Below are 55956 nucleotides of genomic sequence, written 5' to 3'. Positions count from 1 at the left end.
CCGACGGCGAGGTCGAGCAGGCTGTTCAGCTCGTCGCGGGCGAAGGGCTCGCCCTCCGCGGTGCCCTGGACCTCGACGAAGCGGCCGTCGCCGGTGCAGACGACGTTCATGTCGGTTTCGGCCCGTACGTCTTCCTCGTAGCACAGGTCGAGCAGCGGGACGCCGCCGACGATGCCGACGCTGACGGCCGAGACGGTCCCGGTGAGCGGCTGCCGGCCTGCCTTGATCAGCTTCTTGCCCTGGGCCCAGGTGATCGCGTCGGCGAGGGCGACATAGGCGCCGGTGATGGCGGCGGTGCGGGTGCCGCCGTCGGCCTGGAGGACGTCGCAGTCGAGGACGACGGTGTTCTCGCCGAGGGCCTTGAAGTCGATGACGGCGCGCAGCGAGCGGCCGATGAGGCGGGAGATCTCGTGGGTGCGGCCGCCGATCTTGCCGCGGACGGACTCGCGGTCGCCGCGGGTGTTGGTGGCGCGCGGGAGCATCGCGTACTCGGCGGTGACCCAGCCCTCGCCGCTGCCCTTGCGCCAGCGAGGGACGCCCTCGGTGACGCTCGCGGTGCACAGGACGCGGGTGTCGCCGAAGGAGACGAGGACGGAGCCCTCGGCGTGCTTGCTCCATCCGCGTTCGATGGTCACGGGGCGGAGCTGGTCGGGCGTACGGCCGTCGATACGAGACATGGGATGAGCCTATCGGCAACACGGAGGGCCCCGGTCCGGTGAGGAGCGGGGCCGGGCGGCTTCAGGCCGGGGTCGTTGGCCGGTTCGCCTGAGAAGCGTGCTTACATCAGGTCTTCTATCTCGGCGGCGATGGGGTCCGCGTCGGTGCCGATGACGACCTGGATCGCGCTGCCCATCTTCACCACGCCATGGGCGCCGGTGGCCTTCAGGGCGGCCTCGTCGACCAGGGAGGGGTCCTTGACCTCGGTACGGAGGCGGGTGATGCAGCCTTCGACCTCGACGATGTTGTCGATGCCGCCGAGCCCCGCGACGATCTTCTCAGCCTTGCTGGCCATGTCCACTCCCTGTTGTCCTGAGCTGTCCTGTGTTGTCCTGTTGTCTCGGCCCTTCGGGATACCGGAAGTCGGGATACCGGATGAACGGCCTTCCTACGGTAACCACGTGGGCCCGGCCGCGCAGGATCGTCAGTGGCTCAGACCACATCGGAACGAACGATTCCTTTATCTGATCCTCACGTGCTACAACAGGTCTACACCACATGTGGTGTAGACCATATCGCGGGCCGTCCCGAGTTCCCTGAGCGCCCGCCTCACCAGGAGGAATCCGATGAGTACGGCCACCGCCCCGGCGGCCCCCGCCCAGAAGCGGGGCGCCGGTCTGATCAAGGGTATGCAGAAGATCGGACGCAGTCTCCAGCTGCCCGTCGCCGCCCTGCCCGCCGCGGGCATCCTGAGCCGACTGGGCCAGGATGACGTCTTCGGCAAGGCGGGGCTCGGCTGGAACAAACTCGCGGAGATCTTCGCCCACGCGGGCGGCGCGCTCTTCGACAACCTGGCCCTGCTGTTCTGCCTCGGCGTCGCCATCGGCTTCGCGAAGAAGTCCGACGGCACGACGGCGTTCGCGGCCCTGGTCGGATTCCTCGTCTACAAGAACGTGCTGACCGGCTTCGTCAGCGACGTCACCGGCAAGCCGCAGGACCCGGGCGTGCTGGGCGGCATCGTGGTCGGCATCACCGCCGCCGTGCTGTGGGAGAAGTACCACCGCACCCGGCTGCCGGACTGGCTGGGTTTCTTCAGCGGCCGCCGCTTCATCCCGATCCTGATGTCGTTCGCGGGCGTGCTGTACGGCGTCGTCTTCGGCTATCTGTGGGGGCCGATCGGTGACGGTCTCAACAGCTTCTCCGAGTGGCTTTCGGCCAACGGCGCCATCGGCTCCGGCATCTTCGGCGTGGTCAACCGGCTGCTGATCCCCGTCGGCATGCACATGCTGCTGAACTCGTTCGCCTGGTTCCAGTTCGGCGACTTCTCCTCCGGCGGCCAGACCTGGCACGGCGACATCGCGCGCTACTTCCACGACGACCCGTCGGCCGGAATGTTCATGACCGGCTTCTTCCCGATCATGATGTTCGCCCTCCCCGCGGCCGGTCTGGCGATCGCGCACTGCGCGCGCCCGGAGCGCCGCAAGGCCGTGATGGGCATGATGCTCTCGGTCTCGCTGACCGCCTTCGTGACCGGGGTGACGGAGCCGATCGAGTTCTCGTTCATGTTCATCGCGCCGGTGCTGTACGGGATCCACGCCGTGCTCACGGGCGTGTCCATGGCGCTGACCTGGGCGCTCGGGATACGCAGCGGCTTCACGTTCTCGGGCGGGCTCTTCGACTATCTGCTGGGGTGGTCGCACAGCGAGCAGGCCTGGATGATCATCCCGATCGGGCTGGCGTTCGCCGTCGTGTACTACGTGGTGTTCCGCTTCGTGATCACGAAGTTCAACATCCCGACGCCGGGCCGAGAACCGGAGGACTCCCTCGACGACGCCGCGGCCGCGACGAGCGCCACGAAGAAGTAGGGCATACGGAACGGGCCGGATCTGCGGAGGCAGATCCGGCCCGTTCGCGTTTCAGGACGTGAGGCGCTCACACCTCGTAGACGGCGCCCGCGCGCGCCAGGGTCACCGGGCCGTCGAAGACGGCCTCGGCGTCGCGCTGGTTCAGGTGCGGGTCGGTCCACGGGGGGATGTGGGTGAGGACCAGGGCGCCGGCCCCCGCGGCCTGCGCGTGCTCACCGGCCTGGCGGCCGTTGAGGTGCAGCTCCGGGATGTCTTCCTTGCCGTGGGTGAAGGCCGCCTCGCAGAGGAAGAGGTCGGCACCCCGGGCCAGGTCGGTCAGGGCCTCGCAGGGGCCGGTGTCACCGGAGTAGACCAGGGCGCGGCCGCCGTGCTCGATGCGGAAGCCGAAGGCCTCCACGGGGTGGCAGACCCGGGCGGTGCGGATCGTGAAGGGGCCCAGTTCGAAGGCGCCCGGGGTGAGAGTGCGGAAGTCGAAGACCTCCTGCATCGACTTTTCGTCGGGCACGTCGTCGTACGCCTGGACCAGTCGGCGTTCGGTGTCCTCGGGCCCGTAGACCGGGATCGCCTCGGCACGGCCTCCGTCGTGCCGGTAGTAGCGCGCGACGAAGTAGGCGCACATGTCGATGCAGTGGTCGGGGTGGAGGTGGGAGAGGATCACGGCGTCGAGGTCGTAGAGACCGCAGTGGCGCTGCAGCTCGCCAAGGGCGCCGTTGCCCATGTCGAGGAGCAGCCGGAAGCCGTCGGCCTCTACGAGGTAGCTCGAGCAGGCCGATTCCGCGGACGGGAACGACCCCGAGCATCCGACGACGGTGAGCTTCATGGAGCAGGAACCTCCTTGGAGGGTCCCCATGCCGAGGGCCATGGGCGAGGCGGCGGGTGCGGGGTCATACGGGGTGCCCACGAGCGTAAGGCGCTAAAGCCCTGGCAGCTCCTCCACAGGCTCGCGTTGTGGGCGGAATCACCAGGACGGAGCCCCCGTGTACCCGCGTATGCCCCGCGCCCGGGCCGTCAGGCCCAAGGCGGCCGGAGCGGCGTCCTACGCCCAGAGCTGGCCGTGCAGGGTCTCGACCGCCTCCTCGGTGGTGGCCGCGGTGTAGACGCCGGTCGACAGGTACTTCCAGCCGCCGTCGGCGACGACGAAGACGATGTCGGCGCTCTCGCCCGCGGTGACCGCCTTGCGGGCGACGCCGAGGGCGGCGTGCAGGGCGGCGCCGGTGGAGACGCCCGCGAAGATGCCCTCCTCGGCGAGGAGTTCACGGGTACGGGCCACCGCGTCCTCGGAGCCGACGGAGAAGCGGGTGGTCAGAACGGACTCGTCGTACAGCTCGGGGACGAAGCCCTCATCCAGGTTGCGCAGCCCGTATACGACGTCGTCGTAGCGCGGCTCCGCGGCGACGATCCGCACATCGGGCTTGTTCTCGCGCAGGAAGCGGCCGACGCCCATCAGGGTGCCGGTGGTGCCGAGACCCGCGACGAAGTGGGTGACGGAGGGCAGGTCGGCCAGGATCTCGGGGCCGGTGGTGGCATAGTGGGCGCCCGTATTGTCCGGGTTCCCGTACTGGTAGAGCATCACCCAGTCGGGGTGCTCGGCACTCAGTTCCTTGGCTACCCGGACGGCGGTGTTGGAGCCGCCGGCGGCGGGCGAGGAGATGATCTCCGCGCCCCACATGGCGAGCAGCTGGCGCCGCTCCTCGCTGGTGTTCTCCGGCATGACGCAGACGATGCGGTAGCCCTTGAGCTTGGCCGCCATGGCGAGCGAAATGCCGGTGTTGCCGGAGGTCGGCTCCAGGATGGTGCAGCCGGGCGTCAACCGGCCGTCCTTCTCGGCCTGTTCGATCATGTGGAGCGCGGGGCGGTCCTTGATCGAGCCGGTCGGGTTGCGGTCCTCCAGCTTCGCCCAGACCCGGACCTCCGGGGAGGGCGAGAGCCGTGGCAGCCGGACGAGCGGCGTGTTGCCGACCGCTGCCAGGGGGCTGTCGTACCGCATCAGCGCATGCCCGCCCGTCGCCCGGACACCGCCCCAGTCGGACGGGGCTGCGCCCCGGCAGCCCCGCCCGCGACCGCGGGGAGGATCGTCACGTTGTCGCCGTCCGAGAGCTTGGTGGAGATGCCGTCGAGGAAGCGGACGTCCTCGTCGTTCAGGTAGACGTTGACGAAGCGGCGCAGCTCGCCCCCGTCGACCAGGCGCTCCTGGATGCCGGTGTGCCGGGACTCCAGGTCGGCGAAGAGCTCGGAGAGCGTGGTCCCGCTGCCCTCGACCGCCTTCTGGCCGTCGGTGTAGGTGCGGAGGATGGTCGGGATGCGGACCTCGATGGCCATTCTCAATCTCCTGTGGGAGGGCGGGGTGGACTTCCGGACCGGATCGGGCCGGGGCGTCGTCGAAGGGCTTCGGACGCGTGCTTCGGGCGGGCGTCGGGGGGTGGGGCGTCGGACAGGCGCACGCTCAGACGGTCTCGGCGCAGCGCGGACACATCGCGCTGGCGAGCCGGCACAGGTCGACGTGGAGCCGCGCCACGAGCAGCATGCCCGGCGTCTTCTCGCTCACGTCATCGAAAACCATGAACTCATCGTATCGATTCCCGATCCGGCCCCCGGAAGTGTGTCCCGCGATACGGACGGGTAACATCCGCGATACGAGACGACATAGCGGTCAGCCCGGGATGATCTCGACTTCTTCCTCGGTGACCTCGCCGTCGACGATCCGGAAGGAACGGAACTGGAAGGGTCCCTCGCCGTTGCCGCAATCCGCGGTGGACACGAGGACGTAGTGCGCGCCGGGCTCATTGGCGTAGGAGATGTCCGTACGGGAGGGGTACGCCTCGGTCGCCGTGTGCGAGTGATAGATCACGACCGGTTCTTCATCACGGTCGTCCATCTCGCGGTAGAGCTTTAGCAGATCGGTCGAGTCGAACTCGTAGAACGTGGGAGAACGGGCCGCGTTCAGCATCGGGATGAACCGCTCGGGACGGCCGCTTCCGGCCGGGCCCGCGATGACGCCGCACGCCTCGTCGGGGTGGTCGGCCCGGGCGTGCGCGACGATCTGGTCGTGGAGGACCTGGGTGATGGTCAGCATGGTGGACACAATAGGAGGCAGGCTCCGGACATCGGTCCGGAGCCCGCCTGCTGAGACGATATGCCCGAAGGGCGGAAGCGTCAGTCCCGGGCGAACTCGGGCTTGCGCTCCGGGTCGGTGACCTCCGGCTTACGGCTCTTGAGCACGAACCAGCCGATCACCATGATCACGGCCCAGCCCGCGCCGACGTACAGACAGATGCGGGTCTCCGGGTCGTACGCGATCAGAGCGGTGACGCCGATGAGGAAGACCAGGGCCACCCAGCTGAAGACCGCGCCGCCGGGCGCCGGGAAGGCCGAGGCGGGCAGCCGCCCGGCCACGACGGCCTTGCGGTAGCGGATGTGGCTGATCAGGATCATCGCCCAGGCCCAGATGCCCGCGGCCGTGGCGACCGAGGTGACGTAGGTGAAGACCTTGTCCGGGACGGTGTAGTTCAGTATCACGCCGATGCCCATGAGGAAGGCGGAGAGGGCGATACCGGCGAACGGGGTCTTGCGGGCGTTGAGCTTGCCGAAGACGCTCGGCGCCTCACTGTTGGCGGCCAGGTCGCGCAGCATGCGGCCGGTGGAGTACATGCCGGAGTTGCAGGAGGACAGGGCCGCGGTGAGGACGACGAAGTTGACGATGCCCGCCGCCAGGGGGATGCCGATCACCGAGAAGGCGTGCACGAAGGGGCTCTCGCCGGCGGAGAACTCGGTCCACTTCACGACGGAGAGGATGACGAGCAGGGCGCCGACGTAGAAGACGATGATGCGGAACGGCAGCGTGTTGATCGCCTTGGGCAGCGTCTTCTCGGGGTCCTGGGACTCGCCCGCGGTGATGCCGACCAGCTCGACGGCGAGGTAGGCGAACATGACGCCCTGAAGCGTCATCAGGCTGTCCCCTATACCGTTCGGGAAGAAGCCGCCGTGCGACCAGAGGTTGGAGGGGGTCGCGGTGTCACCGGCGTTCGAGAAGCCGAGGGTCAGTACGCCGAGGCCGATGACGATCATGCCGATGATCGCGGTGACCTTGACCATCGAGAACCAGAACTCGACCTCGCCGAAGATCTTCACCGAGATCAGGTTGACGCCGAAGAGCAGCACCAGGAAGACCAGGGCGCTGACCCATTGCGGGATCGACGGGAACCAGAAGTGGATGTAGATGGCCGCGGCGGTCAGCTCGGCCATGCCGGTGACGACCCACATGAGCCAGTAGGTCCAGCCGGTGACGTAACCGAAGAACGGACCGAGGAACTCGCGGGCGTACTCCGCGAAGGACCCCGAGACGGGGCGATACAGGAGCAGCTCTCCGAGCGCTCGCATGATGAAGAAGATGATGACGCCCGCGAGGGCGTACATCAGTATGATGCTCGGCCCTGCCTTGGCGATGTTGGCCCCGGCCCCCATGAACAGACCGACACCGATGGCACCGCCGATGGCGATCATCTGTACCTGGCGACTACCCAGGCCGCGCTCGTAGCCCTCTTCGGGCGCCGCTGAGGTCATGTGTGGTGTGCCTTTCTCCCTGTGCGGCTGGCGATCGTGAAGATTTATCACGAGAGCAGCACTGATCCACTCAGCGGAATGTGAGGCACGCCACAGGAAGAAGAGGACAAAGAACGTCGCGCAATACAAAGTGTGCGGGCGCGGTGATGCGATCGTTATCCGGAGTTGAGCATCCTCTAAACGAACGCTCAACGATCACAAACGGAATAGATCATGCCATAAGGGTTTCGATGAGCGTCTCCTGGAGCCCGCCCAGCCAGAAGTACGCCATCACCATCGGCTTCCGCGGATCGGAGTCGGGGAGCCCCAGCAGCTCGCCGCCGTCGTCATCGTCGGTGACCTCCAGCCGGGTGCCGATCGCCAGCCGCAGATCGTTGAGGGCACCGAGCCACTGCCGGGACTTCTGCGGGGCCAGCTCCAGCACCGCCTGGTCCTTGGCGGCCCGGCCGGTGGACAGCGAGTCCAGGTCGCGCACCACCGCCAGGGCGTCGTCGCGCTTGCGGGCCCGCAGGTCGTTCTCGGTGTACCGGCGGAACTCCGCCGAGGCGGCGCGCGCCTCCTTCTCCGCGTCCGGGTCCAGCTCCTGGTCCGGCGCCCCGTAGGCGTCCGGGAACAGCCGGGCCAGCGCCGGGTCGCTCGGCGGCTTGGTGGGCCCCTCGGCGAACAGCGCGTCCAGCGGGTCCTCCGCCCCGGCCGGCTGGTCGCCGGGGCCGATCAGCTCCGCGAGCTGCACGGCGAGGCTGCGCAGGATGGAGATCTCCACCTGGTCCAGGGCCACGGTGGCACCGCCGCCGGGCAGCGGCTCGAATCGTCCTGACATCAGCGCTCCTGCGTGAGCGTCGCCCACAGCCCGTACCCGTGCATCGCCTGCACATCGCGCTCCATCTCCTCGCGGCTGCCGCTGGAGACGATCGCGCGCCCCTTGTGGTGAACGTCGAGCATCAGCTTGTGCGCCTTGTCCTTGGAGTAGCCGAAGTAGCTCTGGAACACGTACGTGACATAGCTCATGAGATTGACAGGGTCGTTGTGGACCACCGTCACCCAGGGAACGTCCGGCTCGGGCACCTCCATCGGCGCCTCGCTGGCTTCAGGACGTTCGATCTCCACCGGACTGACACTCACACCCCCAATGCTGCCACCCGGTAGGGCTGGTCGCCTAAACCGGCACCCAGATCTCGTCACTCTGACGAGTATGCGAGGTAACATCATCAACATGGACACTGCGGACTTGGGACTGCCGGTGGACGTGCCGTCGACTGCGCTGTTCACCGACCGGTACGAACTCACCATGCTGCAGGCCGCGCTGCGGGCCGGCACCGCCGACCGCCGCTCGGTCTTCGAGGTCTTCACCCGGCGCCTGCCCGAAGGGCGGCGCTACGGCGTCGTCGCGGGCACCGGGCGGGTCCTCGACGCCGTCGAGAACTTCCGCTTCGACGGCGGCGTGCTGGACTTCCTCGCCCAGCACCGGATCGTGGACGAGCCGACGCTCTCCTGGCTCGCCGACTTCCGGTTCCGCGGCGACATCTGGGGCTACCCGGAGGGTGAGGTCTACTTCCCCGGCTCACCGATCATGCGGGTGGAGGGCAGCTTCGCCGAGGCGGTGCTGCTGGAGACCGTGATCCTCTCCATCCTCAATCACGACTCCGCGGTCGCCGCCGCCGCGTCCCGGATGTCGGTCGCGGCGGGCGGCCGGCCGCTGATCGAGATGGGCGCGCGCCGCACCCATGAGCTGGCCGCCGTGGCCGCCGCCCGGGCCGCGTACGTCGGCGGCTTCGCCACCACCTCGGACCTCGCGGCCGGATTCCGCTACAACATCCCCACCGTCGGCACCAGCGCCCACGCCTTCACCCTGCTGCACGACAGCGAGCGCGACGCCTTTGTCGCCCAGGTCGACTCGCTCGGCAGCGACACCACCCTGCTGGTGGACACCTTCGACGTCGCCGAGGCCGTGCGCGCCGCGGTGGAGATCGCGGGTACGGAGCTGGGCGCCGTCCGGATCGACTCCGGCGACCTGCTGCTGCTCGCCCACCGGGTGCGGCAGCAGCTGGACGACCTGGGCGCCAAGGGCACGAAGATCGTGGTCACCAGCGATCTGGACGAGTACGCGATCGCCTCGCTCGCCGCGGCCCCCGTGGACGCGTACGGGGTCGGCACCCAGCTGGTGACGGGCAGCGGCCATCCGACCTGCTCGATGGTCTACAAGCTGGTCGCCCGCGCCGAGTCCGACGCACCGGACGCGCCGCTGGTGCCGGTGGCGAAGAAGTCCATGGGCGCGAAGACCTCGATCGGCGGCCGCAAGTGGGCGGCCCGGCGGCGGGACGCGGACGGGGTGGCCGAGGCCGAGGTGGTCGGCAGCGGGCCCGTCCCGGAGGCCCTGGCCGACCGCCAACTGCTGGTCGAGCTGGTGCGCGGCGGCGAGAGCGTGGCCCGGGAGCCGCTGGACGCGGCGCGCGACCGCCATACGGCGGCGCGGGCGGGGCTGCCGCTGTCCGCGACGCAGCTGTCGCGGGGCGAGCCGGTGCTGCCGACGGAGTACTTGCAGGCGTAAGGGGTACGTCCATGGCGTCCACCGCCGCTGTGAGCGCTACCGCTGTTGTGACCACCACGGGCCGAGCCGGAAGGCAAGCGTGATGCACCGGGCACTGATCGTCGTCGACATCCAGAACGACTTCTGTGAAGGCGGAAGCCTCGCGGTGACGGGCGGCGCGGATGTCGCCGCCGCGATCACCGACTACATCGGGGAGGCGACGCCCGGGTACCGCCACATCGTCGCCAGCCGCGATCGCCACATCGACCCGGGTGATCACTTCTCCGAGCACCCGGACTACGGGAGCAGCTGGCCGCCGCACTGCGTCGCGGGCACCGAGGGGGTGGGCTTCCACCCCAATTTCGCGCCCGCGGTGGCCTCGGGCGCGATCGACGCGGTCTTCGACAAGGGCGCGTACGCCGCGGCGTACAGCGGCTTCGAGGGCGTCGACGAGCACGGCACGCCGCTGGCGGCGTGGCTGCGGGAGCGGGGCGTGACGGAGGTGGACGTGGTGGGGATCGCCACGGACCACTGCGTGCGGGCCACGGCGCTGGACGCGCGGCGTGAGGGGTTCGTGACCCACGTGCTGCTGGGGCTGACGGTGGGGGTGGCCCCGGCCACCACCGAGCGCGCCCTGGAGGAGCTGCGGGACGCGGGGGTCCATCTGAGCGGGCAGCCGGTGGCCTGAGGGGGCGCTCAGGGCCCCGTCAGGCGCGCCTGACGGGGCCGGGTGCGTCCCGGCCGCCCCCGGGTGCGTCCGGGTGCGTCAGGCCGTCGCCGCGGGGCGCAGGAGGGCGGCGATGCCGTGCCACAGCTCGCCGCCGATGTCCGGGGACGTACGCCAGACGAGGCCGTCGGGGTGGTGGAGCACCGCCGTCACCTCGTCGGGTGTCGGTGGCGCGCTGTTGCCGCGCAGATACACGGCGCGAAGCCCCAGGTTGCGCAGCCTGGTCAGGGCGCGCGCCCGGTTCGCGGCGTGCACGAGGACGCGGACGCCGCCGTCGCCCAGTGGGCGGGGCAGGGTCAGTGCCACCACCACACTGCCGCCCGGCAGCTTGGTGAATCCTCCATCGGCCATACGGTTCATGTCCCCCGTGAGACGTGGTGTCAATAAGAAGGTCTGGGTGCATCTAAACGCGAACGGCCGTCGCCCGCTAGTGGGTGACGGCCGTCACGGCGTTGACCTGCGGTTATGACGAGGGGTCGACCTGGACGGTCATCGACTGGCCGTCCGGGCGCTCCCAGAGGATCCCGATCCGGGTGTTGGTGTCAGCAACCCGCACCCCGGCGGTGGGATTGGTTTTGTCCCAGTACGTACCCTTGTGGTCGTCGAAGACCGGGGTACCCCACTTGCCCTTGATCTTCGCGGCCTTCCCGTCCTTGTGGAGGGTGAAGCCGTCGGTCCGGTACCAGCTGAAGGTCGAGTCGTACGCCTGGATCCGGTTGCGCATCAGCGTGCCGTCCGCCCACTTCTCCGGGGTGGCGTGCGCGTCGACCGGGAGGATCAGGCCGGAGCCGGGGTGGACGCCGGTGTTGTTGTCCGGCTGCGAGGTGTCCCACCGCCAGATCAGCAGACCGTTCTGGTACGGGAAGTGCTCGACCCAGGAGGGGCGGGTGGAGGCCCAGCCGAAGTTGTACGGGCCGACCTCGAGGGTCTTGTCGTAGCTGACGTACTGGCGGTTCTCGGCGAGGTAGTACTGCGGGTAGTCCTTGGTGAAGGACGCACCGACGCGCGAGAAGCCGTCCGCCGTCCAGCCGTTGTCGTCGCCCTCGGCGCCGTCGGTGACGACGGGCTTGCCGTCCGCGGTCAGGGTGAGGGCGTCGGCGGTGAAGCCCTTCTGGGCGACCCCGCCGTCCGTCTGGTAGCGGAAGCGGAGGTCGATCTTCTTGCCGGCGTAGGCGTCCAGCGGGAAGGAGAGCTTCCGGTACGCCCCGGAGGTGCCGGTCAGCGCGGGCTTGTCGCTCGCGTCGCGCGTGATGGCCTTGCCGTCCGCGGTGCCGTCGACCGGCGTCCAGTTGGCGCCGCCGTCCGTGGAGACCTCGGTGTAGAGGTAGTCGAAGTTCTCCTCGATGTCCCACCAGCCCTGGAGGTCCAGGCTCGCCTTGGACGCGCCGGTGAGGTCGACGGACCGGGTGAGGGTGTTCTTCAGATCGTCACCCATTCCGCTCCACCACTGCTTGGCGCCCTCGGCGGGTGCGGTGATCTCGGTGGTGACGGCCTTGTCGGGGAGGTTGACGACCAGCGCCTGCTTGTTCTTGGTGTTGTACTCGGCGACCCCGAGGGTGTGCCGGGACTTCGTACCGGCCTTCGCGGTGCCGTAGTTGAGCCAGCCGAGCTGGAGCTTGTCCCAGGCGGACATGTCGCCCGGGAGGTCGCCGATGGAGTCCTCGCCAGTGCCCAGCCAGGAGCCCGCGGACATCAACGACCAGTAGGCGACGGAGGATTCGCCCTTGCCCGTGGTGTCGTACTCGTCGGGCAGGCCGAGGTCGTGGCCGTACTCATGGGCGTAGACGCCGAGGCCGCCGTTCTCCGGCTGCATGGTGTAGTCGCCGACCCAGATGCCGGTGTCGCCGATCTGGGTGCCGCCCGCCTTGTTGGCGCCGGGGCCGGTTGCCCCGGCGTCGGAGCCGTACGCGTACCAGCGGTGCGCCCAGATCGCGTTCTCGCCCTGGGCGCCGCCGCCCGCGGACTCGTCCTCACCGGCGTGCACGATCTGGAAGTGGTCGATGTAGCCGTCGGGCTCGTTGAAGTTGCCGTCGCCGTCGAAGTCGTAGCGGTCCCACTGGTCGTACTGGGCCAGGTCCGCCTTGATCTGCGCGTCGGTGCGGCCGGCCGCCTTCTGGTCCTTCGCCCACTGGTTGACGCCGTCGCGTATCAGGTCCCAGGCGTTGGCGCAGTTGGTGTCGCCGCAGTAGTTGGAGCCGTAGCGGGCCTCGTTCCAGCCGACCTTGACCCAGTCGGAGACCTCGCCGTCGACCGAGTAGCGGCCCGAGGACTGCTTCTCGTAGTACTTCTTCAGGGACTCCTTGCCCTTGGCGTCCGAGAAGTAGAGGTCCTGGAAGTGCTTCCGGTCGTAGTCCTTCTGCCAGGCGGTGCTGTTGTCGACCTTGCGGTCCGGCTCGGCGATCGTGTTGTGCGCCGGGCCCGGGTCGCCGCCGTACTTCTTCACCGGCGGCTTGGGGCCGTCGGCGCCGTCCGGGTCGTACATCGTGGTGTCGTCGACCTTGTCGCCGAACTCCACGAGCACGGTGAAGATCTTGTCGGTCTTCTCCCGGGCCAGCTCGACGTACTTGCCCTTGCCGAGCTTCACCACCTGCGACGCGCCGCGCCGCGTGGTCTCCTTGTCCCCGGATATGACCTGGCGCAGCGCGTCCTGGCGCTGCGCCTCCTGCTGCTTGCTGAACGGACCCGCCAGATCGTGCTCGACATCCGTCTTCGCGGGCGCCGGGTCATGGCGTTCGACACGCGTAGACGGCGCATCCGCCTGGGCGATGCCCGTTGACAGCGCGGCCGCGCCGAGCGCGACCACCACCGTTGCCACAGCGGCCGATCTGACCGGCCTCCGTTGACTGTTCACTTGTTCCTCCCCTTCCACACACCGGTGCCGCACATTTGACCGGAGAGGCAAGGGAAAAGACAGTCCTTGACTTGGACTTGAGGGGTCGTTACGTTTCCCGGTTCGTCGTGTACCGGTTACCGGACGCCCCGGGCCGTGCCGTTCGGGCAGGGCGGAAACACGGTTGCACGCGCGGGTGATTCCGTGCGCCCCCCGTGCACCGCCCCCGTGGGTGAGGTCACGCTTAGTCCCGCTCCCCATGGGGCATCCAGCACCGTAGAGTCATTTTGACGGTGCACTCTGCCCGACTCATGCCCCCGCATATCGATGCCCCCTGAGGACGGATCCCGCCATGCCGCGTCCGACTTCTGCCCAGCTCGCCTATGGTTCGGCCACCGTCGTCCTGTCGACACTGGCCATGCTGCTGCTGTCCGAGACCCGCTCGGGCCTCGGGGTCGGCATGGTGACCGTGGCCGGCCTCGCGCTCGGGCTGCTCGTAGCCCTCACCGTGCCCGTGTCCCGTCCGGCCCGCGCCGGGCGTACGGTGCGCAGCCACCGCCCGCTGGCCGGGTCCGCGGTGGCCGAGGCCCCTCGGGAGCACTCACTGCACGGCTGACACCACGACCGTCCGCGCCGCCTTGTCGTGCAGGCAGCGCTGGAACGGCTTGTCCCACAGCAGCCACACCGCGTTCAGCACCCAGAACAGGGTGCCGACGAGCACCGGGATCAGCAGGCCCGGCAGTGTGTAGACCGCTGCGCGCACCCAGCCCTGGCCGCCCGGAATGTTCCCGTCCGAGAGCATCGCCACACGGATGCGCATCGCCTTCTTGCCGAGGGTCTGACCACTGCGGGCCAGCATCGTGCCCTCGTAGCCGAAATAGACCGCCATCGTGATGATCAACGCGGCCATCACCTTGCCGAGATCCTGCTGCCCCGGGTGCTCCATGCCGTACTGGAGCGCACCCGTCATCCCGAGGGCCACCGTCCAGATCACGCCGAGCACGAGGCCGTCGATCAGCCGGGCCACGAAGCGCTGACCGGGCGTGGCCAGCGGGGGCATCCCGGCGAGGTCGGGGGACGGGGGCGACGACAGCGGGTCGGGGCTCATGCCCCCGATTACATCAGCAGCCCTCCGGGCCCCCCTCGGCGGGCCGACGGCTGCCGACGGCTCAGGGCTCGGTCGAGACGACGACGGTCCTGGCCACCTTGTCGTGCAGACACTGCCTGTACGGCCGGTCCCAGGTGCACCACAAGACGTTGACCAGCCAGAAGATGAAGCCGCAGCAGGGCACGATCTCGGGAAGCGCGTAGGTCGCGGCCCGCGCCCAGCCGGGTCTGCCGACCGGGGGCTCGCCGGTCTCCAGCATGGCCACCCGGATCTTCATCGCCTTCTTGCCGAGGGTCTGGCCGTAGTGGGTGAGCATCAGCCCCTCGTAGAGGAAGTACGCCAGCACGGAGACGAGCGTGAACACGGACGAGCGGGCGTCGCTGCCGTCGCCCATCGGGTAGTAGGTGCCCCAGATCAGGGCCATGATCAGGCCGATGGGGATCCCGATGATCAGCCCGTCGATGATCCGGGCGACCAGGCGGCGGCCGAGGTGGGCGAGCGGGGGCATGCCCGCGAGCGGATCGGCCCCGCCGTCGTGTTCGCCGTAGGGGGAGCCGTTCGCGCGCTGCGGCGGCTGGTCGGTGCTCATGGCCCGAGTCGACCGCCGATCGAGGGCGATCGCATCCGGCGCGCCCCGTTCGGGCGATCCGAATGGTCCAAACGCGCCTTTGGGGCTCGGTTCGCCTCAGCTCAGCGGCGCCGCCGCGCCGCTCCCGGGATCAATCCGCCGTGGCGACGAAGGTGCGGGCGGCCTTGTCGTGCCAGCACTGCCGCCAGGGGCGGTCGACCAGGCACCACAGCACGTTCACCACGCCGACCAGCAGGACCCCGAGCACCCCGTACACCAGCCAGCGGCGCAGGGCGGCGCCGAACGACGGCTTGTCGTGCTCCTCGATGTCCAGGACCCGTACCCCGCACAGCTTCTTGCCGAGGGTACGGCCCCACAGCGCCGTCGGCAGTGCCTCCAGGAGGACCCCGGCGAGCAGCAGCACGCCCAGCACGATGGCGAGGTATACGCCGGTGGTGCCGTCGATGAAGTAGACGGTGACGGTCTCGCCGGACTGCTTGGCCGTCTCCACCTTCTCGTCGATGTGGTCCACGGCCTTCCCCCACAGGGGGAACCCGGCCGCGCCGGCGATGGCGAGCAGCACGATCATGTCGATCAGCCGGGCGGAGAAGCGGCGGCCGAGCCCGGCGGGCCGCCCCTGGGCCTGGGCGGCCTGGAGGAACGGGTTGTCGACCGGCGGCTTCCAGGGGATGACGCTCTCGGGCGGGCCCTGTTGCGGCTGTTGCGGCTGCGGTGGCTGCTGGGGCTGTTGCTGGGCGAGGTGGTGGACCTGCTGCTGCCAGCCGGGGTTGCCGTGGGACGGCTGGGCCGGGATGCCGCCGAAGGGCTGCTGCTGGGGCGGCTGCTGCGGCTGTGGTTGCTGGTGCGGCTGTCGGGACTGCTGAGGCTGCTGGGGCTGGGGCGACTGCTGGGGGCCCTGCGGGGCGTCGCGGTCGAGCGTACGGAACGTCATCGTGCCCTCGTCGCGGCCGGTCGGCCGCAGCGCGCGGATCGCCATCGTGCCGTCCGGCACACCGGACTCGGCCGAGGGCGAGGGTGAGGGCAGCTCCGGGGTGCCGCTCACGGCGGGGAGGGCGTGGGTGGCGCGATCCTTGCGGTCACCCGAACCGCCCGTAGCACCCGCACCGCCCGTACCGCCGCCGCGCATCGTCAGCGTTCCCGGGTCGTGACCGCCTTCACCACGGCCGCTCCCGTCGCTGTCCGACGCGGCGCGCGGGTCGGGGACCCCCGCTCGCGGGGCCTCCGGCTCCGAGCCCCAGGAGATCCGGCGGTCCTGCTCGCCGCCGAATCCGGACTGCCGGGACGCGTCGGCCTGCCAGGCGGCCCCGGCCCCGGGGCGGGTGCCGTGCAGCCGCTGCGGATCGTCCCAGTCCACCGGGGCGGCCGTGCCGCCGGGCGGCACCGGCTCGGTGCCCATGACGCTGCCCGTACCGGCGTCCCGTATGTCCATCTCGGCGCGCCGCCGCACCTCGGGCAGGGCGGCGCCCCCGGTCTCCTCCCCGGGCAGCGGCTGCGGGTCCTCGTCGAGGAACATCGGGCCGGTCTCGTCCGGTACCGGGCTGGTGACCTGGGTGTGGGTGACTCCGGGCGGCGCTGCGGGCATGGCCTCGCCCTCGGCCGGGGCGGGCCGGCTGGTGCCGGGCACCCATGCCGCGCCGTTCCAGTACCGGATGTAGTTGGGGATGGACGGATCCGGATAAAAACCAGGAATGGAGCTGCCGTCAGCGGATCCTGAGGAAGGGGCGCTCATGATCTCCGATGTCCCGTATCTGTGCTCGCCGTGCTGCTGTACTGCGCTGCCGCAGTGCAACCCGGAGCGCGCTGTCAAGGTCTATCAGACGGGCACGTGGCCCGTACCCACTGTGGCACCGCCTCGCAACATTTTGGCGGTCAATACGGGAAGCCGGTGACGGAGCGCTAGAACAGTTTGCCCGGGTTGAGCAGACCCAGCGGGTCGAAGACCTGCTTGATCCCCTGCTGCAGTTCCACTCCCACCGGCCCCAGCTCGCGCGCCAGCCACTCCCGCTTCAGCACGCCCACCCCGTGCTCGCCCGTGATCGTGCCGCCCAGCTCCAGGCCCAGCGCCATGATCTCGTCGAACGATTCACGCGCCCGCCGTGACTCGTCCGGGTCCGCGGGGTCGAAGCAGACCGTCGGATGGGTGTTGCCGTCGCCGGCGTGGGCCACGACGCCGATCGTGAGGTCGTACTTCTCGGCGATGGCCGCCGTACCGTCGATCATCTCGGCGAGGCGGGAGCGCGGCACGCAGACGTCGTCGATCATCGTGACGCCCTTGACCGCCTCCAGCGCGGTCAGCGTCATGCGGCGGGCCTGGAGCAGCAGGTCGGACTCGGCCGCGTCGTCCGCCGGGACCACCTCGGTCGCCCCGGCGGCCGTGCACAGCTCGCCCACGGCGGCCAGGTCGGCCGCGGGGTCCGGGGTGTCGAACGCGGCCATCAGCAGGGCCTCGGTGGTCTCGGGGAGCCCCATGTCGCCCAGCGCGTTGACGGCGCGCACGCTCGTACGGTCCATCAGCTCCAGCAGCGAGGGCACATGGCCGCGCTCCATGATGCGGCAGATCGCGTCGCAGGCGGCCGCGGTGGAGGGGAACTCGGCGGCCAGGACGAGCTGTTCGGGCGGGGCGGGCTTGAGCGCCAGGACGGCCCGTACGACGATGCCGAGGCTCCCCTCGGAGCCGACGAAGAGGCGGGTCAGGTCGTAGCCCGCGACGCCCTTGGCGGTGCGGCGGCCGGTGGACAGCAGGCGGCCGTCGGCGAGGACGATGTCCAGGCCGAGGACGTACTCGGCGGTCACGCCGTACTTCACACAGCACAGCCCGCCCGACGCCGTGCCGATGTTGCCGCCGATGGTGCACTGCTCCCAGCTGCTGGGGTCCGGCGGGTAGTAGAGGCCCTTCTCCAGCACCGCGCGCGACAGCGCCGCGTTCACCACGCCCGGTTCGACGACCGCGATCCGGTCGACCGGGTTGATCTCCAGGATGCGGTCCATCTTGATCAGGGACAGCACGATGCAGCCGTCGGACGCGTTGGCCGCGCCCGACAGGCCGGTGCGCGCGCCCTGCGGGACGATGGGCACGCCCAGCGCCGTCGCCGTACGGCACACGTGCTGCACCTGTTCGACGGTGCGGGGGAGGACGACCGCGGCGGGCGCGCCCGCGTCGCAGAAGCTCGCCATGTCGTTGGCGTACGCCGCCGTGACATCGGGGTCGGTGAGCACTGCCTCCTCGGGGAGGCCCTCCCGCAGCGACTCGATGAGGTCGGTCATGCCTCCAGGCTCGCACCCGGCCGGGCGCCAGGGAAGATCAGTGCGGCGAGTGGGTCAGTGCGCGTTCACTGTGGCTTGTAGTAGACGCTCACCTTGCGGGGGCCGGTCAGGGCGGAGGCGAAGCCCATGCACAGCCTGCGCGGGCTGGTGAGCTGGACGGCCATGCCCTCGGGCTCGCGGTAGTCGAGCGAGTACCCGGCCTCGGTGCGGGCCCGCTGGACCAGCTCGCCGGTGCGCAGATCGACGCAGGAGACCTGGGCGTTGCCGTGGCCGGAGGGCGGGTTGGGGCCGTTCTCGTCGGAGTACGCGGTCCCGGTGAGCTGGTAGACGTAGTCGCCGAGCACCGTGAAGCCCTGGAAGACCTCGCCGTCCTCGACGCCCGTCTGGGGTATGTCGTACACCGCGGAGTAGTCGCCCGCCGTGACCCCGGCCAGGCTCATCAGCCGGTAGCGGGCCTCGCCGCCCTGGCGGTAGCGCAGCAGCAGCCGCTTGTTGAGCATGTCGACGGCGGGCTGGTTGCTGGTCGAACCGGCCACCGGGCGGTGGGTGGCCAGGCCGGAGGCGCCGCTGTCGAGGACGGTGCCGTCCTTGAACGGGAACCGGCTGATGGCGCGCCCGTAGCCGGACTCGGGGTTGGCGTCCGACTCGGTCCACAGGTAGGCGGTGGCGCCGACCGGCTCGCAGCCGATGGAGACGCCGTGGCCGAAGCCCCTGACGTACATGTGGCCCAGCTCGCTGCCGGTGAGGGACATCCGGGTGATACACATGTCGCCGCGCGCGGCCCGGTCGGCGCCGGAGACGGGGGCGGATTCGCCGCTGAGCCGGATGCCGCCCTGCATCAGCTGGATCGTGTAGAGGTGGCCGCCTGCGTCGTCGAACGCGAAGGACTGCATGACGGTGTCGTTGTGCGCCGCCTTCTCGCGGATCAGCTGCGTGGAGGGCACCGAGAGGTCGAACCGGCCGCCGACGGCGGCCTCGGCGGCGCCCCCGGCCTCGGCGGCGTGGGCCTCGGTGGGACGTACCGCGAACGCCCCGAGCGCGCCCGCGGCGGCGGCGCCACCGGCCAGGGCGAATCTACGCCTTGTCAACCGACCCGCGGCGTACTTGTCCGTCTGCATGTGACCTCAACAACTCCCAAGGGAACACACCGTGTTGGTGTGGACATAGGAACGCCGTGAGTGTAGACGGTGCGATTCTCCGGCCGAGCTGGTGTTCCCTTTTTCTGGCATCAGCGGCGCATTGTGTGCTGTATCACTCTCTTTCCTCCCGGTTGAGGTAGACCGAATGCCGGACGGCGGGCGTATACCCGGCGAAGGCAGAGACCCGGGAGTGACAGGTGACCGTCGAGGAGTTCGAAGAGTTCTACGCCCAGGCGGTCACACGTCTCACGGGGCAGCTGTACGTGATGCTCGGCGACCTGCACGAGGCGCAGGACGTCGTGCAGGAGGCGTTCGTCAGGGGGTGGAGCCGGCGACGGCAGCTGGACCGCGACGGCCGGCCCGAGGCATGGATCCGTACGGTCGCCTGGCGGCTGGCGGTGAGCCGGTGGCGCTTCCGGCGGCGCACGGCGGACGCCTGGCATCGCGGCGGCGTCTCACCACCGCATGTCGAGGGTCCCGGACCGGACCAGGTGGTGCTGGTCGACGCGCTGCGCGAACTCCCGCCCCAGCAGCGGCGCTCGCTCACCCTGCACTACCTGTGCGATCTCACCGTCGAGCAGATCGCCGGTGAGACCGGCCTGTCCACCAGCACCGTCAAGACGCACCTGGTCCGCGGACGCACCGCGCTCGCCCAGCGCCTCCAGGACCCGCGCATCGAGGAGGTCTCCGATGTCTGAGATCCAGGATCCGCTGCGGACGATGTTCCGGCAGGCTGCCGACGTCGGGCAGGTCCGGGCCGGTGCGGCGCCCGTGGCGTACATCGCCGAGCGCGGCAGACGGGCGCACCGGCGCCGCCTCGCCGCCCTGGCGGCGGGGGCCTGCCTGGTCCTCGCGGGCGGCGGCGCGGCGGCGGCAACCCTCCTGCCGGGCACGCCGCCGCCCACCGCCCCTGCCACCAGCCCCTCGTCCGGGCATCCACGCTCCGGCCCTCCGTCGACGGGCCTTCCGTCGTCCGGGGCGCCCACCCCGCCCCCGTCGAGGGGTCGCCCCACAACGGAGGGGACCGGCGGCGTGACGTACCCGCCCAGGACGACGTCTCCCCCAGGGGCGAACGCTCCCTGATCCGCACCCACCCGTGGCCCGTCGGCTGTCCCCGGGCGGCTCCGTACCCTCACTTCTACGCGAAAGATCCCGTATGTCAGTCGCCCCGCCCGAACCGCGCCCCGCCACGCCCAGCGCCGCGCCCGGCCGCCCCACGTGGTCCTCCGCACCGCGCGAGCGGCCCTCGCCCCGTCGGCGGCTCATACGCCGCGCCCGGTTGGCCCCGGGCGACCGCGAGGTGCTGTGGCTGTATCTGCTGACCCGAATATCCCTCTGGATCAGCGCCTACTGCGTGCGGTGGCTGTTCCCCGGGAACGGCGGCGCGCACGAGCCCTCCTCCCTCCTCGAACCCTTCGAGCGGTGGGACTGGGGGCACTACCTCCACATCGCGCGCGACGGCTACTTCCCCGGGGAGAGCGGCCCCTGGGACAGGAAATGGGACAGCCGCGAGGCGTTCTTCCCCGGCTTCCCGATGCTGCTGCGCGCCCTGCACACCGTCATCCCGAACTGGTCCGCGGCCGGGCTGCTGATCTCCTTCGCCGCCGGGGCCGTCGGCGTCCTGGCGCTGGCCCGGATCGCCCGGCTGTATCTGCCCGGCCCGGACGGCGACCGGCGCGCCGTGCTGTTCTTCCTGCTGTCACCGTGTGCGGTCTTCCTGGCCGTCGGCTACACCGAGGCGCTGTTCCTCGCGTTCGCCCTGCCCGGCTGGCTCGCCGCCCAGCGGCACCGCTGGGCCGCCGCCGCCCTGCTGACCGCCCTGGCCACCACCGTGCGGGTCAGCGGCCTCTTCGTCGCCGCCGCCATCGCCGTCCACTTCGTCCTGAGCGCCGCCCGGGCCCGCGGTCACTGGCGGTCGCTGCCCTGGCTGGCCCTGCCCGCGCTCCCCGCCGGCTTATACAGCTGGTATCTGCACGCGCACACCGGCGACTGGATGGCCTGGAAGCATGCCCAGGAGCGCGGCTGGTTCCGCACCTTCCACACTCCCTGGGAGGGCTGGTCCCACACCTGGCAGGCGGCCTTCGACCAGACGCAGACCACCGGATACGCCGCCATGTTCCAGGCCGAACTCGTGGCCATGGTCCTCGGACTCGTCGTCCTCGGTGTGCTGCTGTGGCGGCGCCGCTGGGCCGAGGCCGTCTACATCGGCGTCACGCTGTGGGCGCTGGGCACCTCGTACTGGTTCATGTCGATCCCCCGCTCCACCCTGCTGTGGTGGCCCCTGTGGATCGGCCTGGCGGGCTGGAGCCTGCGCACGCCCCGGGTCAGGACCGTCTACTACTGCCTCGTCGCGCCCGTGAGCACGGTCTTCACCCTCGCCTTCCTGTCGGGGCGATGGGCGGGCTGACGTGCCGGAACCCAGAGGGCCCGGCACGGTCAGTAGCGGTGATCAGAGGTTGCCGCGCTTTTCCTGCTCGCGCTCGATCGCCTCGAACAGCGCCTTGAAGTTCCCCTTGCCGAAGCCCATCGACCCGTGCCGCTCGATCATCTCGAAGAAGACCGTCGGCCGGTCCTGGACCGGCTTGGTGAAGATCTGCAACAGGTATCCGTCCTCGTCCCGGTCCGCGAGGATCTTCAGCTCCCGCAGGGTCTCGATCGGCACGCGCGTGTCCCCGACCCACTCCCCCAGCGTCTCGTAGTACGAGTCGGGCGTGTCCAGGAACTGGACGCCCGCCGCGCGCATCGCGCGGACCGTCGCGACGATGTCGTTCGTGGCGAGGGCGATGTGCTGGACGCCGGGGCCGCCGTAGAACTCCAGGTATTCGTCGATCTGCGACTTCTTCTTCCCCACCGCGGGCTCGTTCAGGGGGAACTTGACCTTGCGGGTGCCGTCCGCGACGACCTTCGACATCAGGGCGGAGTACTCGGTGGCGATGTCGTCGCCGACGAACTCCTTCATGTTGGTGAAGCCCATGACCCGGTTGTAGAAGGCCACCCACTCGTCCATGTGGCCCAGCTCGACATTGCCGACGCAGTGGTCGATGGCCTGGAACAACCTCTTCTCGGGCCCCTGGACGATCGGGGCGGCGGCGACGTACCCCGGCAGGTACGGGCCGTCGTAGCCGGAGCGCTCGACGAACGTGTGGCGGGTGTCGCCGTACGTGCGGATCGAGGCGAGCACCACCGTCCCGTGCTCGTCCTTGACGTCGTGCGGCTCCTCGATCCCGGTGGCGCCGTGCTCGACCGCGTACGCGTACGCGGCCCGCGCGTCCGGGACCTCGACGGCGAGGTCGATCACGCCGTCGCCGTGCTCGGCCACGTGCTCGGCGAGGAAGCGCCCCCAGGGGCCGGCCGGCTTGATGACGGAGGTGAACACGAAGCGGGCGCTGCCCGAGACGAGGACGTAACTGGCGGTCTCCCGGCTGCCGTTCTCCGGTCCGGAGTAGGCGACGAGCTTCATGCCGAAGGCGGTGGCGTAGAAGTGGGCGGCCTGCTTGGCGTTGCCGACGGCGAAGACGACCGCATCCATGCCCTTCACCGGGAAGGGGTCTGCCTGCCGCGCGGTGGTCGGGGTGGGGTTCAGGATCTCAGTCATATGGGCAGCGTCTCTCCGCCGCTCAGGGTGCGCAACAGTTCCCGAAATCGCTGGGCATATTGCCTAGCGCAGCGCCGTAACGGGGCGGCATTCTGCGCAGAGTGACTACCATCACAGACGCCCCAGGAGGTCCCATGGGAATCGACGCGCTCGACGCCCGCCTGATCGAACTCCTCGCCCAGGAGCCACGCATCGGCGTCCTGGAAGCCTCCCGCCGCCTCGGCGTCGCCCGCGGCACCGCGCAGGCGCGGCTGGACAGGCTGCGCGCCCAGGGCGTGATCCGCGGCTTCGGCCCGGACGTGGACCCTGCGGCCCTGGGCTATCCGGTCACGGCCTTCGCCACGCTGGAGATCAAGCAGGGTCAGGGCCCGGACGTACGCACCCACCTGGCCGGTGTCCCCGAGGTGCTGGAGTTGCACACCACCACCGGCGAGGGCGACATGCTCTGCCGCCTGGTCGCCCGCTCGAACGCCGACCTCCAGCGAGTGATCGACCGCGTCGTGGGCATCGAGGGCATCGTCCGCGCCTCGACGGCGATCGTGATGGAGAACCCGGTCCCCCTGCGGATCATCCCCCTGGTGCAGCAGGCGGCCGAGGACTGATCTGGAGGGGGGTGCAAAAAACCCGTTGCAAAGGAGTCTTTGCACGCTTACTCTGCTCCACATGGCCGAGAGCGACGACGACGCAGCCGAGGACGTACGGGTACTCGACGCCCGCTCCCTGCGCGGGCTCGCCCATCCCCTGCGCCTGCGGCTGCTCGGCGCGCTGCGCGAGTACGGGCCCGCCACCGCGTCCCAACTGGCCAACCGGCTGGGCGAGTCCAGCGGCGCCACCAGCTACCACCTGCGGCAGCTGGCCGCCCATGGCTTCGTCATGGACGACCCGGAGCGCGGCAAGGGGCGCGAGCGGTGGTGGAAGGCGGCGCACGCCACGACGAAGGCGGGCACCGAGGAGTTGCTGCGCCACCACGACCCGTCCGTGCGCGGCGCCATGAACACCCTGCTGCACGAGTGGGCCACCATTCACGGCCATGAGCTGTCCACCTGGCTCGGCACGATGCATGAATGGCCCTCGGAGTGGCGCGAGAACTCCGACGTCAGCGACTTCACCCTGCGCCTCACGCCCGCACTCGCGCGGGACATGATCGAAAAAGTGCACGAAGTGATCAACAGCTACCGCGAGAAAGAGGTCGACCCGGACGCCGCGCACTCCGCCCGGTACCGCGTCCATCTGCACGGCTTCCCGCGCGAAGAGGACTGACCCGATCCCTGGGGGGAGAGCGAATGTACGACGACTACGTCCACCACTTACTGCACCACCTGCGCGCCCGGCAACTCCGGCGCGAGGCCCCGCGCAGGCCGCAGCACACGCATCTGCTGCGGACCCGGCTCGGCTGGCGGCTCGTGGAGGTCGGGCTGCGGCTGGCGACGCCGCGTATGCCCTCCCTGCCACAGCTCGATTAGCAGTGCGGGACCGCGCCGCCCGACTGGAGGTCGTTCAGGGCCTTTACGGCGCCGTCGAGGGTGGTGACGGGGATCAGCCGCAGGCCCTTGGGCTGCTCGGCCTCGGCGTCCTTGCACTCGGCCTTGGGGACCAGGAAGACCGTCGCGCCGTCCCGCTTGGCGGCCTGGGTCTTGAGCGGGACGCCGCCCACCGCGCCGACCTTGCCGCCCGCGTCGATGGTGCCGGTGCCCGCGATCGTGCGGCCGCCGGTGAGGTCGCCGCCGCGGCCGTTGCCGTCCAGCTTGTCGACGATGCCGAGGGAGAACAGCAGCCCGGCGCTGGGTCCGCCCACGTCCGCGAGGCGCAGCTTCACCTTGACGTCGCCGGGCGACTTGTGGAGGTAGCCGAGGGCGGCGCTGGTGGCCGTGTTCTGCGACTTCCGCATCTCGTCGGCGTTGTGCTGCTCGATCTCCTTGGTCGTGTCGCCCACGTACACCGCCTCGCGCGGCAGCACGGCGCGGTCGGTGCGGAACCAGCCGCTGACCACGTCCCCCAGCCGGACCGTGGCCTCCGGGCCGGTCGCGGCGATCGTCGTCATCCGCAGCTGGCCCTTGGTCTTACGGGTGTCGCTCCCCGAGATGGTGATCACCTGCTTGCCACCGTTCGCACCGAGGACGTTCACGGTGCTGCCCGGCTGGGCGACGGTGAACGGCAGGGGGGCGAGCGCGGCGACCGCGAACAGGGCGATGATCAGCGCGGCGCACACGGCGAGGATCCTGGCGCGGGGAGAGAGGGCGCGGGGGGAGACGGCAGGCATAGGTGTGAATTTAGTTGACCGGCGGGATGGATGACGCGGCGCCCCGGTCAGCGCGGCCGACCGTCACCGCAGGCCGACCGTCACCGCAGGGCGTCCGCGACCTCCCGCGCCGCGTCCACCACCCGGGGGCCGACCCGCTCCGGCACCGCGTCGCACAGCATCACCACGCCCACGCTGCCCTCCAGACCGGTCACCCCGATCAGCGGGGCGGCCGCGCCGCTCGCGCCCGCCTCCAGCTCGCCGTGGGTGAGCGCGTACCCGGGGTCGTCGGGGCGGCCCGCGCGGGCGGCGAGGATCGCCCGCCCGGCGGCGCCCCGGTCCAGCGGGTGCCGGAATCCGGGCCGGTAGGCGACGTGGTAGTCGGTCCAGGTCGGCTCGACGACCGCGACGGCGAGCGCCTCGGTGCCGTCGACCAGGGTGAGGTGGGCGGTGGCGCCGATGTCCTCGGCGAGGGACCTCAGCGCGGGCAGCGCCGCCTCCCGCACCAGCGGATGCACCTGGCGGCCGAGCTGCAGCACCCCGAGCCCGACCCGGGCCCGTCCGCCGATGTCCCGGCGGACCAGGGAGTGCTGTTCGAGGGTGGCCAGCAGCCGGTAGACCACGGTGCGATTGACGCCGAGCTTGGTGGACAGCTCGGTCACGGTCAGCCCGTGGTCGGTGTCGGCGAGCAGTTTCAGGACACGCAGTCCCCGGTCGAGCGTCTGTGAGGTCTCCGCGGTCACGACGCCCCCTCCTCGGTGATGAATGGGCGGCTCCCCGCGAAGGTGCTCCGCCGGTCGCGGTGGTACGCACCGGCTGCACTCCGCGGCGAGGCTGCCACAGGGCGTGTGCGTGCACGAACCGTAGCGAGCGGGTCCGCTCAGCGGAAGTAGTTGTCCAGAATCCGAGCAGATCCCTCGCTCACCGCACACAACACGGCATGCGCTGCCGGGATGTCCCTTGGCCATGGGTCACAGCGCGGTACGTCACCCCGTCGCCGCGTCCGCGTCACCGCATCCGGGTGGCCCACTCCTGCACCTTCTTGATGCGCTCGCGGATCTGCCCCGCCGTCGCCTCCGCGCTCGGCGGCCCGCCGCAGACCCGGCGCAGCTCGGTGTGGATCACGCCGTGCGGTTTGCCGCTCTGGTGGACGTACGCCCCCACCAGCGTGTTGAGCTGCTTCCGCAGCTCCAGCAGCTCCTTGTGGGTGACCACAGGACGCCGCTCGGCCGGCATCTCCAGCAGATCCGCCTCCGCGTCCGGCTTCTTGCGGCTGTGCGCGATCTGCTTGGCCTGCCGCTTCTGGAGCAGCATCTGCACCTGGTCGGGTTCGAGGAGCCCGGGGATGCCGAGGTAGTCCTGCTCCTCGTCGCTGCCCGGGTGCGCCTGCATGCCGAACTCGGCCCCGTCGTACAGCACCCGGTCGAAGACCGCGTCCGACTCCAGCGCCTCGAAAGGCAGCTGGTCCTGGTCTCCGGTGTCCTCGTCCTGCTGCTTCTCGGCCTCTTCGAGGAGCTTCTCCTCCTCCGCGTACGGGTTCTCCTCCTCACCCTCCTTCTTCGGCTTGTCGAGGACGTGGTCGCGCTCGACCTCCATCTCGTTGGCGAAGCCGAGCAGGTTCGGGATGGTGGGCAGGAAGACGGACGCGGTCTCGCCGCGCCGCCGCGACCGTACGAAACGGCCGACGGCCTGGGCGAAGAACAGCGGGGTGGAGATGGTCGTCGCGTACACCCCGACCGCGAGGCGCGGCACGTCCACGCCCTCCGACACCATGCGGACCGCGACCATCCAGCGGTCGTCGGAGTGGGTGAAGTCCTCGATGCGCCGCGAGGCGGCGTCCTCGTCGGACAGCACCAGGGTGGCCTTGGCGCCGGTGATCTCGCGGATCAGCTTGGCGTACGCGCGCGCGGAGTCCTGGTCGGAGGCGATGACGAGGGCGCCCGCGTCCGGGATGGCCTTGCGGACCTCGGTCAGCCGGTGGTCGGCGGCGCGCAGCACGTTCGGCATCCAGTCGCCGCGCGGGTCGAGCGCGGTGCGCCACGCCTGCGAGACCGCGTCCTTGGTCATCGGCTCGCCGAGCCGCGCCTCGATCTCGTCGCCCGCCTTGGTGCGCCAGCGCATGTTGCCGCTGTAGGAGAGGAAGATGACGGGCCGCACGACGCCGTCGTTCAGCGCGTTGCCGTAGCCGTAGGTGTAGTCGGCGGAGGAGCGGCGGATGCCGTCGTCGCCCTCTTCGTAGGTGACGAAGGGGATGGGGTTGGTGTCGGACCGGAAGGGCGTGCCGGTGAGCGCGAGCCGGCGGGTCGCGGGCTCGAACGCCTCCAGGCAGGCCTCGCCCCAGGAGCGGGAGTCACCGGCGTGGTGGATCTCGTCGAGGATGACGAGCGTCTTGCGCTGCTCGATCCGGTTGCGGTGCAGCATGGGCCGGACGCCGACGCCCGCGTAGGTGATGGCGATGCCGTGGTACTCCCGGCTCAGCGGGCCCGCGCTGTACTCCGGGTCCAGCTTGATGCCGATGCGGGCGGCGGCCTCGGCCCACTGCTTCTTCAGATGCTCGGTGGGCGCGACCACGGTGACCTGCTGGACGACGTGGTGGTGCATCAGCCAGGAGGCGAGCGTCAGCGCGAACGTCGTCTTACCGGCCCCGGGGGTCGCGACCGCGAGGAAGTCCCGCGGCTGCTCCTCGATGTACTTGTCCAACGCGCCCTGCTGCCAGGCGCGCAGCTTGCTCGCGGTACCCCAGGGCGCCCGTCCGGGGAAGGCGGGCGAGAGGTGATGGCTGGTGGAGGCGGCAGTAGTACTCACGGTCTCCGTCAGGGCTGGCTCGGCGGGGTCGATCGGGAACCGCGTCAGCCTACCGGTGCCGCCCTTCACGCTTCGGGGGTACGTCCCGATCCCACCCGAGGGTGGGACCAGGCTCACACCTCGCCCCCGGGGTCAGGGCCGTGCCGGACGCGGTCGCAGGCGGGTGGTCACCCAGGCCCCGACCAGGGCCACGGCCGCCATCGCCGCGTACACGGCGGCGAAGGCCGCGGGGTGGGAGGAGGCGGCGGCCGGGGTGGTGTTCGCGTCGTGGGTGGGGGCGATCGCGCCGCCGCCGAAGGCGACGAAGAGGACGCCGCTCACCCCGACGAGGGTGATGTTGCCGAGCGCGTCGGAGACCTGGAGCGAGGAGGAGTTGCTGCCCGCGTCCGCGGGGCCGGACAGCTTCAGCATCAGCACGCTGGCGCTGGAGATGACCATCCCCATCCCGTAGCCGCCGACCACCCACGCGACGGCGACGGACCACACCGGTACGGAGTCGGCGAGCGCGAGCGGCACCAGGGCGATGGCCACGGCGATCAGCAGCATGCCAAGACCCATCAGCCGCTCCCGGTACGGCTCCAGCCGGGCCCGGCTCTGGGTGTACGAGCCGAGCGCCCAGGTCAGCCCGCCGCCCGCGAGGGTGAGCCCGGCGGCGGTCGCGGACAGGCCGCGCTGGGTGACCAGCATCAGCGGGACGAAGCTCTCCGCGCCCAGGAAGGCTCCCGCCGCGACCCCGCGCAGCAGCACCACCGACGGCAGCCCCCGGGCGGCGCGGAAGGTGCCCGCGGGGAGCAGCCGCAGCACGCACGGCACGAGCAGGGCGAGCCCGGCGGCGGCCGGGAGGAGGGAGTACCAGGCCAGGTCCTGGGCCGCGTACTGGAGCAGCCCGGCGCCGCCCGCGACGGCCAGCGCGAGGAGGATCCGGCGGCGGTCCATGCCCGGGGAGCGGCCGCCGGGTGGCAGGGTGCGCAGGGCGGGGAGCATCACCGCGAGCGGCAGCACGATCAGCACCGGGATGGACAGGAACACCCAGCGCCACCCGGCCTGTTCGGTGACGGTCCCGGCGACGACCGGCCCGACGATGACCGGCAGCACCCACGCGGCGGAGAAGGACGCCAGGATGGCGGGCTGGAGCCGCTGCGGATAGGCCCGGCCGACGACGACGTACAGGGCGACGATCACCAGCCCGCCGCCGATGCCCTGGACGGCGCGCCCGCCCACGAACATCCACATCTGCTGCGCCGTCCCCGCGACCACCAGCCCCGCGCCGAACGCCACGATGCCGCCGAACAGCGGCGCGAGCGGACCCTTGCGGTCGCACCACTCCCCCGACAGCGCCATCGTGAAGAGGCTCGCGGTGAAGTAGGCGGAGAAGGCGTACGCGTACAGCTCGACGCCGTCCAGGGCGCGGGCCGCGATCGGCATGGCGGTGTTGACCGCGCTCGCCTCGAAGGCGATGAGGGAGACGACGGTGATGATGCCGAGGGTCAGCGCGCGGTGGCGGCGGCCGAGGATGGTGTCGTCCGCGATGCCTGCGCTGTCCGCTGTATCGGCGACATCGGTGACATCGGCTGTATCGGCGTCGGGCGGGTCGAGAGCGGTCATGGCGGTCAGCGTAAGAGCCGTGGCGCCGTGTGACACCTGTCGGAGGTCGTGATGTGCCTCGGCCATGAGTCCTAGTACGTCACGTCACGTCGTGAGCAGCACACCCGCGTACGAGACGCCCGCGATCACTCCCCAGGCGCACAGGCCCAGCGCCGCGACCCGGGCGCCGGTGCGGGTGAGGGAGGGCAGGTGGACCGCGCTGCCCAGGCCGAAGAGGGCGGCGGCGAGCAGGAGTTCCTGGCCGGTGGCGGCGGCGTCCAGGGCGGCGCCGGGCAGCAGCCCGGTGCTGCGCAGCGCGACCATGACGAGAAACCCGGCCACGAAGAGCGGCACCAGCGGGGGCCGCCGGGCCGCCGCGGTGGCGCGCCGAACTCCGGCCCGCGCCCGTACGGATACGGCGAGCGCGGCGACGAGCGGGGCGAGCAGCGCCACCCGCATCAGCTTGACCAGCACCGCCTCCTTCAGCGCCGCGGGCCCGGCGGTCTGCGCGGCCGCCACGACCTGGCCCACGTCGTGCACGCTCGCGCCCACCCAGCGGCCGAACTGCGCGTCGGCGAGGTCCAGGGGGTGTTGGAGCAGGGGCAGTACGGCGATGGCGAGCGTGCCGCACAGCGTCACGAGCGCGACGGAGGTGGCCACGTCCCGTTCGTCGCTGTCGGACACCTCGGCGACCGCGCCGATCGCGGACGCGCCGCAGATGGAATAGCCGGTGGCGATCAGCAGCGGCTGGTCGCCGCGCAGCCCCATCCGGCGTCCGAGCCACCAGGTGCCGCCGAAGGTGGCGGCGACCACGCAGAACACCATCGCGACGGTGGCCCAGCCGAGGCCGAGGACGTCGTCCAGGCTGAGCTTCAGGCCGAGCAGCACGATGCCGAGCCGCATCAGCCGCTTCCCGGCGAGGGAGAGCCCGGCCCGGCAGCGGCCCCGTACGAGCCCCCGGGTGCCGGGCAGATGCGCGGCGCCGATGCCGAGCACGACGGCGGCGGTGAGCAGGGGTACGGCGGGCAGCGCCCGGTGCACTCCCCACGCGACCGCGACCCCGCAGGCGGCCAGCCCGAGACCGTACGCGGGGACGGGTATCCGGCCCTGGGGGAGCACGGGCGCCCCGGTCGCGGTGTGCGCCGCTCGCGCCCCGGTCACCGCCATGCCGTCACCCCGGTGGCCTCGTACCGCCCGGGCCCGGTCACAGCTCGTCCACCACGGGGGCCTCGTACACCCGGCGAACGCTGCTGCCCAGCCGCACGATGTCCGCGCCGTAGACGTGGATCGAGATCGCCTTGGTGCCGCAGGCGTTCCACACCCTGTGGATATCGCCGGGCGGAGCGAAGCCGCAGACCGCGCCCCGCGGGTTGATCACGTCCTCCACGGCGACCAGCCGGGAGGCCGGGCCGTCGGGCACGAGGCGGTAGCGGCGTTCGTGCTCCTCGCCCTCGTGGACGCCGGTGACGCACCAGGACACATGGTCGTGGACGGCGGTGCGCTGACCGGGCAGCCACACCAGGGCGACGACGGAGAAGCTGCCGTCGGGTTCGGCGTGCAGGACGTGCTGGCGGTAGCGGTCGGGGTCGCCCTCGCGCTGGGCGGGGGTGAGCAGATCGGCCGCGCCGAGGTAGGGGGCGAGGCGTTCGCCCACCAGGTAGGCGGTCACATCGGGCGGCAGGCCGCGTCCGACGGCCTCGCGGACGCCGTCGACGAAGGCGCCGAGGGGGGCCGTGACACGAAAGGACGGATACGCGGTGGTCATATCGGCAGCGTGCGGACGGACCATCCATCACGTCCAACGACAGATTGTTGACCGGGGGCCAACTTCCGCTTATATATGGGCCCTTGTTCGCGGCTCTCGATGGGCCGTCAGCAGCCGACCCGGTTTCCCGCCACCGTCTTCAGTTCCTCCAGCACCCGCGCCGTCGCCGGGATCTCCAGGTGCTCCCGCAGCACGTACGCGGAGACATGGCGCCGCGACGCCGGTTCGAGGGCGCGCCCGGTGACCCTGCTGTGGCACAGGAAGGACAGGACCAGGCCCGGCATCATCGCGACGCCGAGCCCGGCCGCGACCATGCTCTGCACCACCAGGTTGTCGTCGGTGGTGAAGGCGATGTCCGGCGCGAAGCCCTGCTCGGCGCATTCGTGCAGGAAGTTGGCGCGGCAGCGCAGGCACCCGGCGATCCACCGCTCCCCGCTCAGCTCGGCCAGCTTGACGGCGCGCCGCCGGGCCAGCGGATGCCCGGTCGGCAGCAGGACGGTCAGCTGGTCCTCCATCAGCGGGATCTCGACGAGTTCGGGGGGCGTCTCCTCGCGCAGCCCCGGATAGGTGAAGGCGAGGGTGATGTCGCATTCGCCGCGTACGACCCGGTCGAGCGAGTCCGGCGGCTCGCCCTCCAGCAGGTCGACCCGCACCCCGGGGTGGGCGGCGGCGAGGCGGGCCATGGCCTCGGGGATGAGCGTGGCGTTGGCGCTGGGGAAGGCGCACACCCGGACCCGGCCGGCGCGGAGCCTGGTGATGGCGTTCATCTGCGCCTGGGCCGTGGAGATGGAGGAGAGGATGGTGTTGGCGTGCCGGGCGAGCGTCTCGCCCGCCTCGGTGAGCCGCATGCCGCGGCCGACGCGGATGAACAGCGGGCTGCCGACGGTCCGTTCGAGCGCCTTCATCTGCTGCGTGATGGCCGGCTGGGTATAGCCCAGCTCGCGGGCGGCGGCCGAGTAGGAACCGGCGCGGACCACCTCGTGGAACGTCCTGATGTGCCGGGAATCGAACACACGGACATCATAGGGGGAAAACATAAGCGCGTTTTGGGGGAACGGAACATCGACCCTCCCGGCGCTTTTGCGTCATCCCGCCTCGCCCACCCCTCCTACCGCACCCGATCTCGGCGGTCACATCGCCGATGCCCCTCTGATCAGGCAGGCTGACCCTATGCCGCACTACACGTCGTACGACCAAACGGAGCTGGCCTACCGCGTCCTGGAGGCCCGCGACGGCTCCGCGCGGCCGCCGCTGATCTGCCTGGCGGGCGGGCCGGGGCGGAACGCCGCGTACCTGGGCGACCTCGGCGGCCTCGACGCGCACCGCACCCTGGTCATCCCCGACAGCCGCGGCACCGGGGACTCGCCGCCCGCCGCCGATCCGAGCGGTTACGCGTTCCCGGGCCTCGCCGAGGACCTGGAGGCGCTCCGCCGCCACCTCGGCCTCACCCGCTTCGCGCTGCTCGCCCACGACGCGGCGGCGGCCACGGCGCAGGCGTACGCGGCGGCCCACCCGGAACGCCTCACCCATCTGATCCTGGTCTGCCCGGGCGCCCGCATGCAGGGCGAACTGCCCGAGGACGCCCGGGAGATCTTCGAGTCGCGCGCCGACGAGCCGTGGTGGCAGGAGGCGTACGTGGCGATCCAGATGCTGCCGGACACCACCGACCTCGCCGAGGTGCGGGAGCTGCTGCTGCGGGCCGCCCCGATGGCGTACGGCCGCTGGGACGAGCCCCAGCAGGCGCATGCGCGGAGCGAGGGCGAACAGCTGAACCCGGTGCCGCGCGCGGGCTTCTGGCAGGGCGTGGACGAGGCGGGCCGCCGCGCGGTGCTGGCGCGGCTGCGCGAGGTGCCGTGCCCGGCACTGGTGATCACCGGGGACCGGGACGCGGTGACCGGCGTACGGGCCGGGGAGCTGGTCGCGGAGTCGTTCCCGGCCGGGCGCTCCCGGCCGCTGCACGGCGTGGGCCACTACCCGTGGGTGGACGAACCGGAGCTGTTCCGCCCGGTGGTGGAGGACTTCCTGGAGCACCCGCACGGCCCCGGCGGCCCGTGACGGGCGGTTTGTGAACCGCGTATGTCAGTCGTATGGCACCGGCCGCCGAACCATTGATGCCCCCTGAACCGCTCCCTATGGTCGTAGGCACGAGCACGACATTGGCCGTGTGCCCGAGTGGTTCAGGGGCTCGCCTGCAAAGCGAGTTACGTGGGTTCGAATCCCGCCACGGCCTCCGCAGCGCCCCCGCGCTTCCACACCCTCTCCCGGGCCGCTCATCCCCGCGACCCGGGATCTCTGTCGGTGAACGACCAGAAACCCTCTGGACATATATGCCTTACGAGGCGCATGCTCAGTTTCGCGAACGGCGTTCACGCAAGCGGTCACCTGACCTTTTTCACATTCTCCCCACTGAATGGCCTCCGACTCCCCGCAGTGAGCGCGTTTTCGGCGCATAGGGTCGCCCTTGGTGCCTGCAGTCCGACGGAGAACCCGCGGTGACTGAACAGGCACCCTTTGTTTCGACCTGTGATCCTGTGTTCCGTCTGGGGGAAATGTGCAGCCCGCCGTACCGGCCACCCGTCTGCCGCTGTCGACCGGTCAGAGCGAGATCTGGTTCATTCAGCAGCTGGAGCCGCCGGAGAGCACGACGTTCAAGGTCGGGGAATACCTTGAGATCCAAGGCCCCATAGACACCGCGATATTCGAGAGGGCAGTGCGTCAGGCCGTCGCGGAAGCCGAGCCGTACAACGTCCGGGTCGGCGAGGACGACGGGGTGCCCTGGCAGGTCCTCGACCCGGTGACCGACTGGGACTTCCCGTTCCTCGACCTGAGCGGCGACCCCGACCCGCACGCCGCCGCCGTCCGCTGGATGAAGCACGACCTGGCCACCAAGCTGGAGCTGGACGACCACCCGCTCTTCTCGTTCGCCCTGCTGAAGCTGAGCGACGACTGCTTCCTGTGGTACCAGGGCAGCCACCACATCGTGTCGGACGCGGGCAGCGCCGCCCTGCTGGGCCGGCGCACCGCCGAGATCTACACCGCGCTCACCGAAGGCACCGACCCGGCCTCGGAAGAAGGTGCGGAAGAAACCGTCTTCGGGTCTCTGCGGACCATGCTCGACCGGGACGCGGAATACCGGGCGTCGGAGGAATTCGCCAAGGACCGCGCGTACTGGACGGAACACTTCGCGGATTCCCCGGAACCCGCCCGGCTTTCCGGCCGACCCGGCGACGAACTCTCCAGCGTGCTGCGCGAGACCGCGTACCTGACCGAGGAGGAAGCGGTCGAGCTGCGCGCTGCGGCGCGTAAATACGCGACTCACTGGTCGGCGATGATTATCACGGCGACCGCCATCTATCTGCATCGATTGACCGGTAAATCCGACATCATTCTGACGCTGCCGGTCACCGCCCGGACCGATGCCACGCTGCGCGGCATTCCCGGGATGTTCGCCAATGTGGTGCCGCTGCGCATCCAGGTGCGCTCGGATATGCGGATACGGGATCTGGTCCGTAAGGTCTCGCGGGAAGTCCGGCAGGCGCTGCGCCATCAGCGCTACCGCCATATCGACCTGGCCCGGGATCTCCACCTCCCGGATGGCGGAAACGGCTTCCTCGGCCCGCACGTCAACATCATGACGTACGACTACGATTTCGACTTCGGGGGACATCGCGTCGTCGGGCACAACCTGTCCAACGGAACCGTCGAAGACCTCTCGATCATGGGATACGACCGCTCCGACGGCTCCGGTATCCGCATCGATCTCAACGCGAACTCCAACCTCTACACCGCCGACGGTCTCGCCGCCCACCGCGAGCGGTATCTGGAACTCCTGCGCACCCTCGCCGACACCTCCGACAAGGAGCGCACCGTCGGCGCCATCGAGCTGCTGACCGCCGAGGAGCGGCGGCGCGCGACCGAGGAGTGGAACGACACGGCGCACGCCACCTCGGGCGCCACCCTGCCCGCGCTTGTCGCGGCGCAGGCCGCCCGCACGCCGGACGCCGAGGCCGTCGTCTTCGGCGACACCCGGCTGAGCTACGCCGAGCTGGACCGCGCCGCCGACCGGCTGGCCCACCGGCTGGCCGCGCGCGGCGCGGGGCCTGAGCGCACCGTCGCCGTCGCCCTGCCCCGCTCCCCCGAGCTGGTCGTCGCCCTGCTGGCGGTGCTCAAGTCGGGCGCCGCCTATCTGCCGCTGGAGCTGGACTACCCGGCCGACCGGCTGGCGTTCATGCTCGACGACGCCGCGCCCGCGCTCCTGGTCACCCGCGCCGAGCACACCGGGCAGCTGCCCGCGGCGGAGGGGCCCGATGGGGTCGAGCGGCTGCTGCTCGACTCCTCGTACGACGAGCCGGGTACCGACGCGCCGCGGGTCGCGCTCGACCCCGAGCACCCCGCGTACGTCATCTACACCTCCGGCTCCACCGGCCGCCCCAAGGGCGTCCTGGTCCCCCACCGCGCCATCGTCAACTGCCTGGAGTGGATGCAGGGCAGCCACCCCCTCACCCCCGAGGACCGGCTGCTCCAGAAGACCCCGGCCGGATTCGACGCCTCGGTCGCGGAGTTCTTCTGGCCGCTGGTCAGCGGCGCCACCCTGGTGCTCGCCCAGCCCGGCGGCCACAAGGACCCCGCGTACCTCGTGCGCACCGTCCACGAAGAGCGCATCACCACACTCCAGTTCGTGCCGTCGATGCTCCGCGCGTTCCTCGCCGAGCCGGACGTCGCCGAGCGGTGCGCCGGCAGCCTGCGCCAGGTGTTCTGCGGCGGCGAGGCGTTGCCGCGCGAGACGGCCGACCGCCTCCACACCCTGCTGCCCGGCGTACCGCTGCACAACGTGTACGGGCCCACCGAGGCCACCGTCGACATCAGCGCCCACACCTGCGAGCCCGGCTCATGCGGCCCCGTCCCGATCGGCGGCCCGGTGTGGAACAGCCGGCTGTACGTCCTCGACTCCGCCCTGCGGCACGCCCCCGCCGGGGCCGTCGGCGAGGTCTACCTGGCCGGACCGCAGCTCGCCCGCGGCTACCACGACCGGCCGTCGCTGACCGCCGAGCGCTTCGTACCCGACCCGTACGGCCACCTCTTCGGCGCCCCCGGGGACCGCATGTACCGCACCGGCGACCTGGCCCGGCGGCTGCCGGACGGCGGCGTCGCCTACCTGGGCCGCACCGATCACCAGGTCAAGCTGCGTGGCTTCCGCATCGAGACCGGGGAGGTCGAGACCGCGCTGCGCGCCCTGCCGGACGTCGCGGAGGCCGCCGCCGTCGTCCGCGAGGACCAGCCCGGCGACCAGCGTCTGGTGGCCTACCTGACGGCCGAGGGCGAGGCCGCGCCGTGCGTCGCCACCGCCCGCGAGATGCTGCACCGCGATCTGCCCGAGCACATGGTGCCCACCGCGTTCATGGTGCTCGACACGCTGCCGCTGAGCCCCAACGGCAAGCTGGACCGGGCCGCGCTGCCCGTCCCCTCCCACGAGGCCGCCCGCGGCGGCCGCGCGCCCCGCACCCCCCGCGAGGAGACGCTGTGCGCGCTGTTCGGCGAGGTGCTGGGCGTCCCCGATGTCACCATCGACGACGACTTCTTCCTGCTCGGCGGCCACTCCCTGCTCGCCTCCAAGCTGGCCAGCCAGGCCCGTACCGCCCTGGACACCGAGCTGTCGATGCGTGACCTGTTCGAGGCCCCGACCGTCGCCCGCCTGGTGGCCCGCCTCGAAGCCGCCACCTCCGCCGACGCGGACCGGCTGCACCCGCTCGACACCCTGCTGCCGCTGCGCGGCGAGGGCGGGCGCCCGCCGCTGTTCTGCGTCCACCCCGGCGGCGGCCTCGGCTGGTCGTACACCGGCCTGATGCGCCACCTCGCCCCCGACCAGCCCGTCTACGCCCTCCAGGCGCGCGGTCTGACCGCGCCCGACGTGCTGCCCGCCAACGTCCGGGAGATGGCCGCCGACTACCTGGACCAGATCCGCACCGTCCAGCCCACCGGCCCGTACCACCTGCTCGGCTGGTCCTTCGGCGGGCTCATCGCCCACGCCATGGCCACCCGGCTGCAGAGCGAGGGCGAAGAGGTCGCCACCCTCACCGTCATCGACGCCTACCCCGACAACGACCAGGCCCTGCCGGACCTCCCGGACCTGGGCAAGCGCCAGTGGCTCGGCGTCCTGCTGGACAACATCGGCGGCGGCGACATCTTCGCCCCCGGCTGGCTGGAGGCCCACCCCGACGGCATCGACGACGACGGCCGGCTGATCGCCGACCTCAGCCGCGAAACCGGCCTGCCGCAGCGGCTCCTGGAGGGCGAGCACGGCTTCCCGCTGCTCGACATCTTCCTCAACGACCAAGAGCTGATGCGCAAGTTCGCCCCCGAGCGCTTCGAGGGCGACATGCTCCTCTTCACCGCCGACGAGGAGATACCCGGCTACGAACGCGACGCCCTGCACGTCCCGGAGGCCTGGCAGCCGTACGTGTCCGGCGCCATCAACCACCACGGCGTCCCGGCCCACCACTACCACCTGCTGCACGAGGAAGCCCTGACCGTCATCGGCCCGAAGGTGGCCCGGGCCCTCGGCACCTGACCCCTGCGGCGGACACCGAAGCGATCACCGTCTAGCGTCTGGCCCATGAGACAACGATCAGGCAGCGAGCAGGGGGTGGCGGCGTGACGCCGTGGGAGATGGTGGCCGTCTTCGCGGCGGGTGTGGGGGCCGGTGGGATCAACTCAGTGGTGGGGTCCGGGACGCTGATCACGTTCCCCGTGCTGCTCGCCACCGGGCTGCCGCCCGTCACCGCCACGGTGTCCAACGCGCTCGGCCTCATACCCGGCTCCATCAGCGGAGCCATCGGCTACCGCAAGGAGCTGGCAGGGCAGCGCCGCCGGGTGCTGAAGCTGAGCGCCGGGGCCCTGGTCGGGGGGCTCGGGGGCGCCACGCTGCTGCTGACGCTGCCCAGCACGGCGTTCGAGCGGATCGTGCCGACGCTGGTCGGGCTGGCGCTCGTCCTGGTCGTGCTCCAGCCGCTGATCTCCAAGCGGGTGCGCGCCCGCCGCGAGCGGGTGGAGGGCTCCGCCCGGCGGGACGTCGGACCGCTGCTGCTCATCGGGCTGACGCTCGCCAGCGTCTACGGCGGCTACTTCGCCGCCGCCCAGGGCATCATCTACATGTCCCTCATGGGCATGCTCCTCGACGAGCCGATGCAACGCCTCAACGGGATCAAGAACGTCCTCGCCGCCGTCGTGAACTCCGTCGCCGCGCTGTTCTTCCTGTTCGCCGCCCACTTCGACTGGACGGCCGTCGTCCTCATCGCGGTCGGCTCCGCCCTCGGCGGCATGACGGGAGCAGCGGTGGGCCGCCGCTTCAGCCCGACCGCGCTGCGGGCCCTGATCGTGACGGTGGGGACGGCCGCGATCGTGCAGTTGGTGCTGCGGTAGGTCACCGCAGGGTGATCGTGTTGGCGGTGACGAGCGCGGCCTCATCGGACGTGAGGAACACGATGGTCGCCGCGACCTCCGCCGGCTCGGCCACATGGAAATGGGTGCTGCTCGACGCCACGAACCGCCGCACCTCATCCGTCACCCAGCCGGTGTCGGTCACCGGCGGATGCACCACGTTGGCAGTGATGCCGAGGCCGGCCAGCTCCACGGCGGCGGACATCGTGTAGTTGACCTGGGCGGCCTTCGCGGCGCCGTACGAGACCTCGCCGGGAAAGCCCAGATCCCCGCCCGACGTCAGCCCGACGATCCGCCCCCACCCGGCGCCCCGCTCCCGATGGCGCCGGGCCAGCTCGCCGATCAGCAACGCCGGGGCCATCGCGTCCACCGCGAACTGCCGCGACCATGTCTCCGCGGTGACGGGCTGCAACGGCCGCCCGAACCGGTCGGCCGGATCCGGGGTGAAGGTGTCCTGCACCCACCCCGAGGCGTTGTTGATCAGGATGTCGACCGGGCCGAGGCGTTCCTCGGCCCGGTCGAAGAGGATTGCGGGGGCGGCCGGGTCGCTGAGATCCGCCTCAAAAGCCTCGGCCCGCCCTCCCGTTCGGCGGATCTCCTCCGCCACCTCCTCGCCGCCCGGCCCGAGGCAGGCGCAGAACACCGCGACACCGCGCGCGGCGAGCGCTCTGGCGGTCGCCGCCCCGATCCCGTGGTTCGCTCCGGTCACGATGGCCACATGGTCCGTCCGCAAGGTCTCCCGCATGCGGAACAGGACTAGCAAACGAGGGCCGCAGCCGGAAACCGGATTTCCTCGCCGTCACTGAAAATGCGGCACGAGCGCCGTCATCCACATCACGACCAGCAGCAGGAAGGCCAGATACGACCGGGTCGCGCGCCAGGTGTGCGTCAGCATCCGGGCCTCCTCCGGGCGGTCGGCGGGGTAGCCGACCGGGACGCGGGTGCCGACCAAAGGGGCGGACCTCGTGGTCAGCAGGCGGGTCTCGAACTCGCGGGGGTGGCCGTCGTGGTCGGTGAAGGTCAGGGTCAGCTCGGTGTGGTGGTCCTCGCCGCGGTCGACCACCCGGCGGCCGGTCACCTCCGCCTCCGCCTGCCGGCCGGTCCGCTTCAGCCAGTGCGCCCGGGCGGGGGTCCAGAGCCCGGTGGCCAGGAGCAGGACCGTACTGATCGACATGAGCAGGAGGGGCACGAGCGGACACCTTCCGAAACCGTGGCCGAGGGATCACCGTGAAGGACGCGTCCCCTTGGGGCTTCAGTTGCTCCGGCGGTAGCGGACGTACTCGTTCAGGCGCCGGAAGCCGACGCTTTCGTAGAGGTCGTACGAGCGGTGCGGATTGGCCGTGCCCGTGTAGAGGCGGGCGGTCCTGGCGCCCTGGGTGTGGAGGGCGCGCAGGCCGGCGAGCAGGACGGCGCGGCCGAGGCCCAGGCGGCGGAAGTCCGCGCTGACGCTCAGCTCCTCGACCTCGCCGACCGTACGGTCGTGACGGCGCAGCGAGCACAGGGCGACGCCGGCGATCCGGCCGCCCTGCCGGACGGCCCGCCAGCAGGCCGGGTCGGCGGTGGCGAGGAAGTCCTCGAAGGTCCAGGTCTCGGTGAAGGGGGCGTTCGCGTACGAGTCGACGACCGTCTGCCAGGCGGCGCGGTAGTCGGCGGGCCCGATGGGGCCCAGGGTGAAGCCGGGCGGCAAAAGGCGGCCGGGGTCGGGCAGTTGGCGCAGATCGGGCAGCTCCAGCTCCACGAGGCTGAAGACACGCCCGTAGCCGGCGCCCAGCAGCAGCTCCGTGGAGTCCCGGTCGGAGGCCATGGCGTTCGCGCCGAGGACGGCCGTCCGCGCGGTCCCGTGCTGCGCGATGAGGTGACGGATGCGGGTCTCGGCCCAGTTCAGCATGGCCGTGCCGACGCCCCGGCCGCGGTGCTCGGGCAGGAGGTGGCCGCGGTGCAGGTACAGCCACGTACCGTCCCGCTCCTCCCACCACCTGAGCGTCGCATAGCCGACGACGCTTCGGCCGTCGCCGTGTGTCACCAGGATCTGGTTCCGGTCCGGGGCGTCCAGCGCGGCGGAGGTCTCGGCGATCTCGGCCGCCGTCGGTACGCCCTCCACGACGGAGCGGGCGTCGGCCCCGTCCCGGGCCGCGCAGCCGCGCCGCACGGCGGCCATGGCCTCGTGGTCCTCGGCGTCGCGGTACGGGCGCAGCGCGTAGGGGTCCCTGAGCATGGGGCTACCCCCGGTTGACCACCGCCGCCTGGGGGCGGATGGGGAGGCGGTTGACCGGGCGGCCGGTGGCGGCGCGGACGGCCGCCGCCACCGCCGCCGGGGAGGTGACGACCGGGACCGCGCTGGCCGCCTTCGCGCCGAAGGGGGCCACCACGTCGCGCTCCTCGACCAGCTTGACGATGCGGATGTCGGGGACGTCCACGGCGGTCGGCAGGGCGTAGCCGGTGAGGTCGGGGTGGCGGATGACGCCGCGGGAGGTGCGCAGGTTCTCGGTGAGGGCGGCGCCGATGCCCTGGGCGATGCCGGACTCGATGCGGGTCCGGAGCTGGCGCGGGTTGAGGACCCGGCCCACGTCCTGGGCGACGGTCATCTCCACGACCCGGACCGCGCCGATCTCGATGTCGACGTCCACCACGGCCCGTACCGCGCAGAAGGCGAGGCCGACGAAGGCGTCGCCCTGGCCGGTCTCGTCGAGCGGTTCGGTGGGGTGGGGGCGGCATTGGGCGGTGGCCCACAGCTCCTTGCCCTCGAGGGCTTCCTCGACGGTGGTGCTGAGGACGCCGTCGTACGAGGTGATCTTGCCGTCGGCGATGGTCAGCAGCTCGGTGGACATGCCGAACTTGTGGGCCAGCGGCTGGAGCAGTTGGGTGCGGACCATCTTGGCGGCGCGCTCGACCGCACCGCCCGAGACCCAGGTGTGGCGGCCGCGCGAGGCGGGTCCGGCCGGGGGCTGGTCGGTGTCGACGGGCGCGACGTGGACCTCCTCGATGCCGAGGACGTCCTGCACGATCTGGCGGGCCAGGGTGGTGAAGCCCTGGCCGGTCTCGACGGCCGCGCAGATGACGGTGGCGACCGGGCCGGTGACCTTGACGGTGGCGGTGGACACCTCGTCGGCGCCCTCGGCGCCCAGCATGTGCACCATGCCGAGCGCGTAGCCGACGCCGCGCCGCACCGCGGCCGGGTCGCCGGCGCCCTCGGGGCCGCCGGGCAGCAGCCAGTCCTCCTCGGGGTCGTCGGCGGGGAGGTCGGGCAGCGGGGCGTCCCGGACGGCCTGCAGCACTTCGGCCACCGGCGCCGGGCAGGTGACGGTCTGGCCCGTGGGCAGCAGGTCACCGGTGGCCATCGCGTTGCGCATCCGGATCTCGGCCGGGTCGAGGCCGAGCTTGGCCGCGAGCTTGTCCATCTGGCCCTCGTACGCGGCGCACACCTGCATCGCGCCCTCGCCGCGGACATGGCCCGAGGGCGGGTTGTTGGTGCGGACCGCCCAGCCCTCGATGAAGGCGTGCGGGACCACGTACGGGCCGCAGGCGAACGACACGGCGGCGGCCAGGGTGTCGTGCGAGGAGTCCGCGTAGGCGCCCGCGTCCAGCAGGATCTGCGCCTCGACCTTCACCAGCTTGCCCTGGCCGTCCGCGTGGTGGCGGTAGCGCAGCAGGGTGGGGTGGCGGTGGGCGTGGCCGAGGAACGACTCCTCGCGGGTGGCGGCGAGCTTGACCGGGTGGCCGGTGCGCAGCGCGAGCAGCCCGAGCGGCAGCTGCATGCCGGGGTCCTCGCGCTCGCCCATGGCGCCGGGGACGCCGGTGACGACGACCTTGACGCGCTCCGGATCCAGGCCGAAGCAGGCGGCGGCCAGATCGCGGTCGGCGTGCGGGTCGGTGGAGGCCGTGTAGATCTCCACCCCGCCGTCCGGGCGCGGTACGGCGAGGCCCGCCTCGGCGCCGATGGGCGCCGGATCCTGGCGGCCGATCCGGTACAGCCCCTCGACGATGACCTCGCCGATGACCTCCGGGTCGCCGAAGGACAGCGGGATGTGGCGGACCAAATTGCCGTCGGGGTGCAGCGGTTCGGCGGCGAACGCCTGCTCGGGGTCGGTGACCGGCTCCAGCACCTCGTACTCGACGGCGATGGCGGCGGCGGCCAGCCGTGCGGTGTCGGGGTGGTCGGCGGCGACCGCGGCGATGGGCTCGCCGTGGTGGCGCACCAGGTCCTTGGCGAAGACCGGCCGGTCGGCGACCCGGCGGCCGTGCGAGGCGTCCCCGGGGACGTCGGCGTGGGTCACCACGGCGTGCACCCCGGGCATCCCGGCGGCCGGGGAGGTGTCGATGGAGACGATGCGGGCGTGCGGATGCGGCGAGCGCAGCACGGCGGCCCACAGCAGCCCCTCCGCCCACAGATCGGCGGCGTACGGGAAGGTGCCGGACGCCTTGGCCGTCACGTCGGCGGGCTGGAGCGACACACCGAGCCCCATGTGGGGCGGCGGCGGGACGGGCGTTCCGGCGGAGGGGGTTGCGGTGACGGCTCCCGCGCCGTCCGCGATTCCGGTCATGCCGATGCCCTTCCCATACCGCTGCCGTTGCCGCCGTCGCCCCCGTTCCCGGCGCCAGGCGGGCCCGCCTGGCGCGGGATGCGGGCCGGGTCGTGTGCCGCCGCCTCGTCCTCCGCGGCTTCCGCGGCCTGCGCCGCTTCCTCGGCCGCCTCACGGGCCGCCACGACCTCGCGTACGGCGTCGACGACTCCGCGGTAGCCGGAGCAGCGGCACAGGTTGCCGCAGATGGCCTGGCGGGTCTGCCGGTCGGTGGGGGCGTGGTTGCCCTCCAGCAGGTCGTGCACGGTCATCGCGAGGCCGGGCACGCAGAAGCCGCACTGGACCGCGCCGCACTCGGCCAGCGCGCGCTGGACGTCGGAGGGCTGGCCGTCCTGGCCCAGGCCCTCGACCGTACGGACCTCCGAGCCCGCGGCGGTCGCGGCGGGCACCAGGCAGGAGGCGACGAGCCGCCCGTCCACCTGGACCGAGCAGGCGCCGCACTCGCCCTGCGAGCAGCCGTCCTTGGCGCCCGCGAGGCCGAGCCGCTCGCGCAGTACGTACAGCAGCGACTCGCCGATCCAGGAGTCGGTGACGGGCCGGTCGGCGCCGTTGACGTGCAGCACGTACGACGCCTGGGGGTGCTCGCTGTGGGCCGGGTCCAGCGGGTCCGCCGCCGCCTGGTCCTCGTCCTCCGCAGGGGTGGGAAGGGGCTCGGCGGGGGCGTCAGCGGCCTCGGGGGCGTCCGCCGGGGCCTCGGCCGGGGCGGGCTGCTCGGGGGCGTCTGTGAACGCCTCCTCGGGCACGGGCCGTTCGGCCTCGGGCGCGGCCTCGCCGGGGGCGTCGGCCTCGGGCCCGTCGGGGGCCGGGCTGCCGTGCGGCGGGGTTCCGTGCGGTGGCGTGCCGTGCGGCGGGGTGTGGGCGCCGGGGTGCGGGGCGTCCACCGCGAACTCGCCCGAGTCCCCTGCCGCGAACTCGCGCTGCCAGGCGGCCTCTTCGGACAGGGTGCCGGGCGTCGCGGGGCCCGCGTGCCGGTCGTCCTCCCGTACGAACGCGCCGGAGTCCCCGGCCGCCGCGCCGTGCCAGCCGTGGCCGTCCGTGCCGTGCGGCGGCGTGCCGTGGGCCGGGGTGCCGTGGGCCGGGGTGCCCTGGGGCGGGGTGCCGTGCGGTGGGGTCGCCGGGGCGGAGTGCTCGCGCGGCGTGTCGTCGTCGGGCATGCGCAGCGGTCGGCGCGCCGGGGCGCCCTGCCGGGCGGCCGGACCGGGGCGGCTCCCGACCGCGTATTCCCCGGAGTCCTCCACGCCTTCGTCGGCCGCCGGGACCGACCACTGCCCGCTGTGTCCCCCCTGGCCGGTATGTCCCTGGCCGGTGTGTCCCTGGTCGGCGTGCGGCTGGTACGGGGCGGCCTGCTGCTGCCGCGCGTTACGGCCGAACGGCAGCCGCAGCTGAGCGGTCTCCGCGGGATCGCCGATGTCGCCGGGGTCACCGGGGGCGACCGGACCGCCGTACGGCGGGGCCGCCGGGCCGGGGTGGTCGTCGACCCGGTACTCGCCGGTCTCGTCCACACCCTCGTCGCCCGCCACCGGGATCGTCCACTGGCCGGCGTTCACCGGGGCGCCCTCGCCGTGGCTGGCCCCTTCGGGCAGCGGCCAGTCGTCGACCGGCTCCTCGGTGCGCACCGGCCAGTGACCGGTGTGCGGCACATGTCCGTTGTGACCCGCGGAGTCCTCGGCGGGCGCCGGCCACTGGGGGGTGCCGTGCGGGTCCTGGTGGCCGCCGTAGCCGTAGCCGTTGGAGCCGCCGGTGTCCGTGTGGGGCATGGTCCAGTGCCCGGTCCCGGAGTGATCAGCGTGACCGGAGTGGTCGTACTGGCTACCGGGCTGCCACTGTCCGCCCTGCGACGGCGCGCCGGGCATCGGCGGCGGGGTGTAGCCGGTGCCGGGTGCGGCGAGCGGGTCCCAGCCGGTGACCTCCTCGCCCGGCTCCGGGAACTGGAAGTCGGGCGGAAGCTGGACGAAAGCCGTCGACTCCGCGTCGTACTCCGGGCCGTGCGGCATCGGCTGCCACCCGCTCCCCGGGTCCGGCTGGTGCGGCCGCTGTTCGTCACTCACGCGAGTGCCCTCCCCAATGCTCGGCGGGCCAGGGCTGCCACCGTACGCCTCAGATGGATCGCCGCGGGCGGCAGGGTGACCGGCCCGGACCCGTCCTCCGGCGGCGGCGGGTCGGGGATGCACGCGGCGGCCACGTACTCGCCGAATGCCGTGGTGACCTGCGGATCGAGATGGCCTCGGTCGCCGTCCCAGTCGATGAGCGAGGCGACCCAGCGCTCGGCCTCCAGTGGGCGCAGCGGCATCGGCGCGACCGCCCCCACCGCGCAGCGCACGCCGCGGCGCGCCGGGTCGAGGACGACGGCGACGGACGCGGTGGCCCGGCCGGGGCCGGTGCGCCCGGTGGCCTTGAGGAAGGACTGCGGGGCGTGCAGCAGCGGAACCCGGACGAATCCGACGAGTTCGCCGGGCCTCAGCATCTCGACCCCGGCGAGCAGATGGCTGACCGGGATCTCGCGGCGCGAGCCCTCGGGCCCGGCGATGACGAGGGTGGCCTCCAGGGCGGCGAGCACGGGCAGCGCGTCGCCGGTGGGGGCGGCGCTGACGATGTTGCCGCCGAGCGTTCCGGCGTTGCGGATCTGTGGGGGGCCCGCGGCGCGCGCGGCCGCGGCCAGGGCCGGGATGAGCGCCGCGAAGTCGGGGCGGCCCATCCGGGCGTGGGTGAGTCCGGCGCCGAGCAGGGCGTGTCCGTCCAGGTAGCGCCAGCCGCGGATTTCGCTGATCCGGCCGAGCCCGACGAGCGCGGCGGGCCGCAGCAGGCCGGAGTTGACCGCGGCCATCAGATCGGTACCGCCCGCGACGGGCACGGCTGCGGGCATGGCGGCCAGCGCCGCCACGGCCTCATCGAGCGAGCCCGGCAACGTCACCGTGTGCGCCGCCTGCGGTGCGTGCGTGGTCAACCCAGCTGCCCCTTCCCCGGTGTCCCGGCTGTTGCGCCGTACGGTACGTGCTCACAACCCGGACGTGGCAACTCTGGCACATCTCGCACGCCTGCCGTCGCGAGGGTCCAGGAAGCATGGTTCCGTCCGTGACCTGGGGGATGGTACGGGTTTCGGGTGACGTCTCCGTCGCGTGCGGATTGCCACGTTTCAGGGACCCTTGTACGAACTTGCTCAACGGCCGGACGTCCACCGTCCCAGGGGCGGGGCGCGGGGGCGAGCACCTTGCCGTGGGCTCACACGATCGGGGGCGACCCCTCGATCGGACGTCCGAGCAGACCGGGGCGGCGCTGCCAGGGGCGCGGGCCGGAGGGCGGGCGGTAACTCACGCCCAGCGCGTCCAGACGGGCGTAGTGTGCTTCCATGCGCCCCTCGAATTCCGCGAAGTCCCGCTCGGGCGGCGGCGGAAGGGCGGACCATACGGCTTCGGCGAAGGCGGCGAGACGGGGGAAGGTCTGGTAGTCGACCCGCCGCCGGTCCTCCATCACCTCGGTCCAGACGTTGGCCTGCGCGCCCAGGACGCGTTCCGCCTCGGCCGCGGTGAGCTGCGGCGGAACCGGCTCGAAGCGATAGACGTCCTCGAGGGTGCGGACGTAGCCGATGGGGACCGGCTCGTCCTCGCCCGGGGCCTGCCGGTGGTCGAGGTAGACCTGCTGCTGGGGGCACATGACGACGTCGTGGCCGGCCCGGGCCGCGGTGATGCCGCCCGCGTAGCCGCGCCAGGAGGAGACGGCGGCGCCGTCGGGCAGCGGGGCGTCCGGCGCGCCGCCCTCAAGGATCTCGTCCCAGCCGATCAGCCGCCGACCGCGGGCGCCGAGCCAGTGGCCGAAGTGGCGGATGAACCAGCTCTGCAGCTCGTCCTCGCCCGCGAGACCCAGCTCGCGGATGCGGTCCTGGGCGGCCGGGGAGGCCCTCCACTGCTCCTTGGGGCATTCGTCGCCGCCGAGGTGGACGAACCGGCCGGGGAACAACTCCAGCACTTCTTCCAGCACGTTCTCGAAGAAGCGGAGCGTGGTGTCGGTGGGGGAGAGTACGTTCGGGTTGATGCCCCAGGTGGTCCAGACTCCGAGGGAGGCGGTGTCGATGACGTCCGTATTGCCCAGTTCCGGGTAGGCGGCGATGGCGGCCTGACTGTGGCCGGGGATGTCGATCTCGGGGACGACGGTGATGTGCCGTTCGGCCGCGTAGGCGACGATCTCCCGGATGTCGTCCTGGGTGTAGTAGCCGCCGTGCGGGCGTTCGTCCCACAGCGGGGAGGCGCGGTGACCGAGCTTGGTGCGCGTCCGCCAGGCGCCGGTCGCGGTGAGTTCCGGGTAACGGCGGATCTCCAGCCGCCAGCCCTGGTCGTCGGTCAGATGGAGATGGAGCACGTTGAGCTTGTGGGCGGCCAGCAGGTCGATATAGGCGAGCACGCCGTCCTTGGGCAGGAAGTGGCGGGCCACGTCCAGCATCAGCCCGCGCCAGGCGAAGCGGGGCGCGTCCTCGACGGCGAGCGCGGGCAGGGTCCACGCGCGCCGGTCCGGGTCGATCGGCGCGCGCCGGAAGGCGTCCGGGCCGAGCAGTTGGCGCAGCATCTGGGCGCCCCAGAACAGGCCGGGCTCGCCGCCGCCCTGGACGACCACCGCGAGACCGTCGATGACGATGCGGTACCCCTCGGGGCCGAGCCGTTCCCCGAGGCCGGGGTCGAGCTCCAGCACGATGTGGTTGCCGTCGCCGGTGTTCGGGGCCAGCGGCAGCCCGGTGGCGGCCCCGACGGTGGCGCGCAGCCAGCGGGCCACGCGCTCGGTGCCGGGCCGGGCGTCGATCCGGCTGTCCTCGTCCAGGACGTAGCTCTCGCCGGGCGTGGGGGCGGCCCGCAGTGGGGCCGGGATCAGGTCGGGGATCGGGCCGGTGCCGGGCTGCTGGGGCATCGCGTCAGTCCTTAACCGCTCCGCCGAGGCCGGAGACCAGGCGGCGCTGTACGAGTACGAAGAAGATCAGCACCGGGATCGTCATGACGGTGGACGCCGCCATGATGCCGCCCCAGTCGTTGCCCTCGTCCTTGAAGAAGACGAGGAGCGCCATCGGGAGGGTGGAGTTCTCCGTCGCGCTGATGATGAACGACTTGGCGAACAGGAAGTCGTTCCAGGCGGAGATGAAGGAGAAGACGCTGGTGGCGACGAGCCCCGGGAGAACCAGCGGGAACAGGATCTGCCACAGGAATCGGGAGCGGCTGGCGCCGTCCAGATAGGCCGCCTCCTCCAGGGACTCCGGTACGGCCTTCACGAAGCCGCGCAGCATCCAGATGGCGAACGGCAGCGAGAAGGCGATGTGCGGCAGGATCAGCGAGCCCAGCGTGTTGAGCCCGACCCCGGGCACGGCGTCGCCCAGGTCCCGCATCAGGAAGAACATGGGGATGGTCAGCGCCTCGATGGGGACCATCTGGGCGACCAGGAACATCACCAGCAGCGTGGTGCGGAACCTGAACCGGAAGCGGGTGACGGCGGTCGCGGCGAGGAAGGCGATGACGCCCGAGGCGATCACCACCGCCCCGGCGACCAGCAGGCTGTTGAGGAAGTAGCGGCCGAAGTCGTGCTGTTCGAAGACGCGCCGGAAGGAGTCCAGGGAGGGTGCGGAGGTCCACGGCCGGGGGTGGTCGGACCGGACCTCCCCGGCCGGTTTGAAGGCCGAGAGCACCATCCAGTAGAGCGGGAAGGCGACGACGACGGCGACCGCCAGGGCGGTGACCTCGGTCGCGAGCCGCCACGGGCGGCGGATGAGCGGTGCGCGGCGAGGCGCGGCGCCGGACTGGCTCACAGTTCTTCTCCCTGCCGTCGCAGCAGCCGCAGATAGACGAGGGTGACGGCGAGCAGGATCAGCAGCATCACCACGCCGATCGCCGAGCCCAGGCTGTACTCCGAGGACGCGAACGCCTGCTGGTAGGCGTAGACGTTGAGCACCATGTTCTGGCCCGCCGTGCCGCCGCCGTTCGTCATGACGTAGATCTGGGTGAAGACCTTGAAGTCCCAGATGATGGACTGGATCGTCACCACGACGAGGATCGGCCGCAGCATCGGGGCCATGATCCGGCGCCAGATCCGCCAGGCGGAGGCGCCGTCGAGGGCGGCGGCCTCCAGTACCTCCGCCGGGATGGCCTTGATGCCCGCGTACACGGTGACCATCACGAACGGGAACGAACACCACACGATCTCGAACAGCACCAGGGCGAAAGCGCTGTAGCGCCCGTACGTCCAGGAGTAGTCGTGGAAGCCGGAGAGCCCGAACCACGTCAGAACCCGGTCGACGGGCCCGTAGTCGGGGTCGAAGAGGAACAGCCAGACCGTGGAGCCCGTGACCGCCGGGGTGGCCCAGGCGCCGAGCGCGGCCAGCATCAGTGCCAGCCGCGGGATCGCCCGGACCCGGGTGAGCAACACCGCGAGCGCGCAGCCCACCGCGAGGGTGGAGACGACGCACACGGCGGCGAAGACGACGGTGGTGAGGGTGACGCTCCAGAACTCGCCGTCGCGGAACAGCTCCGCGTAGTTGGCGAAGCCCTGGAAGCTGGTCGGCTTACCCCCGCTCACCTGGGCCTGGGTGTACTCCAGGAACGAGATGAGCCCGAGCTGGTAGATCGGATAGACCAGCAGCCCGCCGAGGACGACGAGGGCCGGGGCGAGGTAGAGCCAGGGCGTCCCGCTCCCCCGCCCGGCCCGCCGCCGGGCCCCGCGTGCGGTGCGCCGAGGAGGTGGTTTCCGGGCCGGTTCCGGCCCGGCGTGCTGAATGATGGTTCCCGAGGTCACTTGCCGAATGCCTCGTCCATCTTCTTCGCCGCCTCGGCGGACGCGGCGTCGACGCTCTTACGGCCGCTGATGATCTGCTGGAACATGGTCGGCAGCACGAGCTGGGAGTCGATGGCCGACCAGCCGGGCGAGGCGGGCACGATGGTGGAGTTGGTGTCCAGCGTCTTCACGAAGGGCTTGACGAACGGGTCCTTCCGCGCGATGTCCCCGCGCACATCGATGAAGGTGGGCAGGAAGCCCATGGCGTCGTAGAGCTTGGTCTGGGTCTTCTTCCCGGCCAGCCGCTCCAACAGGTCGACGGAGAGCGTGCGGTGGGTGCTGCTCCTGAGCACGCCCAGATTGTTCCCGCCTGCGAACGCCGGGGCGATGCTGCCCTCCTTGACGCCGGGCAGCGGCACGACCGCGTACTTGCCCTTGACCGCCCCCGCCTCGATCGCCGCGTGGTTGAAGTCGCCGCCGATCGTCATGCCCGACTTGCCCGCGGCGAAGGCGGCGACGCTGTCGTTGCCGCCCCACTGGGCGCACTTGGCCGGCGGGCAGTTGTCGTCGGTGATGAGCGAGGTGTAGCTCTTGATGCCCTTCTTGGCGGCGGCGCTGTCGATGGCCGCCTCGTACTCGTTGGAGCCGAACGAGCCCTTCTCGGTGGCCAGCTCGCCGCCATTGGCCCAGATGAAGGGCAGCGCGCCGTAGGTGTAGGCGCCGCCGACCGAGATGCCGTAGAGATCGGGCCGCCGCTCGCGGATCTCCTTCGCGGTTGCGATGAGTTCCTTCTGGCTGGTGGGCGGCTTCAGGCCGAGGTCCTTGAAGACGTCGGTGCGGTAGTACAGCGCCCGTACGCCGACGAACAGCGGCACGCCGTACACCTTGCCGCCCACGGTCGCCGAGTTCTTGGCGGTGGAGTCGATGTTCGCCGACTCGTCCCAGGCGCCGAACTCCTTGCTGATGTCGGCGAGTCCGCCGTCCTCCACATAGCCCGCCGTGTCGGTGTTCCCGTACTCGATGATGTCGGGGGCGCTCTTGGGGTCGTTGAAGGCCGCCTTGATCTTCTGCGCGCGGGTGTCGATCGGGATGTAGGTGACGTCGACCTTCACCCCGTCGTACTTCTTCTCGAAGGCGGACACGACGTCGTCGACGACGCGCTGCTTCGGCTTGTTGTCGACCTCCTGGAAGAGCCAGACGCGCAGGTTACCGCTCTTGTCGTCTTCCTTGGCGCTGTTGTCGGAGGTGGAGGGGGCGCAGGCGGTGGCGGTGAGCCCGGCGAGGAGGAGCGCCGCGGTCGGGACGGCGAGGCGATGGGAGAGAGGGAGGGGGCTGAAGAGCTTCATGGAAACGCACCCTAGGGACGGCGTTGCACACCATGCAACGTGTGTTTCGCACAACACAATATGCGGCAGGCTAGGGAACGTTCCGAGCCCGGACAAGAGGTCTCGACCAATCTTTGTCCGGGGAAGCCTTGCGGCGGGAAGGCGGGAAGGCGCTTGCTACGAGTGCGTCAGTTTCTCGCCCGGGTAGGCGGGTTCGGGATACGGCACGGCCTCCACCCGCGCACCCGCCGCCGCCAGCCGCTCCACCACCTGGCCCCAGTCCGGCCAGGTCTTCTCAATGCGTCCCAGAATGCGGGCACTCGGCGCGAGGACGATCTCGCAGCCAGGGTCGTCCGCCCACTCCAGCAGCCGCGGCAGGCCCGGCTGCGCGGCCGACACCACACAGCTGCCCGCGGGCCGGTAGCCGCGCTCCCCGGCGAGCCGCCCGCACTGCTCCAGCTGGGCGTCCCAGTCCTTCTCGAACTGGCAGTAGAGTCCGGCGCCTTCCGCGTCCGGCTCGTCGACCTCGCGCGCGCCGAACACCAGATACGCCGCCCGCGGCGCCCCGGCGTCGTCGGCCGCGTCCCGTAACCCGTTCTCCGTACGCCCGCTCATGGGGCCGACCCTACTGGGATCACCCGCCGCGCGACACGGGGCCGGACAGCACGGCACGTCCGACCCGCGGCCCCTTGCTGGACCACGGGTCGGACGTGCCGTCTACGCGAGGCTCCGGCGCGGCCGGGCGAACCGGGCGGGGAGGCTACTTCTTGCCGTCGCCGCCCTTGCCGTCCTTGCCCTTGTCGCCGCCGGCGCCCATGCCCTCGAAGATCTCCTTGCACATGGGGCACACCGGGTACTTCTTCGGGTCGCGGCCCGGAACCCAGACCTTGCCGCACAGTGCGACGACGGGAGATCCGGAGAGCGCGCTCTCCATGATCTTTTCCTTCTGTACATAGTGGGCATAGCGCTCGTGGTCGCCGTCACCGTGCGACACCTGTGGTGTCGGCTCAACGAGGGTCCCCGTGCCTGCCCCGCGCTCGGGCTCAAGAGTGCTCATACAGCCCTAGGGTACTCATGCCCGCGATGCCCGGCGGAGACCGTGTGAGGTGCGGGGCTAGTTGAGCGAGGGGTCGTCCGGGTACGTCGCGACCATCGCCAGCTCGCTGCGCTGACGGCGCAGCACCGCCCGCCACAGCCGCTCCGGGGACGGCGACGACACGTCCCCCGGCTCCGACTCCACCACGTACCACGCACCGTCGGACAGCTCGTCCTCCAGCTGCCCCGGGCCCCATCCCGCGTACCCCGCGAAGATCCGCAGCGACCCCACCGCGGCCGCCAGCAGCTCCGGCGGCGCCTCCAGGTCCACCAGGCCGATCGCCCCGTGCACCCTGCGCCACCCGAGTGGCCCGGCGTCCTCGCCGCGTGCCGGGGACCGGCCCGACTCCCCCGGCACCACGGCCACGCCCAGCGCCGAGTCCAGCGACACAGGACCGCCCTGGAAGACGACCCCCGGCTCACCGGCCAGCTCGGCCCAGGACTCCAGGATGTCCCCGACGCCCACCGGCGTCGGCCGGTTCAGGACCACGCCGAGGGAGCCCTCCTCGTCGTGGTCGAGGAGCAGCACCACCGCGCGGTCGAAGTTCGGGTCAGCAAGCGCCGGTGTCGCGACAAGCAATCGTCCTGTGAGGGAGGACACCTCGGTCATGGCCACATGATCCCGCATATCCGGTCCGGACGGGGAGTGGAAGGCCAGACCCGTATGAGAGCAGGTCGGGGCGTACGACAGCAGGAGCGGCGCACGTGACGGTCGGTTTCCGGGGCGGAACGGAGTGTGGTGCGACGCATACCGATCCATTTCGAGGGTGCAGCAGCCTTACGGAGGCGCCCTCGGGGCCCATTAGTCTTGCCTTTTGGCCCCTTGCCCGTCACAGGAACGCGAGACCAGATGACCCGCTCGAACGATGTCCTGCTCGTCCACGGCGGCACCCCGCTCGAGGGCGAGATCAATGTGCGCGGCGCGAAGAACCTCGTGCCGAAGGCCATGGTCGCCGCCCTGCTCGGCAGTGCTCCAAGCCGGCTGCGCAACGTCCCCGATATCCGCGATGTGCGGGTGGTGCGCGGGCTGCTGCAGCTGCACGGCGTCACGGTGCGCCCCGGCGACGAGTCCGGTGAGCTGGTGATGGACCCCACGCATGTGGAGAGCGCCAACGTCGCCGACATCGACGCGCACGCCGGCTCCTCGCGCATCCCGATCCTCTTCTGCGGTCCGCTGCTGCACCGCCTCGGCCACGCCTTCATCCCGGGCCTGGGCGGCTGCGACATCGGCGGCCGGCCGATCGACTTCCACTTCGACGTGCTGCGCCAGTTCGGCGCGACGATCGAGAAGCGCGCGGACGGCCAGTACCTGGAGGCTCCGCACCGGCTGCGCGGTACGAAGATCCGGCTGCCGTACCCGTCGGTGGGCTCCACCGAGCAGGTGCTGCTCACGGCGGTGCTCGCCGAGGGTGTGACGGAACTCTCCAACGCGGCGGTCGAACCGGAGATCGAGGACCTCATCTGCGTGCTGCAGAAGATGGGCGCCATCATCTCCATGGACACCGACCGGACGATCCGGATCACCGGTGTCGACAAGCTCGGCGGCTACAACCACCGCGCCCTCCCGGACCGCCTGGAGGCCGCCTCCTGGGCGAGCGCGGCGCTGGCGACCGAGGGCAGCGTCTACGTACGCGGCGCCCGCCAGCGCGAGATGATGACCTTCCTGAACACCTTCCGCAAGGTCGGTGGCGCCTTCGACATCGGCGACGAGGGCATACGGTTCTGGCACCCGGGCGGCAAGCTCAACGCGATCGCCCTGGAGACCGACGTCCACCCCGGCTTCCAGACCGACTGGCAGCAGCCGCTGGTCGTCGCCCTGACCCAGGCGTCAGGGCTGTCCATCGTCCACGAGACGGTGTACGAGTCGCGGCTGGGCTTCACCTCCGCGCTGAACCAGATGGGCGCGCACATCCAGCTCTACCGCGAGTGCCTGGGCGGCTCGGCGTGCCGCTTCGGCCAGCGGAACTTCCTGCACTCGGCGGTCGTCTCGGGACCCACCCGGCTCCAGGGCTCCGACCTGGTCATCCCCGACCTGCGCGGCGGCTTCTCGTACCTGATCGCGGCCCTCGCCGCGCAGGGCACGTCCCGGGTCCACGGCATCGACCTGATCAACCGGGGCTACGAGAACTTCATGCACAAGCTGGTGGAGCTGGGCGCCAAGGTGGAACTACCGGGCGACGGCGACGCGGCGTAGGGGCCCCTCCCCTCCCCGAACCGGGGGCTCCGCCCCCGCCCCCGGCGCCTCTGCCGCAGACGGCCCGCAGGTCCGGGCGGGGCGGCGCCACGTGGGGTCGCGCCCCGGCCGCCACGCAGCGGCGTCGCCGGGGGCCGGACCAGACCGGCCGCAGGGCCCACGCCGGGGCGGCGCCTTCGCCATGCGGACCAGCCACCCGCCCGGGGCCCCCTCGTCACGCGGCGCCCCCGGCCGCCGGGGCGGGTCCACGCCGCGCGGCAGCGTCGCCGGGGCAGACGGGGCGCCGGGGCCCGCGGCGGGTCGGCTGCTCGCCAGGGGCCCTGGCGCCTTCGCCGCGGGGGCGGGGGCTTCAGGCCCGTGGGGTCCCCCCGCGGGCTCACAGCGGGCCGTGAGACGGCTGAGGGCGGCCACCCGCACCGGGTGGCCGCCCCTTTTTGTCGCCGGGCGGGTTACTTGCCCTTGGCGGCTTCCTTCAGCTTGGAGCCCGCGGAGACCTTCACGCTGTAGCCGGCCGGGATCTCGATCGGCTCACCGGTCTGCGGGTTACGCGCGGTGCGAGCGGCACGGTGCGTGCGCTCGAAGGTCAGGAAGCCGGGGATGGTGACCTTCTCGTCGCCCTTCGCGACGATTTCACCGGTCACCTCGGCCAGGGCCGCCAGAACGGCGTCGGCGTCCTTGCGGGTCACCTCGGCGCGCTCGGACAGAGCGGCCACCAGCTCACTGCGGTTCATGTTGTACTCCCGTGTTCATCTTGCCATTAGGCGTGAGATCGAAGCCGATGCTGCCAGGGCCCTCGGACAGTCCCCGGACCCGGGTCTGCTGTTCAGACCCTCGCGCCCGGAACGCATCCTGCCCCCACCTGTGGCGGGAAAGCCAATCCGGAACCCCGGAGAGTCACACGAAAAGCGCCGCGACGGTCGTTTTTCTCCCCGCCACCCTATGGCGGCCCCAGGTACCCCAAGGGCCGCGACGCGCCGTGCCCGGCTCAGACCGCAGTGGTCCCGGTCACAGGCTTCGCCGCTTCACGCACGGCTCCGGCGACCGCTCCCGCGACCTTGTCGTTGAAGACGCTCGGAATGATGTAGTTGGCATTCAATTCGTCGTCGTGGACGACATCCGCGAGCGCACCCGCCGCGGCCAGCATCATGTCGGTGTTCACCGTACGGGACTGGGCGTCCAGGAGGCCACGGAAGACACCCGGGAAGACCAGCACGTTGTTGATCTGGTTCGGGAAGTCCGAGCGGCCGGTGGCCACCACCGCGGCGGTCTCGCGGGCGATCGCCGGGTCCACCTCGGGGTCCGGGTTGGCCAGCGCGAAGACGATCGCGTC

Annotated in this window: 54 protein-coding genes and 1 tRNA gene (1 of these 55 only partly in view); 15 read left to right on the top strand and 40 right to left on the bottom strand. The window is 71.4% G+C overall.

Annotated elements, in window-relative coordinates; translation table 11 throughout:
* Positions 1-677, bottom strand: partial view of a ribonuclease PH gene (gene rph / locus ACH4SI_RS38950; RefSeq protein ID WP_398304648.1) — the 5' portion only. The gene continues 49 nt to the left of window position 1, outside the view; 677 of the gene's 726 nt are visible here — the first part of the coding sequence; it begins with the start codon at positions 675-677; its stop codon lies off the left edge, out of view.
* A 101-nt stretch (positions 678-778) separates the two neighbouring features.
* A complete protein-coding gene (locus ACH4SI_RS38945) occupies positions 779-1072 on the bottom strand; it encodes a glucose PTS transporter subunit EIIB (protein WP_078510412.1) in 294 nt (97 codons plus the stop codon).
* Positions 1073-1283: 211 nt separating this feature from the next.
* Here ACH4SI_RS38945 and ACH4SI_RS38940 point away from each other — a divergent pair, with 211 nt between their 5' ends.
* On the top strand, positions 1284-2522 hold the full coding sequence (locus tag ACH4SI_RS38940) for a PTS transporter subunit EIIC (protein WP_398304644.1): 1239 nt from the start codon (positions 1284-1286) through the stop codon (positions 2520-2522).
* Positions 2523-2589: 67 nt separating this feature from the next.
* On the opposite strand, the gene ACH4SI_RS38935 is transcribed toward ACH4SI_RS38940, so the two are convergent.
* The 8 genes from ACH4SI_RS38935 to clpS form a co-directional block, all read right to left on the bottom strand.
* Positions 2590-3342: an MBL fold metallo-hydrolase gene (locus tag ACH4SI_RS38935; RefSeq protein WP_398304641.1), complete on the bottom strand. Its 753-nt coding sequence runs from the start codon at positions 3340-3342 to the stop codon at positions 2590-2592.
* Positions 3343-3558: 216 nt separating this feature from the next.
* A complete protein-coding gene (locus tag ACH4SI_RS38930) occupies positions 3559-4509 on the bottom strand; it encodes a PLP-dependent cysteine synthase family protein (RefSeq protein ID WP_398304638.1) in 951 nt (316 codons plus the stop codon).
* Positions 4509-4841, bottom strand: a complete 333-nt coding sequence (locus tag ACH4SI_RS38925) for a MoaD/ThiS family protein (protein ID WP_398304635.1) — start codon at positions 4839-4841, stop codon at positions 4509-4511. Before ACH4SI_RS38925 ends, ACH4SI_RS38930 begins: the two co-directional genes overlap by 1 nt.
* Before the next feature lie 124 nt (positions 4842-4965).
* Positions 4966-5082: a putative leader peptide gene (locus ACH4SI_RS38920; RefSeq protein WP_398304632.1), complete on the bottom strand. Its 117-nt coding sequence runs from the start codon at positions 5080-5082 to the stop codon at positions 4966-4968.
* Positions 5083-5172: 90 nt separating this feature from the next.
* A complete protein-coding gene (locus tag ACH4SI_RS38915) occupies positions 5173-5595 on the bottom strand; it encodes a Mov34/MPN/PAD-1 family protein (protein ID WP_398304629.1) in 423 nt (140 codons plus the stop codon).
* A gap of 80 nt (positions 5596-5675) precedes the next feature.
* Positions 5676-7082: an amino acid permease gene (locus ACH4SI_RS38910; protein WP_398304625.1), complete on the bottom strand. Its 1407-nt coding sequence runs from the start codon at positions 7080-7082 to the stop codon at positions 5676-5678.
* A 211-nt stretch (positions 7083-7293) separates the two neighbouring features.
* Positions 7294-7902, bottom strand: coding sequence for a DUF2017 domain-containing protein (locus tag ACH4SI_RS38905; RefSeq protein ID WP_398304622.1), 609 nt, complete (start codon positions 7900-7902; stop codon positions 7294-7296).
* The gene (gene clpS, locus ACH4SI_RS38900) at positions 7902-8213 is read right to left on the bottom strand and encodes an ATP-dependent Clp protease adapter ClpS (protein WP_063735273.1); all 312 of its coding nucleotides are present in this window, start codon (positions 8211-8213) and stop codon (positions 7902-7904) included. Before clpS ends, ACH4SI_RS38905 begins: the two co-directional genes overlap by 1 nt.
* Positions 8214-8295: 82 nt before the next feature.
* Here clpS and ACH4SI_RS38895 point away from each other — a divergent pair, with 82 nt between their 5' ends.
* Positions 8296-9630 (top strand): nicotinate phosphoribosyltransferase, encoded by a 1335-nt coding sequence (locus tag ACH4SI_RS38895; RefSeq protein ID WP_398304619.1) that lies wholly within the window; start codon positions 8296-8298, stop codon positions 9628-9630.
* 82 nt (positions 9631-9712) lie between these two features.
* A complete protein-coding gene (locus tag ACH4SI_RS38890) occupies positions 9713-10297 on the top strand; it encodes a nicotinamidase (RefSeq protein ID WP_398304616.1) in 585 nt (194 codons plus the stop codon).
* A gap of 78 nt (positions 10298-10375) precedes the next feature.
* Here ACH4SI_RS38890 and ACH4SI_RS38885 read toward each other — a convergent pair whose 3' ends face one another.
* Entirely contained in the window at positions 10376-10687 is a 312-nt protein-coding gene (locus ACH4SI_RS38885; protein WP_398304613.1) for a hypothetical protein, read from the bottom strand.
* A 112-nt stretch (positions 10688-10799) separates the two neighbouring features.
* On the bottom strand, positions 10800-13187 hold the full coding sequence (locus ACH4SI_RS38880) for an immune inhibitor A domain-containing protein (RefSeq protein ID WP_398304610.1): 2388 nt from the start codon (positions 13185-13187) through the stop codon (positions 10800-10802).
* Positions 13188-13518: 331 nt separating this feature from the next.
* Between ACH4SI_RS38880 and ACH4SI_RS38875 the strand changes: the two genes are divergently transcribed.
* Positions 13519-13782 (top strand): hypothetical protein, encoded by a 264-nt coding sequence (locus tag ACH4SI_RS38875; protein WP_398304607.1) that lies wholly within the window; start codon positions 13519-13521, stop codon positions 13780-13782.
* Here the strand turns inward: ACH4SI_RS38875 and ACH4SI_RS38870 are convergent.
* The 5 genes from ACH4SI_RS38870 to ACH4SI_RS38850 all read right to left on the bottom strand — a co-directional run bounded on the left by ACH4SI_RS38870 (position 13768) and on the right by ACH4SI_RS38850 (position 19245).
* A complete protein-coding gene (locus ACH4SI_RS38870) occupies positions 13768-14274 on the bottom strand; it encodes an RDD family protein (RefSeq protein ID WP_398304603.1) in 507 nt (168 codons plus the stop codon). The genes ACH4SI_RS38875 and ACH4SI_RS38870 overlap by 15 nt on opposite strands.
* 61 nt (positions 14275-14335) lie before the next feature.
* Complete coding sequence (locus ACH4SI_RS38865; protein ID WP_398304600.1) at positions 14336-14863, bottom strand: RDD family protein; 528 nt, start codon at positions 14861-14863, stop codon at positions 14336-14338.
* 130 nt (positions 14864-14993) lie between these two features.
* The gene (locus ACH4SI_RS38860; RefSeq protein ID WP_398304597.1) at positions 14994-16592 is read right to left on the bottom strand and encodes an RDD family protein; all 1599 of its coding nucleotides are present in this window, start codon (positions 16590-16592) and stop codon (positions 14994-14996) included.
* A gap of 167 nt (positions 16593-16759) precedes the next feature.
* On the bottom strand, positions 16760-18127 hold the full coding sequence (locus tag ACH4SI_RS38855) for an FAD-binding oxidoreductase (protein WP_398304594.1): 1368 nt from the start codon (positions 18125-18127) through the stop codon (positions 16760-16762).
* A 65-nt stretch (positions 18128-18192) separates the two neighbouring features.
* Entirely contained in the window at positions 18193-19245 is a 1053-nt protein-coding gene (locus tag ACH4SI_RS38850; protein ID WP_398304591.1) for a teichoic acid biosynthesis protein C, read from the bottom strand.
* Positions 19246-19463: 218 nt separating this feature from the next.
* On the opposite strand from ACH4SI_RS38850, the gene ACH4SI_RS38845 reads away from it, so the two are divergent.
* From ACH4SI_RS38845 to ACH4SI_RS38835, 3 genes are all read left to right on the top strand, one after another.
* Positions 19464-19964 carry a SigE family RNA polymerase sigma factor gene (locus tag ACH4SI_RS38845; protein WP_398304588.1) on the top strand — a complete coding sequence of 167 codons (501 nt, stop codon included), beginning with the start codon at positions 19464-19466 and terminating at the stop codon, positions 19962-19964.
* The gene (locus tag ACH4SI_RS38840) at positions 19957-20349 is read left to right on the top strand and encodes a hypothetical protein (protein ID WP_398304585.1); all 393 of its coding nucleotides are present in this window, start codon (positions 19957-19959) and stop codon (positions 20347-20349) included. Before ACH4SI_RS38845 ends, ACH4SI_RS38840 begins: the two co-directional genes overlap by 8 nt.
* Positions 20350-20422: 73 nt before the next feature.
* Entirely contained in the window at positions 20423-21673 is a 1251-nt protein-coding gene (locus ACH4SI_RS38835) for a mannosyltransferase family protein (RefSeq protein ID WP_398304582.1), read from the top strand.
* Between the two features lie 42 nt (positions 21674-21715).
* On the opposite strand, the gene hppD is transcribed toward ACH4SI_RS38835, so the two are convergent.
* Positions 21716-22861 carry a 4-hydroxyphenylpyruvate dioxygenase gene (gene hppD / locus ACH4SI_RS38830; protein ID WP_398304579.1) on the bottom strand — a complete coding sequence of 382 codons (1146 nt, stop codon included), beginning with the start codon at positions 22859-22861 and terminating at the stop codon, positions 21716-21718.
* A gap of 134 nt (positions 22862-22995) precedes the next feature.
* Between hppD and ACH4SI_RS38825 the strand changes: the two genes are divergently transcribed.
* The 3 genes from ACH4SI_RS38825 to ACH4SI_RS38815 all read left to right on the top strand — a co-directional run bounded on the left by ACH4SI_RS38825 (position 22996) and on the right by ACH4SI_RS38815 (position 24324).
* Complete coding sequence (locus ACH4SI_RS38825) at positions 22996-23463, top strand: Lrp/AsnC family transcriptional regulator (RefSeq protein WP_398304576.1); 468 nt, start codon at positions 22996-22998, stop codon at positions 23461-23463.
* 61 nt (positions 23464-23524) lie between these two features.
* A complete protein-coding gene (locus tag ACH4SI_RS38820; RefSeq protein ID WP_398304572.1) occupies positions 23525-24121 on the top strand; it encodes a helix-turn-helix domain-containing protein in 597 nt (198 codons plus the stop codon).
* 23 nt (positions 24122-24144) lie between these two features.
* On the top strand, positions 24145-24324 hold the full coding sequence (locus tag ACH4SI_RS38815; protein ID WP_398304569.1) for a hypothetical protein: 180 nt from the start codon (positions 24145-24147) through the stop codon (positions 24322-24324).
* Here ACH4SI_RS38815 and ACH4SI_RS38810 read toward each other — a convergent pair.
* The 7 genes from ACH4SI_RS38810 to ACH4SI_RS38780 form a co-directional block, all read right to left on the bottom strand.
* Positions 24321-25121 carry a S16 family serine protease gene (locus ACH4SI_RS38810; RefSeq protein ID WP_398304566.1) on the bottom strand — a complete coding sequence of 267 codons (801 nt, stop codon included), beginning with the start codon at positions 25119-25121 and terminating at the stop codon, positions 24321-24323. The genes ACH4SI_RS38815 and ACH4SI_RS38810 overlap by 4 nt on opposite strands.
* 80 nt (positions 25122-25201) lie before the next feature.
* Entirely contained in the window at positions 25202-25843 is a 642-nt protein-coding gene (locus ACH4SI_RS38805; protein ID WP_123107668.1) for an IclR family transcriptional regulator, read from the bottom strand.
* A 265-nt stretch (positions 25844-26108) separates the two neighbouring features.
* The gene (locus tag ACH4SI_RS38800) at positions 26109-27905 is read right to left on the bottom strand and encodes a DEAD/DEAH box helicase (protein ID WP_398304562.1); all 1797 of its coding nucleotides are present in this window, start codon (positions 27903-27905) and stop codon (positions 26109-26111) included.
* A 132-nt stretch (positions 27906-28037) separates the two neighbouring features.
* Positions 28038-29510: an MFS transporter gene (locus ACH4SI_RS38795; protein WP_398304559.1), complete on the bottom strand. Its 1473-nt coding sequence runs from the start codon at positions 29508-29510 to the stop codon at positions 28038-28040.
* Between the two features lie 84 nt (positions 29511-29594).
* Positions 29595-30656 carry a YeiH family protein gene (locus ACH4SI_RS38790; RefSeq protein ID WP_398304556.1) on the bottom strand — a complete coding sequence of 354 codons (1062 nt, stop codon included), beginning with the start codon at positions 30654-30656 and terminating at the stop codon, positions 29595-29597.
* A gap of 37 nt (positions 30657-30693) precedes the next feature.
* The gene (locus ACH4SI_RS38785; protein WP_398304553.1) at positions 30694-31254 is read right to left on the bottom strand and encodes a cysteine dioxygenase; all 561 of its coding nucleotides are present in this window, start codon (positions 31252-31254) and stop codon (positions 30694-30696) included.
* A 107-nt stretch (positions 31255-31361) separates the two neighbouring features.
* Positions 31362-32267 carry a LysR family transcriptional regulator gene (locus ACH4SI_RS38780; RefSeq protein WP_398304550.1) on the bottom strand — a complete coding sequence of 302 codons (906 nt, stop codon included), beginning with the start codon at positions 32265-32267 and terminating at the stop codon, positions 31362-31364.
* A gap of 157 nt (positions 32268-32424) precedes the next feature.
* On the opposite strand from ACH4SI_RS38780, the gene ACH4SI_RS38775 reads away from it, so the two are divergent.
* From ACH4SI_RS38775 to ACH4SI_RS38760, 4 genes are all read left to right on the top strand, one after another.
* Positions 32425-33309: an alpha/beta fold hydrolase gene (locus ACH4SI_RS38775; protein WP_398304547.1), complete on the top strand. Its 885-nt coding sequence runs from the start codon at positions 32425-32427 to the stop codon at positions 33307-33309.
* Between the two features lie 103 nt (positions 33310-33412).
* A tRNA-Cys gene (locus ACH4SI_RS38770) sits at positions 33413-33484 on the top strand.
* Positions 33485-33805: 321 nt separating this feature from the next.
* Positions 33806-37822: an amino acid adenylation domain-containing protein gene (locus ACH4SI_RS38765; RefSeq protein ID WP_398304544.1), complete on the top strand. Its 4017-nt coding sequence runs from the start codon at positions 33806-33808 to the stop codon at positions 37820-37822.
* Between the two features lie 83 nt (positions 37823-37905).
* Positions 37906-38673 carry a sulfite exporter TauE/SafE family protein gene (locus tag ACH4SI_RS38760; RefSeq protein ID WP_398304541.1) on the top strand — a complete coding sequence of 256 codons (768 nt, stop codon included), beginning with the start codon at positions 37906-37908 and terminating at the stop codon, positions 38671-38673.
* A 1-nt stretch (position 38674) separates the two neighbouring features.
* On the opposite strand, the gene ACH4SI_RS38755 is transcribed toward ACH4SI_RS38760, so the two are convergent.
* From ACH4SI_RS38755 to ACH4SI_RS38695, 13 genes are all read right to left on the bottom strand, one after another.
* On the bottom strand, positions 38675-39400 hold the full coding sequence (locus ACH4SI_RS38755; protein WP_398304539.1) for an SDR family NAD(P)-dependent oxidoreductase: 726 nt from the start codon (positions 39398-39400) through the stop codon (positions 38675-38677).
* A gap of 90 nt (positions 39401-39490) precedes the next feature.
* The gene (locus ACH4SI_RS38750) at positions 39491-39880 is read right to left on the bottom strand and encodes a DUF3592 domain-containing protein (protein ID WP_398304536.1); all 390 of its coding nucleotides are present in this window, start codon (positions 39878-39880) and stop codon (positions 39491-39493) included.
* A 63-nt stretch (positions 39881-39943) separates the two neighbouring features.
* Positions 39944-40906 carry a GNAT family N-acetyltransferase gene (locus tag ACH4SI_RS38745; protein WP_398304533.1) on the bottom strand — a complete coding sequence of 321 codons (963 nt, stop codon included), beginning with the start codon at positions 40904-40906 and terminating at the stop codon, positions 39944-39946.
* A gap of 4 nt (positions 40907-40910) precedes the next feature.
* Positions 40911-43232 (bottom strand): xanthine dehydrogenase family protein molybdopterin-binding subunit, encoded by a 2322-nt coding sequence (locus ACH4SI_RS38740; protein ID WP_398304530.1) that lies wholly within the window; start codon positions 43230-43232, stop codon positions 40911-40913.
* A complete protein-coding gene (locus ACH4SI_RS38735) occupies positions 43229-45319 on the bottom strand; it encodes a 2Fe-2S iron-sulfur cluster-binding protein (RefSeq protein ID WP_398304527.1) in 2091 nt (696 codons plus the stop codon). Before ACH4SI_RS38735 ends, ACH4SI_RS38740 begins: the two co-directional genes overlap by 4 nt.
* On the bottom strand, positions 45316-46215 hold the full coding sequence (locus tag ACH4SI_RS38730; RefSeq protein ID WP_398304524.1) for an FAD binding domain-containing protein: 900 nt from the start codon (positions 46213-46215) through the stop codon (positions 45316-45318). The genes ACH4SI_RS38735 and ACH4SI_RS38730 overlap by 4 nt, the downstream gene beginning before the upstream one ends.
* Positions 46216-46490: 275 nt before the next feature.
* A complete protein-coding gene (locus ACH4SI_RS38725; protein WP_398304521.1) occupies positions 46491-48164 on the bottom strand; it encodes a beta-N-acetylhexosaminidase in 1674 nt (557 codons plus the stop codon).
* Between the two features lie 4 nt (positions 48165-48168).
* A complete protein-coding gene (locus ACH4SI_RS38720) occupies positions 48169-49050 on the bottom strand; it encodes a carbohydrate ABC transporter permease (protein WP_398304518.1) in 882 nt (293 codons plus the stop codon).
* The gene (locus ACH4SI_RS38715; protein WP_398304515.1) at positions 49047-50033 is read right to left on the bottom strand and encodes a carbohydrate ABC transporter permease; all 987 of its coding nucleotides are present in this window, start codon (positions 50031-50033) and stop codon (positions 49047-49049) included. Before ACH4SI_RS38715 ends, ACH4SI_RS38720 begins: the two co-directional genes overlap by 4 nt.
* Positions 50030-51358, bottom strand: coding sequence for an extracellular solute-binding protein (locus ACH4SI_RS38710; protein WP_398304512.1), 1329 nt, complete (start codon positions 51356-51358; stop codon positions 50030-50032). Before ACH4SI_RS38710 ends, ACH4SI_RS38715 begins: the two co-directional genes overlap by 4 nt.
* 156 nt (positions 51359-51514) lie before the next feature.
* Positions 51515-51952, bottom strand: a complete 438-nt coding sequence (locus tag ACH4SI_RS38705) for a hypothetical protein (RefSeq protein WP_398304509.1) — start codon at positions 51950-51952, stop codon at positions 51515-51517.
* A 145-nt stretch (positions 51953-52097) separates the two neighbouring features.
* Positions 52098-52394 (bottom strand): DUF3039 domain-containing protein, encoded by a 297-nt coding sequence (locus ACH4SI_RS38700; RefSeq protein ID WP_079038663.1) that lies wholly within the window; start codon positions 52392-52394, stop codon positions 52098-52100.
* A 57-nt stretch (positions 52395-52451) separates the two neighbouring features.
* The gene (locus tag ACH4SI_RS38695; RefSeq protein ID WP_398304505.1) at positions 52452-53042 is read right to left on the bottom strand and encodes a YqgE/AlgH family protein; all 591 of its coding nucleotides are present in this window, start codon (positions 53040-53042) and stop codon (positions 52452-52454) included.
* Between the two features lie 240 nt (positions 53043-53282).
* On the opposite strand from ACH4SI_RS38695, the gene murA reads away from it, so the two are divergent.
* On the top strand, positions 53283-54626 hold the full coding sequence (murA, locus tag ACH4SI_RS38690; RefSeq protein WP_398304502.1) for a UDP-N-acetylglucosamine 1-carboxyvinyltransferase: 1344 nt from the start codon (positions 53283-53285) through the stop codon (positions 54624-54626).
* Between the two features lie 449 nt (positions 54627-55075).
* On the opposite strand, the gene ACH4SI_RS38685 is transcribed toward murA, so the two are convergent.
* Both ACH4SI_RS38685 and ACH4SI_RS38680 read right to left on the bottom strand, forming a co-directional pair.
* Positions 55076-55357: an HU family DNA-binding protein gene (locus ACH4SI_RS38685; protein WP_014179130.1), complete on the bottom strand. Its 282-nt coding sequence runs from the start codon at positions 55355-55357 to the stop codon at positions 55076-55078.
* Between the two features lie 254 nt (positions 55358-55611).
* Positions 55612-55956, bottom strand: a 345-nt coding sequence (locus ACH4SI_RS38680; protein WP_398304497.1) for a malic enzyme-like NAD(P)-binding protein, incomplete at its 5' end; no start/stop codon positions are given.

The organism is Streptomyces sp. NPDC021212, assembly GCF_044332925.1.
Classification (GTDB): Bacteria; Actinomycetota; Actinomycetes; order Streptomycetales; family Streptomycetaceae; genus Streptomyces.
This window is presented reverse-complemented; position numbering and strand designations above follow the sequence as displayed.

Coding starts and splice junctions, on each gene's coding strand:
- ACH4SI_RS38895 (WP_398304619.1), top strand. CDS start 8,296: ATGGACACTGCGGACTTGGGACTGCCGGTGGACGTGCCGTCGACTGCG.
- ACH4SI_RS38910 (WP_398304625.1), bottom strand. CDS start 7,082: ATGACCTCAGCGGCGCCCGAAGAGGGCTACGAGCGCGGCCTGGGTAGT.
- ACH4SI_RS38810 (WP_398304566.1), bottom strand. CDS start 25,121: ATGCCTGCCGTCTCCCCCCGCGCCCTCTCTCCCCGCGCCAGGATCCTC.
- ACH4SI_RS38820 (WP_398304572.1), top strand. CDS start 23,525: ATGGCCGAGAGCGACGACGACGCAGCCGAGGACGTACGGGTACTCGAC.
- ACH4SI_RS38700 (WP_079038663.1), bottom strand. CDS start 52,394: ATGAGCACTCTTGAGCCCGAGCGCGGGGCAGGCACGGGGACCCTCGTT.
- ACH4SI_RS38835 (WP_398304582.1), top strand. CDS start 20,423: ATGTCAGTCGCCCCGCCCGAACCGCGCCCCGCCACGCCCAGCGCCGCG.
- ACH4SI_RS38710 (WP_398304512.1), bottom strand. CDS start 51,358: ATGAAGCTCTTCAGCCCCCTCCCTCTCTCCCATCGCCTCGCCGTCCCG.
- ACH4SI_RS38860 (WP_398304597.1), bottom strand. CDS start 16,592: ATGAGCGCCCCTTCCTCAGGATCCGCTGACGGCAGCTCCATTCCTGGT.
- ACH4SI_RS38865 (WP_398304600.1), bottom strand. CDS start 14,863: ATGAGCACCGACCAGCCGCCGCAGCGCGCGAACGGCTCCCCCTACGGC.
- ACH4SI_RS38825 (WP_398304576.1), top strand. CDS start 22,996: ATGGGAATCGACGCGCTCGACGCCCGCCTGATCGAACTCCTCGCCCAG.
- ACH4SI_RS38915 (WP_398304629.1), bottom strand. CDS start 5,595: ATGCTGACCATCACCCAGGTCCTCCACGACCAGATCGTCGCGCACGCC.
- ACH4SI_RS38840 (WP_398304585.1), top strand. CDS start 19,957: ATGTCTGAGATCCAGGATCCGCTGCGGACGATGTTCCGGCAGGCTGCC.
- ACH4SI_RS38935 (WP_398304641.1), bottom strand. CDS start 3,342: ATGAAGCTCACCGTCGTCGGATGCTCGGGGTCGTTCCCGTCCGCGGAA.
- ACH4SI_RS38785 (WP_398304553.1), bottom strand. CDS start 31,254: ATGACCACCGCGTATCCGTCCTTTCGTGTCACGGCCCCCCTCGGCGCC.
- ACH4SI_RS38940 (WP_398304644.1), top strand. CDS start 1,284: ATGAGTACGGCCACCGCCCCGGCGGCCCCCGCCCAGAAGCGGGGCGCC.
- ACH4SI_RS38930 (WP_398304638.1), bottom strand. CDS start 4,509: ATGCGGTACGACAGCCCCCTGGCAGCGGTCGGCAACACGCCGCTCGTC.
- ACH4SI_RS38890 (WP_398304616.1), top strand. CDS start 9,713: ATGCACCGGGCACTGATCGTCGTCGACATCCAGAACGACTTCTGTGAA.
- ACH4SI_RS38885 (WP_398304613.1), bottom strand. CDS start 10,687: ATGGCCGATGGAGGATTCACCAAGCTGCCGGGCGGCAGTGTGGTGGTG.
- ACH4SI_RS38850 (WP_398304591.1), bottom strand. CDS start 19,245: ATGCAGACGGACAAGTACGCCGCGGGTCGGTTGACAAGGCGTAGATTC.
- ACH4SI_RS38790 (WP_398304556.1), bottom strand. CDS start 30,656: ATGGCGGTGACCGGGGCGCGAGCGGCGCACACCGCGACCGGGGCGCCC.
- murA (WP_398304502.1), top strand. CDS start 53,283: ATGACCCGCTCGAACGATGTCCTGCTCGTCCACGGCGGCACCCCGCTC.
- ACH4SI_RS38740 (WP_398304530.1), bottom strand. CDS start 43,232: ATGACCGGAATCGCGGACGGCGCGGGAGCCGTCACCGCAACCCCCTCC.
- ACH4SI_RS38855 (WP_398304594.1), bottom strand. CDS start 18,127: ATGACCGACCTCATCGAGTCGCTGCGGGAGGGCCTCCCCGAGGAGGCA.
- ACH4SI_RS38870 (WP_398304603.1), bottom strand. CDS start 14,274: ATGAGCCCCGACCCGCTGTCGTCGCCCCCGTCCCCCGACCTCGCCGGG.
- hppD (WP_398304579.1), bottom strand. CDS start 22,861: ATGACTGAGATCCTGAACCCCACCCCGACCACCGCGCGGCAGGCAGAC.
- ACH4SI_RS38795 (WP_398304559.1), bottom strand. CDS start 29,510: ATGACCGCTCTCGACCCGCCCGACGCCGATACAGCCGATGTCACCGAT.
- ACH4SI_RS38705 (WP_398304509.1), bottom strand. CDS start 51,952: ATGAGCGGGCGTACGGAGAACGGGTTACGGGACGCGGCCGACGACGCC.
- ACH4SI_RS38815 (WP_398304569.1), top strand. CDS start 24,145: ATGTACGACGACTACGTCCACCACTTACTGCACCACCTGCGCGCCCGG.
- ACH4SI_RS38775 (WP_398304547.1), top strand. CDS start 32,425: ATGCCGCACTACACGTCGTACGACCAAACGGAGCTGGCCTACCGCGTC.
- ACH4SI_RS38905 (WP_398304622.1), bottom strand. CDS start 7,902: ATGTCAGGACGATTCGAGCCGCTGCCCGGCGGCGGTGCCACCGTGGCC.
- ACH4SI_RS38725 (WP_398304521.1), bottom strand. CDS start 48,164: ATGCCCCAGCAGCCCGGCACCGGCCCGATCCCCGACCTGATCCCGGCC.
- ACH4SI_RS38745 (WP_398304533.1), bottom strand. CDS start 40,906: ATGCTCAGGGACCCCTACGCGCTGCGCCCGTACCGCGACGCCGAGGAC.
- ACH4SI_RS38875 (WP_398304607.1), top strand. CDS start 13,519: ATGCCGCGTCCGACTTCTGCCCAGCTCGCCTATGGTTCGGCCACCGTC.
- ACH4SI_RS38685 (WP_014179130.1), bottom strand. CDS start 55,357: ATGAACCGCAGTGAGCTGGTGGCCGCTCTGTCCGAGCGCGCCGAGGTG.
- ACH4SI_RS38925 (WP_398304635.1), bottom strand. CDS start 4,841: ATGGCCATCGAGGTCCGCATCCCGACCATCCTCCGCACCTACACCGAC.
- ACH4SI_RS38920 (WP_398304632.1), bottom strand. CDS start 5,082: ATGGTTTTCGATGACGTGAGCGAGAAGACGCCGGGCATGCTGCTCGTG.
- ACH4SI_RS38695 (WP_398304505.1), bottom strand. CDS start 53,042: ATGACCGAGGTGTCCTCCCTCACAGGACGATTGCTTGTCGCGACACCG.